This window comes from Achromobacter sp. 18P8.1.1, assembly GCF_057799415.1.
The window spans coordinates 1-55,137 of sequence record NZ_JBYOKH010000008.1; the positions used below are offsets into that span (position 1 = coordinate 1).

54 protein-coding genes (1 of these 54 only partly in view) are annotated in these 55,137 nt (G+C 65.4%); 20 read left to right on the forward strand and 34 right to left on the reverse strand.

The genetic code is table 11. The features are described from left to right. Window positions 1-74: 74 nt before the first annotated feature. Both AC27VE_RS07735 and AC27VE_RS07740 read right to left on the reverse strand, forming a co-directional pair. Complete coding sequence (locus AC27VE_RS07735; RefSeq protein ID WP_488703484.1) at window positions 75-815, reverse strand: aldolase; 741 nt, start codon at window positions 813-815, stop codon at window positions 75-77. A 43-nt stretch (window positions 816-858) separates the two neighbouring features. Continuing rightward, complete coding sequence (locus tag AC27VE_RS07740) at window positions 859-1,572, reverse strand: haloacid dehalogenase type II (RefSeq protein WP_488703485.1); 714 nt, start codon at window positions 1,570-1,572, stop codon at window positions 859-861. 151 nt (window positions 1,573-1,723) lie between these two features. On the opposite strand from AC27VE_RS07740, the gene AC27VE_RS07745 reads away from it, so the two are divergent. Then, window positions 1,724-2,599, forward strand: coding sequence for a LysR substrate-binding domain-containing protein (locus AC27VE_RS07745; RefSeq protein WP_488703486.1), 876 nt, complete (start codon window positions 1,724-1,726; stop codon window positions 2,597-2,599). Between the two features lie 70 nt (window positions 2,600-2,669). Here AC27VE_RS07745 and AC27VE_RS07750 read toward each other — a convergent pair whose 3' ends face one another. The 4 genes from AC27VE_RS07750 to AC27VE_RS07765 all read right to left on the reverse strand — a co-directional run bounded on the left by AC27VE_RS07750 (window position 2,670) and on the right by AC27VE_RS07765 (window position 5,160). Then, the gene (locus tag AC27VE_RS07750; protein ID WP_488703487.1) at window positions 2,670-3,071 is read right to left on the reverse strand and encodes a YchJ family protein; all 402 of its coding nucleotides are present in this window, start codon (window positions 3,069-3,071) and stop codon (window positions 2,670-2,672) included. A 17-nt stretch (window positions 3,072-3,088) separates the two neighbouring features. Further along, on the reverse strand, window positions 3,089-3,361 hold the full coding sequence (locus AC27VE_RS07755) for a GNAT family N-acetyltransferase (protein ID WP_006223530.1): 273 nt from the start codon (window positions 3,359-3,361) through the stop codon (window positions 3,089-3,091). 90 nt (window positions 3,362-3,451) lie between these two features. After that, window positions 3,452-4,135 (reverse strand): hypothetical protein, encoded by a 684-nt coding sequence (locus tag AC27VE_RS07760; RefSeq protein WP_488703488.1) that lies wholly within the window; start codon window positions 4,133-4,135, stop codon window positions 3,452-3,454. Window positions 4,136-4,212: 77 nt separating this feature from the next. Next, complete coding sequence (locus AC27VE_RS07765) at window positions 4,213-5,160, reverse strand: 3-hydroxyacyl-CoA dehydrogenase NAD-binding domain-containing protein (RefSeq protein ID WP_427959678.1); 948 nt, start codon at window positions 5,158-5,160, stop codon at window positions 4,213-4,215. 115 nt (window positions 5,161-5,275) lie between these two features. On the opposite strand from AC27VE_RS07765, the gene AC27VE_RS07770 reads away from it, so the two are divergent. After that, window positions 5,276-5,908, forward strand: a complete 633-nt coding sequence (locus tag AC27VE_RS07770; RefSeq protein WP_488703489.1) for a cysteine peptidase family C39 domain-containing protein — start codon at window positions 5,276-5,278, stop codon at window positions 5,906-5,908. Window positions 5,909-5,912: 4 nt separating this feature from the next. Here AC27VE_RS07770 and AC27VE_RS07775 read toward each other — a convergent pair whose 3' ends face one another. Continuing rightward, window positions 5,913-7,310 (reverse strand): MFS transporter, encoded by a 1,398-nt coding sequence (locus AC27VE_RS07775; RefSeq protein ID WP_488703490.1) that lies wholly within the window; start codon window positions 7,308-7,310, stop codon window positions 5,913-5,915. 137 nt (window positions 7,311-7,447) lie between these two features. Between AC27VE_RS07775 and AC27VE_RS07780 the strand changes: the two genes are divergently transcribed. Together AC27VE_RS07780 and AC27VE_RS07785 are read left to right on the forward strand one after the other, a co-directional pair. Beyond that, a complete protein-coding gene (locus AC27VE_RS07780) occupies window positions 7,448-8,317 on the forward strand; it encodes a LysR family transcriptional regulator (protein WP_488703491.1) in 870 nt (289 codons plus the stop codon). A gap of 102 nt (window positions 8,318-8,419) precedes the next feature. Then, complete coding sequence (locus AC27VE_RS07785) at window positions 8,420-9,835, forward strand: amidase family protein (RefSeq protein WP_488703492.1); 1,416 nt, start codon at window positions 8,420-8,422, stop codon at window positions 9,833-9,835. Window positions 9,836-9,844: 9 nt separating this feature from the next. Here the strand turns inward: AC27VE_RS07785 and AC27VE_RS07790 are convergent, their stop codons facing one another. The 10 genes from AC27VE_RS07790 to AC27VE_RS07835 form a co-directional block, all read right to left on the reverse strand. Beyond that, window positions 9,845-10,381, reverse strand: coding sequence for a GNAT family N-acetyltransferase (locus AC27VE_RS07790; RefSeq protein ID WP_488703493.1), 537 nt, complete (start codon window positions 10,379-10,381; stop codon window positions 9,845-9,847). A 24-nt stretch (window positions 10,382-10,405) separates the two neighbouring features. Continuing rightward, on the reverse strand, window positions 10,406-11,191 hold the full coding sequence (locus AC27VE_RS07795) for a 2-keto-4-pentenoate hydratase (protein ID WP_488703494.1): 786 nt from the start codon (window positions 11,189-11,191) through the stop codon (window positions 10,406-10,408). Window positions 11,192-11,195: 4 nt separating this feature from the next. Beyond that, the gene (locus tag AC27VE_RS07800; protein ID WP_488703495.1) at window positions 11,196-11,576 is read right to left on the reverse strand and encodes a hypothetical protein; all 381 of its coding nucleotides are present in this window, start codon (window positions 11,574-11,576) and stop codon (window positions 11,196-11,198) included. 159 nt (window positions 11,577-11,735) lie between these two features. Beyond that, the gene (locus AC27VE_RS07805; RefSeq protein ID WP_488703553.1) at window positions 11,736-13,016 is read right to left on the reverse strand and encodes a glutamate-5-semialdehyde dehydrogenase; all 1,281 of its coding nucleotides are present in this window, start codon (window positions 13,014-13,016) and stop codon (window positions 11,736-11,738) included. A gap of 105 nt (window positions 13,017-13,121) precedes the next feature. Then, window positions 13,122-14,177, reverse strand: coding sequence for a DNA polymerase III subunit delta (holA, locus tag AC27VE_RS07810; protein WP_488703496.1), 1,056 nt, complete (start codon window positions 14,175-14,177; stop codon window positions 13,122-13,124). Window positions 14,178-14,180: 3 nt separating this feature from the next. Then, window positions 14,181-14,843 carry an LPS-assembly lipoprotein LptE gene (locus tag AC27VE_RS07815; RefSeq protein ID WP_488703497.1) on the reverse strand — a complete coding sequence of 221 codons (663 nt, stop codon included), beginning with the start codon at window positions 14,841-14,843 and terminating at the stop codon, window positions 14,181-14,183. An 11-nt stretch (window positions 14,844-14,854) separates the two neighbouring features. After that, a complete protein-coding gene (leuS, locus tag AC27VE_RS07820) occupies window positions 14,855-17,512 on the reverse strand; it encodes a leucine--tRNA ligase (protein ID WP_488703498.1) in 2,658 nt (885 codons plus the stop codon). Window positions 17,513-17,596: 84 nt separating this feature from the next. Next, a complete protein-coding gene (locus AC27VE_RS07825; RefSeq protein ID WP_488703499.1) occupies window positions 17,597-18,820 on the reverse strand; it encodes an MFS transporter in 1,224 nt (407 codons plus the stop codon). Window positions 18,821-18,874: 54 nt separating this feature from the next. Continuing rightward, window positions 18,875-19,387 (reverse strand): MarR family winged helix-turn-helix transcriptional regulator, encoded by a 513-nt coding sequence (locus AC27VE_RS07830; RefSeq protein WP_088590847.1) that lies wholly within the window; start codon window positions 19,385-19,387, stop codon window positions 18,875-18,877. Window positions 19,388-19,538: 151 nt separating this feature from the next. Then, complete coding sequence (locus tag AC27VE_RS07835; RefSeq protein WP_006223514.1) at window positions 19,539-19,997, reverse strand: HU family DNA-binding protein; 459 nt, start codon at window positions 19,995-19,997, stop codon at window positions 19,539-19,541. Between the two features lie 358 nt (window positions 19,998-20,355). Here AC27VE_RS07835 and AC27VE_RS07840 point away from each other — a divergent pair, with 358 nt between their 5' ends. From AC27VE_RS07840 to AC27VE_RS07855, 4 genes are all read left to right on the forward strand, one after another. Further along, on the forward strand, window positions 20,356-21,510 hold the full coding sequence (locus AC27VE_RS07840; protein ID WP_427958449.1) for a D-alanyl-D-alanine carboxypeptidase family protein: 1,155 nt from the start codon (window positions 20,356-20,358) through the stop codon (window positions 21,508-21,510). 39 nt (window positions 21,511-21,549) lie between these two features. Continuing rightward, window positions 21,550-22,098, forward strand: a complete 549-nt coding sequence (locus AC27VE_RS07845; protein WP_488703500.1) for a hemerythrin domain-containing protein — start codon at window positions 21,550-21,552, stop codon at window positions 22,096-22,098. A gap of 82 nt (window positions 22,099-22,180) precedes the next feature. Then, window positions 22,181-23,053: a phosphonopyruvate hydrolase gene (locus AC27VE_RS07850; RefSeq protein WP_488703501.1), complete on the forward strand. Its 873-nt coding sequence runs from the start codon at window positions 22,181-22,183 to the stop codon at window positions 23,051-23,053. A 143-nt stretch (window positions 23,054-23,196) separates the two neighbouring features. Continuing rightward, window positions 23,197-24,948: a SulP family inorganic anion transporter gene (locus tag AC27VE_RS07855; RefSeq protein WP_427958446.1), complete on the forward strand. Its 1,752-nt coding sequence runs from the start codon at window positions 23,197-23,199 to the stop codon at window positions 24,946-24,948. Between the two features lie 22 nt (window positions 24,949-24,970). Here AC27VE_RS07855 and AC27VE_RS07860 read toward each other — a convergent pair whose 3' ends face one another. The 6 genes from AC27VE_RS07860 to AC27VE_RS07885 form a co-directional block, all read right to left on the reverse strand. Further along, the gene (locus AC27VE_RS07860; protein WP_427958445.1) at window positions 24,971-25,729 is read right to left on the reverse strand and encodes an ABC transporter ATP-binding protein; all 759 of its coding nucleotides are present in this window, start codon (window positions 25,727-25,729) and stop codon (window positions 24,971-24,973) included. Then, window positions 25,726-27,603 carry an ABC transporter permease gene (locus AC27VE_RS07865; protein ID WP_427958444.1) on the reverse strand — a complete coding sequence of 626 codons (1,878 nt, stop codon included), beginning with the start codon at window positions 27,601-27,603 and terminating at the stop codon, window positions 25,726-25,728. Before AC27VE_RS07865 ends, AC27VE_RS07860 begins: the two co-directional genes overlap by 4 nt. Continuing rightward, window positions 27,603-28,832 (reverse strand): ABC transporter substrate-binding protein, encoded by a 1,230-nt coding sequence (locus AC27VE_RS07870; protein WP_006223507.1) that lies wholly within the window; start codon window positions 28,830-28,832, stop codon window positions 27,603-27,605. The genes AC27VE_RS07865 and AC27VE_RS07870 overlap by 1 nt, the downstream gene beginning before the upstream one ends. A 188-nt stretch (window positions 28,833-29,020) precedes the next feature. Beyond that, a complete protein-coding gene (gene rpmG, locus AC27VE_RS07875; protein ID WP_003810296.1) occupies window positions 29,021-29,188 on the reverse strand; it encodes a 50S ribosomal protein L33 in 168 nt (55 codons plus the stop codon). 37 nt (window positions 29,189-29,225) lie between these two features. Continuing rightward, a complete protein-coding gene (rpmB, locus tag AC27VE_RS07880; RefSeq protein ID WP_006223506.1) occupies window positions 29,226-29,462 on the reverse strand; it encodes a 50S ribosomal protein L28 in 237 nt (78 codons plus the stop codon). A gap of 347 nt (window positions 29,463-29,809) precedes the next feature. Beyond that, on the reverse strand, window positions 29,810-30,958 hold the full coding sequence (locus AC27VE_RS07885; protein ID WP_088590852.1) for a Bcr/CflA family multidrug efflux MFS transporter: 1,149 nt from the start codon (window positions 30,956-30,958) through the stop codon (window positions 29,810-29,812). Window positions 30,959-31,165: 207 nt separating this feature from the next. Here AC27VE_RS07885 and AC27VE_RS07890 point away from each other — a divergent pair, with 207 nt between their 5' ends. The 5 genes from AC27VE_RS07890 (at window position 31,166) to AC27VE_RS07910 (ending at window position 36,879) form a co-directional block, all read left to right on the forward strand. Continuing rightward, window positions 31,166-32,434 (forward strand): class I SAM-dependent methyltransferase, encoded by a 1,269-nt coding sequence (locus AC27VE_RS07890; RefSeq protein WP_085946891.1) that lies wholly within the window; start codon window positions 31,166-31,168, stop codon window positions 32,432-32,434. A 523-nt stretch (window positions 32,435-32,957) separates the two neighbouring features. Beyond that, complete coding sequence (locus tag AC27VE_RS07895; RefSeq protein WP_006223503.1) at window positions 32,958-33,959, forward strand: ABC transporter substrate-binding protein; 1,002 nt, start codon at window positions 32,958-32,960, stop codon at window positions 33,957-33,959. A 295-nt stretch (window positions 33,960-34,254) separates the two neighbouring features. Continuing rightward, window positions 34,255-35,112 carry an ABC transporter permease gene (locus AC27VE_RS07900; RefSeq protein WP_006223502.1) on the forward strand — a complete coding sequence of 286 codons (858 nt, stop codon included), beginning with the start codon at window positions 34,255-34,257 and terminating at the stop codon, window positions 35,110-35,112. Further along, entirely contained in the window at window positions 35,109-36,365 is a 1,257-nt protein-coding gene (locus AC27VE_RS07905; protein ID WP_488703502.1) for a quaternary amine ABC transporter ATP-binding protein, read from the forward strand. Before AC27VE_RS07900 ends, AC27VE_RS07905 begins: the two co-directional genes overlap by 4 nt. A gap of 139 nt (window positions 36,366-36,504) precedes the next feature. Continuing rightward, entirely contained in the window at window positions 36,505-36,879 is a 375-nt protein-coding gene (locus AC27VE_RS07910) for a tautomerase family protein (RefSeq protein ID WP_488703503.1), read from the forward strand. 24 nt (window positions 36,880-36,903) lie between these two features. Here the strand turns inward: AC27VE_RS07910 and AC27VE_RS07915 are convergent, their stop codons facing one another. The 4 genes from AC27VE_RS07915 to AC27VE_RS07930 all read right to left on the reverse strand — a co-directional run bounded on the left by AC27VE_RS07915 (window position 36,904) and on the right by AC27VE_RS07930 (window position 40,503). Further along, window positions 36,904-37,533: a Rossmann-fold NAD(P)-binding domain-containing protein gene (locus AC27VE_RS07915; RefSeq protein ID WP_488703504.1), complete on the reverse strand. Its 630-nt coding sequence runs from the start codon at window positions 37,531-37,533 to the stop codon at window positions 36,904-36,906. A gap of 19 nt (window positions 37,534-37,552) precedes the next feature. After that, the gene (locus tag AC27VE_RS07920) at window positions 37,553-37,975 is read right to left on the reverse strand and encodes a GreA/GreB family elongation factor (RefSeq protein WP_088590856.1); all 423 of its coding nucleotides are present in this window, start codon (window positions 37,973-37,975) and stop codon (window positions 37,553-37,555) included. 298 nt (window positions 37,976-38,273) lie between these two features. Continuing rightward, on the reverse strand, window positions 38,274-39,110 hold the full coding sequence (locus AC27VE_RS07925; protein WP_088590857.1) for an alpha/beta fold hydrolase: 837 nt from the start codon (window positions 39,108-39,110) through the stop codon (window positions 38,274-38,276). A 148-nt stretch (window positions 39,111-39,258) separates the two neighbouring features. Continuing rightward, window positions 39,259-40,503 carry an MFS transporter gene (locus AC27VE_RS07930; RefSeq protein WP_488703505.1) on the reverse strand — a complete coding sequence of 415 codons (1,245 nt, stop codon included), beginning with the start codon at window positions 40,501-40,503 and terminating at the stop codon, window positions 39,259-39,261. A gap of 60 nt (window positions 40,504-40,563) precedes the next feature. Between AC27VE_RS07930 and AC27VE_RS07935 the strand changes: the two genes are divergently transcribed. The 3 genes from AC27VE_RS07935 (at window position 40,564) to AC27VE_RS07945 (ending at window position 44,338) form a co-directional block, all read left to right on the forward strand. Continuing rightward, window positions 40,564-41,511: a helix-turn-helix domain-containing protein gene (locus AC27VE_RS07935; protein ID WP_488703506.1), complete on the forward strand. Its 948-nt coding sequence runs from the start codon at window positions 40,564-40,566 to the stop codon at window positions 41,509-41,511. A 183-nt stretch (window positions 41,512-41,694) separates the two neighbouring features. Continuing rightward, entirely contained in the window at window positions 41,695-42,513 is an 819-nt protein-coding gene (locus AC27VE_RS07940) for a glucose 1-dehydrogenase (protein WP_088590860.1), read from the forward strand. Window positions 42,514-42,517: 4 nt separating this feature from the next. Beyond that, entirely contained in the window at window positions 42,518-44,338 is a 1,821-nt protein-coding gene (locus tag AC27VE_RS07945; RefSeq protein WP_488703507.1) for a glycoside hydrolase family 15 protein, read from the forward strand. 64 nt (window positions 44,339-44,402) lie between these two features. Here AC27VE_RS07945 and AC27VE_RS07950 read toward each other — a convergent pair whose 3' ends face one another. After that, window positions 44,403-44,690, reverse strand: coding sequence for a hypothetical protein (locus AC27VE_RS07950; RefSeq protein WP_488703508.1), 288 nt, complete (start codon window positions 44,688-44,690; stop codon window positions 44,403-44,405). Between the two features lie 87 nt (window positions 44,691-44,777). Then, window positions 44,778-45,329 (reverse strand): DUF4142 domain-containing protein, encoded by a 552-nt coding sequence (locus AC27VE_RS07955; RefSeq protein ID WP_427958436.1) that lies wholly within the window; start codon window positions 45,327-45,329, stop codon window positions 44,778-44,780. 290 nt (window positions 45,330-45,619) lie between these two features. On the opposite strand from AC27VE_RS07955, the gene AC27VE_RS07960 reads away from it, so the two are divergent. Beyond that, window positions 45,620-46,402, forward strand: coding sequence for a BON domain-containing protein (locus AC27VE_RS07960; protein ID WP_488703509.1), 783 nt, complete (start codon window positions 45,620-45,622; stop codon window positions 46,400-46,402). A gap of 66 nt (window positions 46,403-46,468) precedes the next feature. After that, the gene (locus AC27VE_RS07965; protein ID WP_315137286.1) at window positions 46,469-46,648 is read left to right on the forward strand and encodes a hypothetical protein; all 180 of its coding nucleotides are present in this window, start codon (window positions 46,469-46,471) and stop codon (window positions 46,646-46,648) included. Window positions 46,649-46,695: 47 nt separating this feature from the next. Here AC27VE_RS07965 and AC27VE_RS07970 read toward each other — a convergent pair whose 3' ends face one another. Beyond that, window positions 46,696-47,781 (reverse strand): calcium:cation antiporter, encoded by a 1,086-nt coding sequence (locus tag AC27VE_RS07970; RefSeq protein ID WP_488703510.1) that lies wholly within the window; start codon window positions 47,779-47,781, stop codon window positions 46,696-46,698. Window positions 47,782-47,875: 94 nt separating this feature from the next. Then, window positions 47,876-49,429, reverse strand: coding sequence for a PAS domain S-box protein (locus AC27VE_RS07975; RefSeq protein ID WP_488703511.1), 1,554 nt, complete (start codon window positions 49,427-49,429; stop codon window positions 47,876-47,878). Between the two features lie 76 nt (window positions 49,430-49,505). Here AC27VE_RS07975 and AC27VE_RS07980 point away from each other — a divergent pair, with 76 nt between their 5' ends. Continuing rightward, window positions 49,506-50,039 (forward strand): CinA family protein, encoded by a 534-nt coding sequence (locus AC27VE_RS07980; protein ID WP_488703554.1) that lies wholly within the window; start codon window positions 49,506-49,508, stop codon window positions 50,037-50,039. A gap of 22 nt (window positions 50,040-50,061) precedes the next feature. Here the strand turns inward: AC27VE_RS07980 and AC27VE_RS07985 are convergent, their stop codons facing one another. From AC27VE_RS07985 to AC27VE_RS07995, 3 genes are all read right to left on the reverse strand, one after another. Next, a complete protein-coding gene (locus AC27VE_RS07985; RefSeq protein ID WP_488703512.1) occupies window positions 50,062-51,834 on the reverse strand; it encodes a hydantoinase B/oxoprolinase family protein in 1,773 nt (590 codons plus the stop codon). Window positions 51,835-51,845: 11 nt separating this feature from the next. Next, window positions 51,846-53,921, reverse strand: coding sequence for a hydantoinase/oxoprolinase family protein (locus AC27VE_RS07990; protein WP_488703513.1), 2,076 nt, complete (start codon window positions 53,919-53,921; stop codon window positions 51,846-51,848). A gap of 130 nt (window positions 53,922-54,051) precedes the next feature. Next, window positions 54,052-54,996 (reverse strand): LysR family transcriptional regulator, encoded by a 945-nt coding sequence (locus AC27VE_RS07995; RefSeq protein WP_006223485.1) that lies wholly within the window; start codon window positions 54,994-54,996, stop codon window positions 54,052-54,054. 130 nt (window positions 54,997-55,126) lie between these two features. Between AC27VE_RS07995 and AC27VE_RS08000 the strand changes: the two genes are divergently transcribed. After that, a protein-coding gene (locus AC27VE_RS08000; protein ID WP_488703514.1) for a Bug family tripartite tricarboxylate transporter substrate binding protein crosses the window boundary here: on the forward strand, window positions 55,127-55,137 show its 5' portion. 961 nt of this gene lie beyond the right edge of the window; the window shows 11 of its 972 coding nt (coding positions 1-11); its start codon is at window positions 55,127-55,129; its stop codon lies off the right edge, out of view.

Consider the following 55,137-nt stretch of genomic DNA (forward strand, 5'->3'; position numbering starts at 1 on the left):
GGAAAACGGATTTGAATTAAAGAAACCCCCTCGCGGCTGGCGCCGCGAGGGGGTTTTGCGTTGGAGCTAAGAAATCAGGGCAATTGGCGGCGCAAGGCAGCGAAGAAGAGTTCCGACTGCAGGCGTTCACTTTGAATCTGCGCGGCGACTTTGCTGGCGATGGCGGTATCGACCGGCTTGAGCGGCCGTCCGGTGGATTGCGCCAGGACCTGGGCGGTACAGGCGCGTTCGAGGAAGAATAGGTCGTCGTAGGCATAGTCCAGGCGTTCGCCGCACACGACGACCCCGTGATTGCCCAGGAACACGATATCTGCGCCCTGCATGGCGTGGGCGATGCGTTCGCCTTCGCTGACGTCCAAGGCCAGGCCGTTGTAGTTTTCGTCGATGGCCAGGCGTCCGTGGAAGCGCATGGCGTTCTGCGACAAGGTCGTGTCCAGTCCGCGATCAGAGGTCAGCGTCAGCGCCGTGGCGTACGGCATGTGCGTATGCAGGACACAGGCCTTGCCGGCGATACGGTGAATGGCGGCGTGGATGAACATGGCGGTGGGCTCCACTTCGTGGCGTCCGGCCAGCTTGTTGCCATTGGCGTCGATCAGCACGATATCGTCAGCTTGCACTTCATTCCACATCAGGCCGCGCGGGTTGAGCAGGAAGTGGTCCGGATCGCCGGGCAGTGCCACGCTGAAATGATTGCAGACGCCTTCGCCCAGGCCGTGGGCGGCAGCGGCCCGCAGCGCAAGCGCCAGATCTGCGCGCAGTGCAGCAACGGGTTCTGCGTGGAAAAGAGCGTCGGCGAAACGGGGTTCTTGATTCATGACTGCCTTCAAGGAGTTGGAGGGGTGAGGCCGGCGCCCGTCGTCAGAGCCAGCCGGCGGCGCGGAACAGGTCGGGCACACGATCCAAAGTCGGTACGGTAGCGTCCGGGAGGTAGTCCGGCAAGAGCTTGCGGCCTGTACCGCGGTCGATCCATACGCAGCGAAAGCCGATCTCTCGGGCGGCGGCATGGTCCAGATGGGGGCTGGCGCAGATATGAACCACCTCGTCTGGCGTCACGCCTAGGCTGTTGTAGGCGTGGGCGAAGATCTTGCGGGAGGGCTTGTAGGCCCCTGCCTGTTCGGCCGTGATGACGCGATCGATATGGCCGCCCAACTGGCCCACATTGCCGGCGATGATCTGGTCATCGGTATTGGAAATGATGCACAGACGGAAGCCGGCCTGCTTCAGGGCGGCCAGCGTATCCACAACTTCAGGGAAGGGCGGCATGGCGGAGATGCTGCCGGTAAGCATTTCGGCGTCTTCTGGACGATAGGCAAGGCCGAAGTCCTGCATCGTGAGCCGTAGCGATTCCCGCGTGATGTCCGCAAAGCTGCGATGCGGTGGGGTACGTTCCAAGCGGTGTTCGTGTTCGTCGTACACATGCAGGAATTGCGCCGGCGTGGGTGCGTCTTGCGCATCACTGCTGGTCGCCAGAATGCGGGACACCGCCGCTTGCAAGCCTTCGTCCCATTGAATCAGCGTGCCGTAGCAGTCGAAGGTGAGCCATTTGGGACGGGGAAGATGATCCAGCGGCATATCGATTTCCTCATGGATGAAGGGGAAGGGTAGAGTCAGCTTAAAGTCCGGCTTACAAAGTCGTAAAATTAATAATTAGAATCCGCTCAGTTGCTAAGTCGATATCTGGCCCCCTTTCTAACTGCTGTCTCTAGACGGATGACGAACCATCATGTTGGACCTTGAACTCCTGAGAACCCTGGTGTGCGTCGCGGATGAAGGCAGCTTCACGCGGGCGGCCAGTAGGGTGCATCGCACGCAGTCCACGGTGAGCCAGCAGGTGCGCAAGCTGGAGCAGACCGTCGGCAAGACGCTTTTGCTGCGGGACCGTGCGGGCAGCGACGTCGTGGCGACCGAGGACGGCGAGCTGATGCTGGTGTATGCACGCCGTTTGCTGGCCATGGCGGACGAGGCCGAGCATGTCGTGGCGGCGCCCCGCGCGGCGCGGGTGTTGCGGCTGGGAATTCCTGAAGACTTCGATGTGTCGCGGCTGACGGTGCTGCTGGCGGGCTTTGTCGCTAGGCATCCCGAGGCGCGCCTGGAGACGATCAGCGGCATGAGCACGGACCTGCGCGGCAAACTCGCTTCGGGCGATCTGGATCTGGCGCTGATCAAGCGGGAGCCGGGCGACGGTGCCTGCCTTGCGGCCTGGCCCGAGCGGCTGGTCTGGGTGGGCGACAGGCGTCACCTGGCGGGATCCGCAGCCGTGCCGCTGGTGCTGTTTCCCCATGGCTGCATCTATCGCAAGCGCATGATCTACGCTTTGGAAAGCGCGGGGCGCCCCTGGCACGTCGCATATCACAGCCATAGCCTGGCGGGCGTTCAAGCTGCCGTGGCGGCCGGGTTGGGCGTGAGCCTGCTGCCTGCTTTTGCAAGGCTGGAGACGCATGCGCTGCTAGGTGCGCAAGAAGGATTTGCGGCGGTGCCGCCGACCGAGCTGGCGATCGTGGGCAACTCGCGCGCGGCAAGCGGCATGGAGCAGCAGTTGGTGGCGGCGCTTAAGCAGGCTGTCGAGACGGATATCCAGAGTCTGGTTGCCAGCGTATAGGGCTTCTGGGATTCCCGCTGCGCGCCAGCCAGCGCCTACTGGGCAATCGGCATGCAGCCGTCACGTCACGTCAATTCAGATCGCCGTCGACGTAATACCAATGGCCGCCTTCCCTGACGAAGCGGCTGATTTCATGCATGCGGTGCGCGCGGCCGGCCTGGCGGCTGCGTGCGACGAATTCCACCGTGGCGTGGTCGGCGTCCTGATCGCGGGCTTGCTTGATGGTCAGTCCCAGCCATTTGAGGTCGGAGGGATTTGGCTCCAGCGACTCGGGGCGGGTGCTGGGATGCCAACTGGCCAGCAGGTAGGGCAGCTTGTCCAACACAAACGCGCTGTAGCGCGAGCGCATCAGCGCTTCGGCCGTCGGGGCCTGCATGGCCAAGGGGCCTTCATGCCAGCGGCCGCAACAGCGGGAATAGGTCGCGCCGCCACACGGGCAGGGCTCGGCCAAGGGTGGGGATTTCTTCGTCACGATAGGGGGTTGGGCGCTTAGGCGCGCAGGTCGTTGTATTCAGGGTGGCGGCGCATGTAGACCTCGGCGTAGGAGCACAAGGGGCGGACTTTCCAGCCGTTGGCCCGAGCTGTGTCCAGCGCAAACTTGGTGAGTTCCGCCGCGATGCCGCGGCCGCCCACCTGGCTGGGTACGCCGGTGTGGACGATGGCCATGACGTCCGCCTGGAGCTGATAGTCCAGCACGCACAGGACGCCATCGACCGTGGCGGTGAACCGGGATTGTCCGGGGTCTTGGGTGACGACGGTCATTCGGAGATTCCTTGGTCTGGTCAGGATACGAAGCCTAACGCCCAGATTAACAGTTGCGGGCGTAGGAGCGGGGCAGGTGCAGGGGAGGAACTAATCGTCGCGCCCGAGCGTGACGAAAATGCCGTCGGCTTCGTGTAATCGGGGGCCCGCCGGCAGGATCAAGATCGAGACGTCGTCGGGCAGCTTGGCGGCTAGCGCTTTCAGGCGTTCGCTGACGACGCCCTCCAGTGAATCGCGGCTTGCCTCGGCAGGGATGGCAAGGCTTAGCGCGACCTTGTTCCAGGCTTCCCAGGATTCCGGCGCTTGCCGGTACGTCAACGTTGTCCATGCCGACGGGTTGATGATGCTGCCATCCGCCAGCCGGGGAGGTGCATCGCGCCAGGCTTCGAGCTTCTCGCGCGTGGCGCCCGCATAGATCCATGAGGCTGGCGTGCGGATTCCCTTGCTGGCTTGGGCGGGAATATCCAGTTTGGCGGCCAACGCCTCCAATGCCTGATCCGTGGACAGCCTGGCTTCCTGAAGCCGGACGGGATCAATCGAGATCCAAAGCTGGAGGGGCTCTGGCAGATTGCTCCAGACCTGGGTGATGAATTGATTGTCACCAATGCCCGGGCCGATCGTTTCGGCAGCCAGTCGTTGCAGCTCGGGCTTGCTCAGCCGGGGGCTGGCGACCAGCAGATAGAGATCGGCGCTGGGAACGGCGCCCCACACCAGGGCGGGAGGCTGGACCGCGTCTGACGCACTGGCCTGCGTGGCACTTGCGGGCAGGCTCACGCAGAAGGCCAGTGCGGTAAGCAAACTGCGGCCTATTGGCCGCATGCGGTGAATCGGGGTCACGAGAAAATAGGCCCTTAACGACGCAAGGTCTTGAGCAGCGCCGTGAGCTGAGCGTCGCGGTTTTCCACGAGGTCTGCAATGCTGCGTTGGCCGGCTTCGGCGTTGACGCCTTCGATCAGGCGTCGTTGCAGTTCGGGCGTGACCTCGGGTGCGCCCAGGTCATCCCACCAGGTTTGCACCGGGCCCAGCAGGTGGTCCATGAAGTTGGCCAGGCCGCCTGCACCGCCGCCCAGGTTGAAAGTCATGTGGGGGCCGAAGAGCGCCCATCGCAAGCCCGGGCCTTGCGAGACGGCGGCGTCGATGTCCGCCACACTGGCGACGTTTTCGGCGGCCAGGTGGATGGCTTCGCGCCACAGTGCCGCTTGCAGGCGGTTGGCGATGTGACCGGGCACTTCCTTGTTCAGGCGGATGGGATGCTTGCCCATCGCCTGGTAGAAGGCGATGCTGCGATCAATGGTCTCGGCTGAGGTCTGGTCTCCGCCCACCACTTCGACCAGCGGGATCAGGTGCGGCGGGTTGAACGGATGGCCGATGACGAAACGCCCGGCATGGCGGCAACGCGATTGCAGGCGGCTCATGATGAGGCCCGACGAACTGGACGCCACGATGACGTGCGGCGGCAGGATGGCGTCCATGCGCGCGAAGAGATCGATTTTGAAGTCTTCGCGTTCGGGGGCATTTTCTTGCACGAAGTCCACGCCGGCCAAGGCGACCGTCAGGTCCGGCTCGAAGCGCAACGCATCGGGCGACGCGCCGTCGGCCACGCGGCCCAGCTCTTTCAATACGGGCCAGGCCGCTTGCACGCGGGCACGAGTCAGGGCTTCGGCGTCAGAGGCCGGATCGCTGACGACAACTTCCAATCCGTGTGCCAGGAACAGCGCGGCCCAACTGGCGCCGATGGTGCCTGCGCCGACGATGGCGACGCAGCGGATGGACGGATTGGACGTGGCGGTGCTGGGCATGCGGCTCTCCGGTAGGTGGGGAATCGCCACATTGTGAAGCAAACGCGGGACCGTTGCCACGGCACCCGTTGAACGGCAAGATGACGGATCTTCCTGAACACACGGAGCACGCCAAGTGGATGCCAGATATGCCGGCCAATCGGCCGTACCGTATTTTTGCCAATGGGAATCGGCCCACCTGGCGGACGCGATCATCCGGAAGGAACTCGCGCTGGCCGACGATCCGGCATGGCCGACATCCGGTGCCCGCGATGTCGAGGAATATGTCCGCTGGGCCAATCACGTCTGCGGCATGGCGTGCCTGAAGATGGTGTTGGCGGCGCGCAGCGGGCAGATTCACCCCACGCTGGAACTGGCCCGGCGCAGCCTGGCGTTCGGTGCCTATACGGACCGCGAGGGCGAGATCAAAGGGTTGATCTATGCACCGTTCGTGCGCTTCGTCACGGAGGAGTTCGGACTGGACGCCCAGGTGCACGTCGGGCTGGAGACTGCGGCGTTGCCCGCCGTGCTGGAAGGCGCCGACTACTTCATGGCTTCCGTGCATCCGGACATTCGACAGACCGACCGGCCTCCCCCCAGCAAAGGCGGCCATCTGGTGCTGGTGACGCGGGCGTCCGCGACCTCAGTCACGTTTCACAATCCGTCCGGCGAAGTGGGCCAGCAGGCGGATGTCGAGTTGCCGTTGACCGTGTTCGACGCGTTCTTTGCCGGACGGGGCATCGCCATCCTGCCGGGCAGGCTGGAATGAGCCCTCAGGCGTTGCGCGCGCGCCGCAGGTGCCGCCAGACCAAGGCCACGGCCACGGCATAGCTGGCGGCGATGACGACATAGGCCACCGGCAGGCTCGCGTGCCAGTCGGGCAGCAGATGCAGGATGGTGCCCATCAGCGCGACGCCAACGAGCGCGCCCGACTGGCGGTTGGCATTTAGCGCCGCCGCCGCGCTGTTGGCGTGATGCTTGCCCGAGACCTGCATGACGACGCTGGTCATCGCCGGCACGGCGATGCCAACGCCCAGGTTGCCAAGCGCGACCATGATGGCGAACGGCCAGTAGGCCATGTCCGGCGAGAAGGCATAGATGCCGGCGGCGCTCATGATGGTGGCAAGGGATACGCCGCCCAACAGTGACGCCGATACGTTCCAGCGCGCCGAAACACGGCCCGAGATCATGTTGCCGATGGAGAACACGGCCAGCATGGGCACCAGCTGGATGCCGGTCTGCAGGGCGTCCGTGCCGCGCGCATGCTGCAGGAACAGGCTGAGCAGGAACAACTGGCCGTAAGACGCCAAGTTGATCAGAAAGCCTACACCGTTGGCCGCCGCGAACTGTGTCGTCTTGAACAGCGCACGCGGCAGGATCGGTTCGGCGTGCCGGCGTTCGCGGCGCACCAGCAGCACGACGGCCACGGCGCACAGTGCCGCGACGCCTGCGATCCTGCTCGACGTCCATCCATAGGCATTGCCCTGGATCAGCACGAAGCACAGGGACGACAACGCGACGACGCCCAATAGGTGGCTCAGCGGATTGAGCGCCCGGGGGCGGCGCGGCGCGGCCTGGATGCGGCGGCGGGCCAGCCACAGTCCGACAATGCCCAGCGGCAGATTGATCAGGAAGATGCCGCGCCATCCGAATTGGTGGATCAGCACGCCACCGAGCAATGGGCCGGCGGCGCCCGCTACCGCCACGATGGCCGACCAGGCGGCCAGCATCCGGTTGCGTACGTGTTCGTCTTCATACGCATGGGTCAGCAGGCTCAAGGAGCTGGGCATGAACAGCGCGGCGCCCACGCCCTGCAGCATGCGGGCCGCAATCAGCGAATCCGCGTTGGGCGCCAGGCCGCAAAGCAGTGACGCCAGCGTGAATACGCCCAAGCCGCTCAGGTAGATGGTCTTGGCGCCGTAGCGGTCCGCCAGCGCTCCGGCCACCAGCAGCAGGGCGGCGAAGGTGAGCGTGTAGCCGTCCACGATCCAGACCAGGTCGGTCAGCGGGACGGTGAATTGCAGCGCAATGCTGGGCAGCGCCACGTTGACCACGGTGACGTCCAGCATGGCCATCACAAAGCCGATGGCCAGGGTGACGAGCGGTAGCCAGCCGGTAATGGGTTTGACGTCCACGGCGGGGACGGGGGCTTGAGGGCAGGCGGTAGTCATGATGGCAGTGAAGTGTTGCGGCATTCCGAGGGCTGAATCTTAGGAGGTTTCAGCGATGCAAAAAATCCGTATATGTGCTTTATAGTGATGCAAAAATGCATCGACTCGGCCCTTGCGGTCCGGGTAAAAGGGACGCCATGGATTGGGACAACGCCAGGATTTTCCTGGCCATCTATCGGATAGGCACATTGCGCGGCGCAGCGGCCCTGCTGCAGATCGACCAGGCCACGGCTGGCAGGCGCCTGGCCGCGTTGGAGTCTTCCCTGGACGCGCGGCTGTTCCTGCGCACGCCGGGCGGCTATGTGCCGACTGCGGCGGGCGAATTGGCGTTTGCCGCCGCCGAGCGCATGGAGCAGGCGGCCGACCAGCTGCAGCGGCAAATGCAGGGCCTGGACCACCGCTTGTCCGGGATCGTGCGCGTGGCAGCTTCGGAAACCGTGGCCAGCTACTTCATCATGGAGGCGGTGCGCCGCGTGCATGCCCAGCACCCGGATATTCGGGTGCTGCTGTCCACGTCGATCCAGATCAGCAACCTGACGCGCCGCGAGGCGGACTTGGCCATCCGCAACGTCAAGCCCGACAACCCGGACCTGATCCAACGCCACCTGACGCGCAAGGACGTGGGTCTGTACGCGTCGCGCAGCTATCTTGCCAAGCATGGTGAGCCGCGGCCGGGCACGGCGTTCGCCGGCCATGCGCTGGTGACGTACCAGCAGTCCGTGCTGCCGGGCTGGTCCGATACCTTCTGCGGCGAACCCACGGGCAATGGCCATGTCGCCATCGAATTGAATTCGGGGCTGATGATCATCGAGGCCGTGGCGGCTGGCCTGGGTATCGGCGAACTGCCTACCCATATGGCGCCGGACTATCCGGAACTGGTCCGTATTTGGCCCACCCGCAGCGAACCCTACGACCTGTGGCTGGTGATGCATGGCGATCTGAACCGCACTGCGCGCGTGCGCGCGGTAGCCGATGCGATTGTCGAGGTCTTCGAAACGGAAAAATAGCGGCCGGCCCGCGACGCACTGCGGTAAACCGTGGCTTGTGGGCAGGCACGGCAGGCGCTAAGGTTTGCTTGCCCCCGAAAAACATCCCTTGAGGAGTGACGCGTGTCCGAAATCTGGCGTTTGTCCGCAGTTGAACTTGCCGCCCGCATCCGCAATCGCGACGTGTCCGCCACCGAAGCGGCGCATAGCGCGCTGGCGCGGCTGAACGCCGCGAATCCGGCAGTCAACGCGGTGGTCGATCACCGTCCGGAAGATGTACTGGCGCAGGCTGCGGCCGTGGATGCCGCGTTGGCGCGCGGGGAAGACCCCGGCATCCTGGCGGGCGTACCCGTCACCGTGAAGGTCAATGTTGACCAGGCGGGCTACGCCACCACCAATGGCGTCACCCTGCAGAAAGACCTGATTGCCGCCGTGAACAGCCCGGTGGTGGACAACCTGCGGCGGGCTGGCGCCGTCATTCTGGGCCGCACCAATACGCCGGCATTTTCACTGCGGTGGTTCACAAGCAACGCCGTTCATGGCGAAACGCGCAATCCCCGCAATGCGGCGCTGACGCCCGGCGGATCCTCGGGCGGCGCGGCGTCGGCCGTGGCGGCCGGCATCGGGCACCTGGCGCACGGCACGGACATCGCGGGTTCCATCCGCTATCCCGCCTATGCTTGCGGCGTGCACGGGCTGCGCCCGTCGCTGGGCCGCGTGCCCGCATACAACGCCGCCTTGCCCGAGCGTTCGATCGGCGGGCAACTGACCGCAGTGTCGGGGCCCTTGGGGCGCACCATTGCCGATGTGCGCCTGGGGCTGGCCGCGCTGTCGGCGGCGGATCCGCGCGACCCTTGGTGGGTTCCCGCGCCCCTGGTGGGGCCGGAGGTGCCGCGGCGCGCTGCGCTGTGCGTGAATCCGGAGGGCATGGAAACCGAACCGGCGGTCGTCAAGGCGTTGCAGGACGCCGCGCGCAGGCTGACCGAGGCCGGCTGGACGGTCGACACGCTGGATTCGATTCCGCCGCTGCAGGAGGCGGCCGATCTTCAGATCCGCATGTGGATGGCGGACGGCTACGACGGCATGCTGGCCGCTGCTGAGAAAGAAGGCGACCCCGGGGCATTGGTGGCATTGCGCGGCCAGCGCGATAAGGCCGCGGGCGCCGATCTGACCAGTTTTTCGGCCGTCTTGACGCGTCGTGCGACGTTGACGCGCTTGTGGGAATTGTTCTTTGCGGAGTATCCGATCCTGCTGTTGCCGGTGTCGGCCGAGTTGCCGTTTCCGGACAAGCTGGACTTGCAGGGCGATGCGGCCTACGCGCGGGTGTGGCGCGCGCAGATGACTCAGATCGGTGTGCCTTTCATGGGCTTGCCCGCGTTGTCGGTCGCGATGGGCGGCGCAATGAGCAGCGTGGGGCCAAGCCCTGTGGGCGTGCAGATCGTGGCCGGGCGCTACCGCGAAGACCTGTGTCTGGCTGCCGGTGAAGTGATCGAAGCTGCCGGAGAGCCGGTCAGCATCGCGGAACCCAAGGCGCGCTAGTTCAGGCGTTCAACCGTATGCGGAGGCAGGCGTTGCCGCTTGCCATTCCGCGCGCAGCAATCCCATCATGCCGGTGTCCCAACGCTCGTCTCCGGCGCGCGTGGACGAGCGCCGCACGCCTTCCATCGTGAAGCCCAATCCTTCATAGGTACGGATGGCGGGCGTGTTGAACATGTAGACGTTCAGTTCCAGGCGCTCGATGCCAGGGGTCTGGAAAGCTTCTTCGATCATCATCGTCACCATGGGCCGGGCCAAGCCTTGCCCGCGTTCGGCGGGGGCGATGGCGACACGACCCAGGCGGGCGTTGCCGTCGCGCCAGTCGTACGCCAACTGCGCATGACCCACAGGCGTGCCGTCACGGCAAACCATCCAGCAGCGGCGATTTGGCGGGCTGGCCTGTCCTTGCGCCAGCATGTCGGACATCTCGGCTTGCGTAAGCGGGAACGACAGGTGGGAGCCCCCCCATTGCACGACTTCTGGCAGGCTGGAAAACCAGCTGGCCAAGAGCGGAAAGTCCGAGGAAGCAAAGGGGCGCAGAGTCAGCATGGCACAGGTTCCAGCGAGGATGCGCTAGTGGTTGAACCGCAGGCGCAGCACGCCCAGGTCGCCGTACGTCAGTTCGATGTCTTGATTGGCGGGCACGTCCAGGAAGCCAGCATACGAACCCGTGATGACGTGCTGGCCCGCATGCAGGCCCAGGCCTTGTTCGCGCAGGAAATTCGCAAGCCAGTACAGGCCCGCCTTGGGGTGGCCGTTTGGGTGGAAGCCGGCATGCTGCTCGATTTCCTGGCCATCGATTGCCAGCGTGAGGCTCATGCTGGCGGGGGCGGCATCCGGCGATACGATGCGCGGGCCCAGCACGATGCCCTGATTGAACATGTGGTCGGCCAGCAATTCAGGCAGGCTCGCGTGTTCGGGCGACGCGTAGCGGCAACCCAGGACTTCCAGCGCAAGCCGGGCGCCGCCGATTGCGGCATCGACGTCAGCCTCGGTGTACGGGGTGTCGCGAGCAGGCAGGTCATGTGCCAGTTCGAACGCGAATTCGGGTTCGACGCGCACGATGGCGGTGCGGCTGGCGATGGGGCCGGCTTCGGCGTAGGTCGTGTTCGACGCATAGATCGGCGCCACCACGGTTTTTTCGGGCGACGGCAGTGCGCTTTTCCATGCCGCGATGCGGTCTTGCCGGGTTTCTTGCAGCAACTGCGCCGTGCGCTGCTGCACGGCGAATGCCTGGCCGAGGGACTGCGGGCGGAAGGCGGCGGGCAGGCGCGGGCCGGCCACGCCGGAATCCCGGGCGGCGATCAACGCGCGGGCGGCGTCCAGGCTGCCGGGATAGTCTTCAATTTTGATCTGCATGCGTTCATGCTCCCAGGTACAACATGATCCACAGGATGATCATGGCGATAAGGCCCAGCCAGCAAGAGCCCCAGAAACCGACGATGGGCCACTTCAGCGCCAGCGGCGTCTTCTTCGGGTCGACATGGCCCAGCAGGTCATTGGCGTTGCCAATCAGCCAGAAGCGGGTGCCGGGGAACATCAGGCGGAAAAAGTAATCCAGCATGATCGCGGCCTGGATGGACAGCGGATATTGCTTGAACGGGCGGTGCTGCAGGTAAGGGTGCTTCAGCGTGGCGTTGATCTGCTTGCTCTTGAAGAAAAACAGCACGATGCCGCTGAGCGAGCAGGTGATGAAGCAGAGCACAAATAGGCTGAACGCCATGGCCATGACGGGTGAATGCATGGGGGTCTCAAGAGTGCGCGGCGTGCCGCGTTGGGATGATAAGAAGCCTGGAAAAATATCCTGGCCGTATTGTAGAAGGCTTGGCGCAGCCCCGTGTTCAGGGCTGCGTCAGCCGTGTGCGCCGGAGCCAAGCGCCCCCGCGGCACGCGGACGTCGGCGTCAGCCGCGCGTCTGGCCTTCGCCGCTAAGCACCCACTTCAGCGTGGTCAAGCCTTCAAGGCCGACCGGGCCGCGGGCATGCAGGCGATTCGTGGAGATACCGATCTCGGCGCCCAGCCCGTATTCGAAACCATCGGCGAAGCAGGTGGGCAAGTTCACATAGACCGAGCTGGAATCGACTTCGCGCTGGAAGCGCTGCGCGGCTGACAGGTCTTCGGTGACGATCGCGTCAGTGTGGCCGGAACCCCAGCGCGCGATGTGTTCGATGGCGTCGTCCAGCGTATCGACGATGCGTACCGCCAGGATCGGGCCCAGGTATTCCGTGCCCCAGTCTTCGTCGGTGGCCGGCGTGATGTGCGGCAGCAGGGCCAGCGTGCGCGGGCAGCCGCGCAGTTCGACGCCGTGTTCGATGAAGGCCGCGGCCAGCGTGGGCAGGATGGAAACGGCGGCGACGGCGTCGACCAGCAGGGTTTCCATGGCGCCGCAGATGCCGTAGCGGTAGGTCTTGGCGTTGAAGGCAATGCTGTGCGCCTTGTCCGGATCGGCCGCAGCGTCGATATAGATATGGCAGTTGCCGTCCAGGTGCTTGATGAGGGGCACGCGGGCTTCTTGCGACAGGCGGGCGATCAGGCCCTTGCCGCCGCGCGGCACGATGACGTCGATGTGTTCGGTCATGGTGATGAGCTTGCCTACGGCGGCGCGGTCGGCCGTTGCCACGACCTGCACGGCGTCTTGCGGCAGGCCGGCGGCGGCCAGGCCCGTTTGCACGACTCGGCCCAGGGCGATGTTGGAGTGCAGCGCTTCGCTGCCGCCGCGCAGGATGGCGGCGTTACCGGACTTCAGGCATAGCGCGGCAGCGTCGATCGTGACGTTGGGGCGCGATTCGTAAATGATGCCGATGACACCGAGCGGCACGCGCATCTGGGCCACACGCATGCCGTTGGGGCGCACGGTGGTGGCGGTGATGCTGCCGATCGGGTCAGGCAAGGCGGCGATCTGGCGCAGTCCCTCGGCCATGTGGGCGAGGGTCTTGTCGGATAGCGTAAGGCGGTCAAGCAGTGCCGGTTCCAGGCCGTTGGCGCGGGCGGCGGCAACGTCCTTTTCATTGGCGGCTTTCAGCTCGTCGTGGCTGGCGGCCAGGGCGTCGGCCATCGCCAGCAGCGCCTTGTTCTTGGCGGCGCTGTTGGCGCGCATCATGGCGCGCGAGGCGTGGCGGGCGTTCTCGCCCAAGGTCAGCATGGCGTGTTCGATGGAGGACGAGGACATGGCGGCGTCGATCATGGAGTTAGGGCGGCGCAAGCGCCGTCTGAATATTTCAGTGTATATCCGGCTGGAGGGCCGGGCGTAGGGAGCGGGGGCGAGGCGAAGGCGGCGGCAATGCCGCCTTCACGGTCGTCCGCCGGCGGCGGCGACCCGCAGCGCCAGCCGGGTCATTTCTTCCCAGGGGTCGGACAGGCGACCGGGCACGGAGAGGCCCTTGATCAGGCGGTCGACTTCGTGGGCATGCTGCACTGCAGCCGGCCAAACGCCGGGCTGCACCCGGCTCAGGGCTTGCAGCGCGAGGCGTTCGTGAGCGCCGAAAATGCGCAGGCGGCGCATCAGGCCGTTGACGTCCTGGCCCAGCGCGCGCGCTTCCGCGACGCGGGCTAGCAAGCGGATCTCTTCGCCCACCGCCCACAGCACCAGCGGCAGAGCTTCGCCTTCGGCACGCAGGCCGTCGATCATGCGGATGGTGCGGGAAATGTCGCCGGCCAGCATGGCGTCGCGCAGGCCGAAGACGTCGTAGCGGGCCACGTTCAGCACCGCGCGTTCAACGTCTTCCGCCGCCAATTGGCCCTCGGGGTAGAGCAACCCCAGTTTCTGGATTTCCTGGTGCGCCGCCAGCAGGTTGCCTTCGACCTTGTCCGCCATCCATTGCAGGGTGGCGCCGTCGGCGCGCTGGTTCTGGCGGGCCAGCCGCATCCCCACCCAGGCCGGCAACCGGCCGCGCTCAATATTGGGGATGTCGACCATCATGCCGCCGCGGGCCAGCGCCTGGACCCACCGGCTTTCGCGGGTGGCTTTGTCAAGGCGGGGCAGGGCGATCAGGACCAGGGTGTCCGCATCCGGCTGCTTTTCGGCTTGCTCGGCCAGTTTGGTGAGCGTATCGGCGCCGGACTTGCCGGGTTTGCCGGTAGGGATCTTGATTTCAAGGATGCGGCGGTCGCCGAACAGCGAGACGCTTTGGGTGGCGGCGGTGACCGCGCTCCAGTCGCTGCGCGCGTCCATCACCATGGACAGCCGTTCGGAGTAGCCGGCGTGGCGCGCCGAGGCGCGCAACGCGTCAACCGCTTCGGTTACCAGCAGGGGCTCGTCGCCCGATACCGTGTACATCGCGGCGAGCCGGTTGCCCGGCCGATGCAGATGTTCGGCCAGCCGGTCCGCGTCCATAGACTGTGCCATGGGCTAGCGGAGGATGGCCGGGTCAGTGGTGGACGGCGTCTGCCACGGCGTGGGCGTGCGCTGCGGTTGCGGCGCATTCGGGTCGTACAGCGGGATTTCGCCGTTTTCACCGCGTTCCTCGGCGTTTTCGAAGGCACGGCGCACATCAGGCGCGGTCATGCGGCGCAGCACTCGGGTGACGAGATCGCGTTGCATGGCCTTGTAGAGTGTCTCGATCTGGCCTTGCTTGGCCTGCACGACCTGATCGTCATACGGCATTTCGCGGTAGATCGACAGCGTGGTGTCCGGGATCAGCGCGCGCCCCTTGTTGTCGATCAGGCGGAACGTGTAGTTGATGCCGAGTTCGTATTCCTCGACACGGCCCTGCGCGTTCAGCGAGACCTCACGCAGCGTGCGCGTATCGGCGACTTGCTGCAGGATGGCTTGCGCCTCCTTGGGCGTGTCCACGAGCTTCGTATTGGGCGAGGCCGCGCGTAGCGAACGGCGCACGTCGGCGCCGAACTGGGAGTTGTCGGGGATGCCGACATACAGCGTGTCGAACGGCATCGGGGTGACTCCCCGCAATGCGAAACCGCATGCGGAGAGCAGCATGAACAGCGCCATGCAGGCGCCGCGCAGCAGCCAGGATTGGCGGGAGGAGTGCGTTTGTTGCCCGGCGAAGTACATGCTTGACCTCATCAGCCTACGACGTTGACCAGTTTGCCCGGAACCACGATAACGCGCTTGGGCGGACGGCCTTCCAGGAAGCGGGTGACTTCTTCCTGGCTGGCGGCGAGCTTCTCGATATCTTCCTTGGGGGCGGCGGCGGCCACGCGGATCGAGCCGCGCAGCTTGCCGTTGACCTGGAGCATCAGCTCGATTTCGTCCGCGATCAGCGCGGCTTCGTCCACATGCGGCCACGGCGCGTCAAGCAGGTCGCCCAGTTCCTTGGCGTAACCGAGGTCTTGCCACAGGTGCCAGGTGATATGCGGGACGACGGGATACAGCACGCGCAGCAGCACGCCAAGGGTTTCGGCGTAGGCGGCGTCGGAGGCGGCGTCTTCGGCCAGCTTGGCATCGTCGATGGCGTTCAGCATCTTCATGCAGGCGGACACGACGGTGTTGTACTGGATGCGCTGGTAGTCGTAGTCGGCTTGCTTGAGCAGCGTGTAGACCTCGCGGCGCAGATCCTTGACGGCGGCCTGGGCTTGCGACCAGTCGGCACCGTTGGCCAGACCGCGCGCCACGGCATCGCGGCGGGCGTAGCTGATCGACCAGAGGCGGCGCAGGAAGCGGTTCGAACCTTCTACGCCGGAGTCGGACCATTCAAGGGTCTGCTCGGGCGGGCTGGCAAACATGACGAACAGGCGGGCCGTGTCGGCGCCCAGCGTATCGATCAGCGATTGCGGGTCGACGCCGTTGTTCTTGGACTTGGACATCGTGCCCACGCCGCCATAAGTGATGGCGGAGCCATCCGACTTCAGCTTGGCGCCGGTGATGGCGCCGCGGTCGTCATAGACGTTTTCGACGTCTTCGGGCCAGAAATATTCGATGCCGCCCTGGGGCGTCTTGCGCGAATAGATGTGGTTCAGCACCATGCCCTGGCACAGCAGCTTGGTGAAGGGCTCGTCGAAGTTGAGCAAGCCCATGTCGCGCATGACCTTGGTCCAGAAACGGGCGTACAGCAGGTGCAGCACGGCGTGCTCGATGCCGCCGATGTACTGGTCCATCGGCATCCAGTAGTCATTGCGCGCATCGACCATGGCGGTGTCGTTGCCAGGCGAGGTGTAGCGCATGAAGTACCAGGACGAGTCCACGAACGTATCCATCGTGTCCGTTTCGCGGCGCGCGGGCTTGCCGCAGCTGGGGCAGGCGCAGGACAGGAAGGCTTCGTTCTTGGTCAGCGGGTTGCCGCTGCCGTCGGGGATCAGGTCGTCGGGCAGGACGACGGGCAGGTCTTTTTCCGGGACCGGAACGGGACCGCAATCCGCGCAGTGGATGATCGGGATCGGGGTGCCCCAGTAGCGCTGGCGCGAAATGCCCCAGTCGCGCAGGCGCCACGTGGTCTGCTTTTCACCCAGGCCTTGCGCACCCAGGTCGGCGGCGATGGCGTCCACGGCCTCCTTGTGCGAGAGACCGTCGTACTTGCCCGAGTTGATGGTGCGGCCGGACTGCTTGTCGCCGTACCATTCCTGCCACGCGTCGGTGGAGTATTCCTTGCCGGCCACGTCCACGACCTGGACGATGGGCAGCTTGTATTTCTTGGCGAAGGCGAAATCGCGCTCGTCGTGCGAGGGCACGCCCATGACGGCGCCGTCGCCGTAGGTCATCAGCACGTAGTTGCCGACCCAGACCTCGACGTCTGCGCCCGTCACCGGGTGCGTGACGGACAGGCCGGTGGGCATGCCTTCTTTTTCACGCGTGGCCATTTCGGCCTCGGTCGTGCCGCCCAGCTTGCATTGCTCGATGAACGACGACAACTGCGGGTTGTTGCGTGCCGCGTGCGTGGCCAGGGGGTGTTCCGGCGCCACGGCGCAGAACGTCACGCCCATGATGGTGTCGGCGCGGGTGGTGAAGACGTACAGCTTGCCGTCCTGGATCAGCTGGCCGTCCGGGCCGGCGATCTTGTGCGGGAAGGCAAAGCGCAGGCCCTCGGACTTGCCGATCCAGTTTTCCTGCATCAGGCGGACGCGCTCGGGCCAGCCGGGCAGGTCGTTCTGGACGGCGCCCAGCAGCTCGTCGGCGTAGTCGGTAATGCGCAGGTAGTAGCCCGGGATCTCGCGCTTTTCAACCAGCGCGCCCGAACGCCAGCCGCGGCCGTCGATGACTTGTTCGTTGGCCAGCACGGTCTGGTCCACCGGATCCCAGTTCACGACCTGGGTCTTGCGGTAGGCCACGCCCTTTTCCAGCATCTTCAGGAATAGCCACTGGTTCCACTTGTAGTACTGCGGATCGCAGGCGCACATTTCGCGCGTCCAGTCGATCGCCAGACCCATCGACTTCATCTGCTTCTTCATATAGGCGATGTTGTCGTAGGTCCACTTGGCCGGCGGCACCTTGGACTTGATGGCGGCGTTTTCCGCCGGCATGCCGAAGGCGTCCCAGCCCATGGGCATCAGGACGTTATAGCCACGCATGCGCAACTGGCGCGCCATCATGTCGTTGATGGTGTAGTTGCGCACGTGGCCCATATGCAGCTTGCCGCTGGGGTAGGGCAGCATCGAGCAGGCGTAGAACTTAGGCTTTTCGGAGCCGTCCGCGTTCTTCGCGTGTTCGTGGACCAGATAGGCGTCGCGGGCCTGCCAGTCTTGATGGGCGGCCGCTTCGACGGTAGTGGGGAGGTAACGTTCCTGCATGGGCTCGGGCACGGTGGCAAAAAAGGGTGAGCCGCCCTGCCGCGCGGACGCGGTGGCGGTCAAAACCCCTGATTATAGGAGGTGCTAGGCGCGGGCAGGGGACGGAGCCGTTTCCGGGATGCGGGCACTGGGCGAGAACGCGCCATATGCCAAGGTAACAACGCCCAGGACGGCGCCCGCGGTGACCACGCCGGGCCAGCCAAAATGGGCGTAAAGCCAGGACGATACCAGTGAACCGGTCGCCCCGCCGATGAAGTAGCAGGTCATATAGCCGGCGGTCAGGCGGCTGCGGGCCTCCGGGCGCAGGCGGTACAGCGCGCTGCTATTGGTGACATGGACGCCCTGGATCGCCAGATCCTGGATCAGGATGCCTGCTAGCAGTGCGACGACCGAGACCTGGCCGAAGGCCAGCAAGCCCCAGGAACCCAGCAGCAGGAGCAAGCCGACCCGGGTGGCCAGGTTGCCCAGGCCGCGGTCGGCCAGACGGCCGAATCGGTTGGCGGCATAGGCGCCGGCCGCCCCCGCCAGGCCAAACAGCCCGATGGTGGTGGTGCTGTATTCATAGGGAGGGCTGGACAGCAGGAAGGTCAGCGTCGTCCACAGCATGCTGAAGGCGGCGAACAGCAGGAAACCCAGCAGCGATCGGGCGCGGAACAATGGTTCTTCGATGAACATGCGCAGAATCGAGCCCAGCAGGCGCGGATAGCTCATCGACGTGGGGCTCTGGTAGCGCGGCAGCAGACGCCACAGGGCGGCGGACATGGCCGTCATCAGGATCGCGGCCACCCAGTACACCGTGCGCCAGCTGCCCACGTCGGCCAGCGCGCCGGCGACGGTGCGGGCCAGCAGAATGCCCAGCAACAGGCCGCTCATGACGGTGCCGACCGCCTTTCCGCGTTCGTGCGGCGCCGCCAGCGTGGCGGCGAACGGCACCAGGATCTGGGCGACGACGGACAGCAAACCGGTCAAAGCCGTGCCCACCAGCAGTACGGCGATGCTGGTGGCGAACGACGAAATCAAGAGACCGCCCGCCGACAGCAGCGTCATCAGCACGATCAGGCTGCGGCGTTCGAACATGTCGCCCAGCGGGACCAGCAGCATCAGTCCCAGCGCGTAGCTGAGCTGCGCGGTGGTGACGATGGCGCCGGCCGTCGCGTTGGACAGCGAAAACTGCTGGCCGATCGTGTGCAGCAGGGGTTGCGCGTAGTAATTGCTGGCGACGGCCAGGCCGGTGGCGACCGACATCAGCAGGATGATCGGCGCGGTCAGGGTGGGCGGGGTTGTCTGGGCGGGTGAAGCGGAAGTCATGGAGGCAGGCAGAAGGGGATGCGGGGCGAGGCGCAGGGGTGAGGCAGGCCGGGCTCAGGCGCCGATGCCGCCGGGGGTTTCCTGGTCGTGCTTGATCAGCAGCTTTTTCAGCAACCCGGCCATTTGCTTGCGCTCGGCCGCGGACAGCGGGTCCAGCAGTTCGTTCAGGTCTTTCAGATAGTCCTTCAACACCAGCTTGATCACGCGCAGCCCTTCCGCGGTCAGTGACACGATGATGCCGCGACGGTCGTCGGGGTTGGGATTGCGGACCAGCAGTCCGGCCTGCTCCAGGCGGTCCAGGCGGTTGGTCATCGCGCCGGAAGTCAGCAGCAGGGCGTCTACCAGCTTCTGCGGATTCATGGCGTGGGGAGCGCCGGTGCGGTACAGCGTGGCCAGGACGTCGAATTCGCCCTGGTGCAGGTTATAGCGGCGAAAGCTGCGGTTCACGTTGCGGGTGGCAAAGGCGTTCAAGCGGAACACCCGGGTGACGACCGTCATGGCCGCGAAGTCCTGGTTGGGACATTCCGCAGTCCATTGCGAGATCACCTGATCGACGAGGTCATTCATGCGAAATCCGAATTTACTTTGATATGAAGTTTCTTTACGTTGAGATAAATTCTAACAGCAGGACCGGACGCCGCGCAAAGCGCGGGGCAAAAAAGAAGGGCCCGCCTCTTTCGAGGCGGGCCCTTCCGGCTTGACCGGATACTCGCGCGAATTACTGCGCGGCGTCCTTCAGCTTCTTGAGCGGGCGAACCTTCACCTTGACCGAAGCCGGCTTGGCGGGGAACCAGCGCTCGACGCCAGTGAACGGATCCTTGCCGAAGCGCTTGGCCTTGGCCGGAACCTTCTGCACGGCAACCTTGAACAGGCCGGGCAGCGTGAATTCGCCAGCGCCCTTCTTGTCCACGGAACCCAGCACCGAGGTTTCCAGGCTGGCCAGGACGGCCTTGACGGCCTTGGCTTCAACGCCGGATTGCTCAACGATGTAAGCAACCAGTTGGGTCTTGTTCAGGGCAGCCTTGATGGCCTTGGGTGCAGCAGCGACCTTCTTGGCGGCGACGGCCTTCTTTGCTGCGGGCTTCACAGCGGGTTTGGCGGCGGTTGCCTTCTTTGCGGGCGCCTTGACGGCGGGCTTGGTGACTTTCTTGGCAGGAGCTTTTGCTTTCGTGGCCATGGTCAAAATCCGTAGTTGAGGACATGGAGCAGCGCGGGCCGGATATCGGCTTTGAACGCTACGCGCCCGATGATAGCGGAAGACTTGAAGTTCTTGCGGCTTTCTAACGGGTTTTAAGCCACTGTTTGTTGTTTTCGACGCAGAAAGTGCTTCCTGCAAGGGCTTCTGCAATAGGTCGTGACATTCGAGGCCTATTTTTGCGGAACATCGCAGCACTGAACCATTGGCGCGGCGCGTGTTCCAATTGCGTGCGGCGCGCGGGGATATTGTTGAACGCCGGCTTGCTGGCCAAGCCGATTGGCGATCGTTCCCGCGCGGGAACAACCCAAGCATGGATCGAAGCTCTTATATGTTGTTGATGAAAAAGTTTGCAGCGGGCCTGCTCGTTGCCGCGGCGTGCGTGTCCGGCGCGATGGCGCAATCGATGCCGCAGCCGGTGCTCTCGGCCAAAGCCTGGCTGCTGCTGGACGAGACGAGCGGTCAGGTGATCGCGTCGCACGCGGCCACCACGCGGATCGAACCGGCGTCGCTGACCAAGATCATGACCGCCTACGTCGTGTTCGAGGCGCTGAATAAGAAGGAAGTCACGCCCGGCCAACTGGTCGTGATTTCGACGCGTGCCTGGAAAGTGCCGGCGGGCAGCTCCAAGATGTTCCTGGAGCCGGGCTCCAAGGTGTCGGTGGACGAGTTGCTGCGAGGCCTGATGATCCAATCGGGCAATGACGCGGCCATTGCGCTGGCCGAGGCGGTGTCGGGCAGCGTCGAGGCCTTTGTGGCGCGGATGAACGACACCGCCGCCAGGCTGGGATTGCACGCGACGCATTTCGCCAGCCCCCATGGCCTGCCGGATCCGGGCACCTATTCCACGGCCAGCGACCTGTCCATCCTGGCCACGCGCTTCATCCGCGACTACCCCCAGCTTTACAAGACCTACGATTCCGCCAAGCAATTCACGTTCAACAAGATCACCCAACCGAACCGCAATCGGCTGCTGTGGCTGGACCCCAGCGTGGACGGCTTGAAGACGGGCCATACGGAATCCGCCGGCTACTGCATCGTGGCGACGGCGCGCCGGCCCAATGGCGCCGACCAACGCCGCCTGATCACAGTGGTGGTGGGCACGGCGTCCGACAAATTGCGCACCCAGGAAAGCCGCGAGTTGCTGGAGTGGGGGTTTCAGGGATTCAATACCATCAAGCTGTATGCGCGCGGCCAGGCCGTGGCCACGCCTGAAGTCTGGAAGGGCGAAAGCGACAGCCTGAAGGCCGGGTTTTCGCGGGACGCCTATGTGACCGTGCCTGCAGGCGCCAAGGTGGAGCCCGTGTGGACGCCGCAGGAGCCGCTGGTGGCGCCGATTGCGGCCCAGGACACCGTGGGCGCGTTGCGGGTGCTGGTGGACGGCAAGCCGTCCATGCAGTTCCCGGTGGTGGCGCTGGAGCCGGTGGCGGAGGCGGGGTTCGCGGGACGCGCGTGGGACTCCGTCCGGTTGTGGTGGCGCGGCCATTCGAGTTGATCCGGGCATGCGCGGCGGGTAATGACAAGGAGGTGTGCGATGGCAGTGAGCTTTCCTGGAGGTCCGGCGGCGGCGCCGGGGCCGGATGATCCGCTGGCGCTGCTGTCCGCCTGCCATGGGCGGATTGCGCGCCAATGCGCCACCTTGACGCGCCTGGCGGCGCATCTGTCCGCGCAGGGTAGCGACGCGGCTGCGCAGACGGCCGCCGCCAGCGTGGCGCGCTATTTCGATACCGCCGCAGCGCACCATCACGAAGACGAGGAAGCGGATCTTTTTCCGGCCTTGATCGAGTCCATGGCGGGGTCCGATGCGGGCTGCCTGCACGCGCTGGTGCAGGGACTGGTGGCCGAACATCGGCGCTTGGCGGACCTGTGGACGCCGCTGCGCGAGGTGTTGTCCGAGATCGCAGCCGGGCGGCCTGTCGCCTTGCCGGCGGCGCAGGTGCAAGCGTTCACCGAGGCCTATGCCGCGCATATCCAGCGTGAAGAGGACGAGCTGCTGCCGATGGCGGCGCGTTTGATTTCCGACGATGCGCTGGCCGATATCGGGCAGGCCATGAAGGCGCGGCGCGGCGGCGGCGCGAGCTGACCCGCCACGCCAAGGCGGCGGCAAATGGCGCTACGATGCCTCTAGCCGGCGCATCGGGCGCTGGAATCTACGCATTCACGCCATGAGCCGCCACCGCGCATTCCGCCAGAAATTGCAGGGTCCCCTTTTGATGCACGCCATGTCGGCGCATAACCCGATGTCGGCCCGTCTGGCGGCGGACGCGGGGTTCGATGCGATCTGGGGCAGCGGTTTTGAACTCTCGGCAAGCTATGCGGTACCCGACGCCAGCATTCTTTCCGCGTCGCAGCATCTGGACATGATGCGGGCCATTGCGGCCACGGTCGAGGTGCCGGTCATCGCGGACATCGACACGGGATTCGGCAACGCCGTCAACGTGTCGTACATGCTGCCGCAATACGAAGCGGCCGGCGTGTCGGCGGTGGTGATGGAAGACAAGACCTTTCCCAAAGACACCAGCCTGCGCGCGGACGGCCGGCAGGAACTGGTGCGCGTGGAGGAATTCCAGGGCAAGGTCGAAGCGGCCTGCGCGGCGCGGCGCGATCCGGATTTCTGCGTGATCGCCCGCACCGAGGCCCTGATCGCGGGCCTGGGCCAGGAAGAGGCGTTGGCCCGTGCGCATGCCTACGAATCGGCGGGCGCCGATGCCATCCTGATCCATTCCAAGCAAACCACGCCCGACGAGATCGTGCGCTTTGCGCAGGCCTGGACGGGGCGCGTGCCGCTGGTGCTGGTGCCCACCGCGTATCCGCAGTTGCGGGAATCGGATATCCAGGCGCTGGGCAAGGTGGGGCTGGTGATCTACGGCAACCACGCCATCCGCGCGGCCGTCGGTGCGATGCGTGACGTCTTCGCCCGCATCCGCCAGGATGGCGGCATCTATGGGGTGGACGCCGGTTTGCCGACGGTGAAAGAAATCATCGCGCTGCAGGGCGACGCCCGCATGCGCGAACTGGAACGCCGCTATCTGAAATGAGGCTGACAGCGGCGCGTTGCGCCCGCCGGGGCGAGCGATTACGCTAGGCGGCCTTGTTCCGCATGGATGCACGCGCGGACGAGAAAACCATAAAAGGGGAATAGGACAGGATGACGCAGGGGGCTAGAAATCTGGCGGGCCGCATGTTTGGCTCATGGGTCAATGACGTCAACAAGCTGACCCTGCGCGCCGACTTGTCTGCGGGCTTGCTGGGCGCGCTGCTGGTGCTGCCCCAAGGGGTGGCGTTCGCCATGCTGGCGGGATTGCCCGCCGAATACGGGCTGTATTCCGCCATCGTCCCCTGTATCGTCGCGGCGCTGTTCGGGTCCAGCCGCCATGTGATGTCGGGCCCGACCAACGCGAATTCGCTGGCGCTGTTCGCCGTGCTGACGCCCCTGGCCGCCGCGGGCAGTCCGGCCTATATCCAGCTGGCGCTGGCGGTGACGGTGCTGGTCGGCATCATGCAATGGCTGGTGGGCGTGCTGCGCCTGGGTTCGCTGGCGCATTTCATTTCGCCGTCGGCCCTGTTCGGTTTTACCAGCGGGGCCGCGCTGCTGATCGCGGTGCACGCCTTGAAGGACGCGCTGGGCGTGCCGTCGCCGGCCTCGCATGGGGCAGGGGCGCTGCTGGTCAGCGTGGGCACGCATCTTGGTGATGTGCACAAAGGCGCCTTGCTGGTGACGCTGGTCACGCTGGGCGTGGCGTTGTTGGTGCGCCGGCTGGACAAGCGCAAGCCCTACATGCTGCTGGGACTGGTGGCGGGGGCGCTGGCGGCTGCCGCGTTCAATAAATGGGCCGTGCCGCCGGGTGGCGTGCCGGTATCGGTCGTGGGCGCCATTGCCCAGCCCTGGCCGCCGTTTCATGTGCCCAGCGTGGATTGGCGCACGCTGCCTGATCTGCTCAGCCTGGCCTTCGCGCTGACGATCGTGGCGCTGGCGCAATCGATCTCCATCGCCAAGGCGGTGGCGACGCGCTCAGGCCAGCGCATCGACGCCAACCGGGAATTCACGGGGCAGGGGCTGTCCAACATCGTGGGCGGTTTCTTCTCTTGCTACCTGTCCTGCGGGTCGCTGAACCGGTCTATCCCCAACTACGAAGCCGGCGCGAAGACGCCGCTGGCAGCCGTGTTTTCCGCGGTGTTGCTGGTGGTACTGGTGGCCTTGTCGGCGCCGTTGCTGGCAATGATTCCCAATGCGGCGATTTCGGGCCTGTTGCTGCTGGTGGCGTGGACCTTGCTGGATATTCCGCGCTGGCGCCAACTGATCCGGATGCAGCCGGGCGAGTGCGCGATTGCCGGCGCCACGCTGGCCGCCACGGTCACCATCCGCATGGAAGTCGCGATTCTTCTGGGCACGGTGTTGTCGTTGATGGCGTATCTGCACCGCACCTCGCGGCCGGCGATGCGCACGATGGGCTTCGATTCCCGCGGGCTGGACCGCCGCTTCGTCGTGCTGGAGCATCAGGAGGACGCGTTGCCCGAGTGTCCGCAGTTGAAGCTGCTGCGCATGGAAGGTTCGATCTACTTCGGCGCGGCCGCGCATGTGGCCCAGCGCCTGCACGAGTTGCGCGCGGCGCCGGACGCGCCGCGCCATCTGCTGGTGATGGCCAAGAGCATGAACTTCATCGATCTGGCTGGCGCGCAGGTGTGGGAAGACGAACTGGCTGCGCGGCGTGCGATGGGGGGCGACTTGTATTTCCACCGGCCGCGGCCCGAAGTGCTGGACATGTGGCGCCGCACGGGCTTTCTGGAGCGCCTGGGCGCTGATCACATTTTCCCGGACAAGGCCACGGCGCTGCACACCATCTACGCCAAGCTGGACCCGGCGATCTGCGCGGGATGCAAGGCCCGGATTTTCTGGGAATGCCAGCCTCAAAACCCGCAAAGCGAGCACTGACGCCCCCGCCGGCGCGCCGGTTTCAGGGGGCTTCCGTGCCCAGGTAGGCGGCGCGCACGCGAGGGTCCGCCGCAATGGCGGCGGGTTCGCCTTCGGCCATCAGGGCGCCGCGCACCAGGACGGCGATGCGGTCTGCGTGCTTGAACACCACGTCCAGGCTGTGTTCCGTGAACAGCACGGCAATGCGTTGCGTGTCGGCCAGTTGGCGCGTCAGCCGCATCAGCGCATGCCGCTCGTTGGTGGCCATGCCGGCCGTGGGTTCGTCCATCAGCAGCAAGCGCGGCTGGTGCGCCAGCGCCATCGCCAGTTCCACCCGTTTGACGTCGCCATACGCCAGCGTGCCGCAGGCGGCCTCGGCCTTGTCTGCCATTTGCACTTGCGACAGCAAGGCCATGGCTTCCTCGACGGCATGGCGGGCGGCGCGGCGCCAGGGATTGAACAGCAAGCGATCGCGCGACAGCAGGGCCGTCTGCACGTTTTCGCACACGGTCATGGAGCGGAAGGTGGCGGCCGTCTGGAAGGTGCGGCCCACGCCCAGCCTGCAGATCTTGCCGGCGGACAGGCCCACCAGTTCGCGGCCGTCCAGGCGGACGGATCCGGAATCGGGGCGCAGTTGCCCACCCAGCACGTTAAAGCAGGTGGATTTGCCGGCGCCATTCGGGCCGATCAGCGCCAGCATCCTGCCCGCTTCCAGCGTGAAGGAAACGCCGGCCAGCGCGTCGATGCCACCGAACGATTTGCGCAGCGCGTCGACCTGGAGCAAGGCATTTACCGAGGTCATGCGCGCCTCCTGCCCAAGCGTGCGGCTGCGCCGGCCAGGCCTTCGGGAAACGCCATCACCAGCGCCAGAATGGCCAGGCCCAGCACAGCGTGCCAGTACTCGGTGCTGCGCGCCGCCACGTCCTGCAGCCAGGTGTAGGCGGCGGCGCCCACCAATGGCCCCGCCAGCGTCTGCAGGCCGCCCAAGAGCACCATGACCAGCCCGTCGACCGAGCGGCTGACGGCCAGCACGTCGGGCGCGATGCTGCCCTTGGAAAACGCGTAGAGCGATCCGGCCAGCCCGGCCGCGAAGGATGCGGCGACAAAGCCTGCCCATTGCACGCGCCGGGTCTCCATGCCGAGCGCTTCGGCGCGCATCGAGGAATCGCGCACGCCGCGCAATGCGTAGCCCAGCGGTGAAAACGCCAGGCGGCGCAGCCAGGCGATGCCTGCCGCGGAGAGCGCCAGCGTCAGGTAATAGAACCAGGGGCCCTGCGCCAGCCAGGACGACGGCCAAACGCCGATGAGGCCGTTGCTGCCGCCCGTCACGTCATCCCATTGGTAGGCGAGTGCCCAGAGGATCTGTGCCACGGCGAGTGTCAGCATTGCCAGGTACACGCCGGACAGCCGCACGCAGAACCAGCCGAACAGCAGCGCGCCGAAGGCGGCGGCGAAAGGACCCAGCAGCAGTGCGGCCTCCATCGGCACGGCGGCCAGTTTCAGCAGCAGCGCGGCGCCATAGGCGCCCAGGCCGAACCAGGCGGCGTGGCCGAACGAGGTCATGCCGGCGAGCCCCGTCAGAAAGTGCAGGCTGGCCGCAAACAGCGCGGCGATGAGGATCTCGGTCATCAGGATGCCCAGATATGGCCAGTACAGCGCGGCGACGGGAACCAGCGCCAGCAAGGCCAGCAGCAAGCCGTAGGCCAGGCGCAGGCGACGCCCCGCGGGGGCGATGGGGCGTTCCGGCGCGCCCGCGTGCGAGGCGGGCGCCGGCGGCTTGCCCAGCAGGCCCCAGGGCCGCACCACCAGCACCACGGCCATCACCGCAAATTCGGCCAAGAGCGTCAGCTTGGACAGGTTGAACAGCCAGGGCCCGATCTGGACTTGGCCCAGGAACACGAACACGGCTTTGACCGAGCAGATGAGAAGTGCGGCGAGGAACGCGCCGGGTATCGACCCCAGGCCGCCCACCACCACCACCACGAAGGCGCTGGCGATGATTTCCAGGTCCAGGCCCAGGGTGGCGGGCACCCGAGGTGCGGCCAATGCGCCGCCCAGGCCGGCCAGGAACGCCCCCAGCGTGAAGGCGGAAGTGAACAGCCAGGCCTGGTTCACGCCCAGCGCGGCCAACATGCTGCGGTTTTCAGCGGCGGCACGCAGCAACCGGCCCCAGCGCGTGCGCATCAGCAGCAGCCATAGCAGGCCCAGTACCACCGGGCCGGCGGCGATCAGCAGCAGGTCGTATTGTGGATAGCGCCGGCCCAGGATCTGCACGGCGCCGGACAGGCCGGGGGCGCGCGCAGCAAACAGGTCTTCCGGGCCCCAGATCGCCAACGCGGCGTCGCCGATAATGAGCACCAGGGCGAACGTGGCCAGCAGTTGGAACAGCTCGGGCGCCTGGTACAGGCGCTTTAGCACCAGCCATTCGGCGGCCGCCCCGATCAGGCCGGTAGCCAGCGCGGCCAGCAGCAAGCCGGCCCAGTAACCGGCGCCGTCGCCGAAATACGTGGTGAACGTCCAGGCCAGGTAGATGCCCAGCATGTAGAACGAACCGTGCGCGAAATTCACCACGCGGGTCACGCCGAAAATCAGCGACAGGCCCGCGGCAACCAGGAACAACGCGCTGGCGTCCGCCAGGCCGTTAAGCAGCTGCGACAGCAGCCCGGACAGGCTCATCAGTGCGCCGGACGCATCTTGCGGACCTGTTCGTCAGGCGGCTGCAAGCGCGCGCCGTCGATGTAGGCGAAGTCCTTCATGATGCCCTTGCCGTCTTCCACGGCCGTCACGCCCACGTAGACGCCCATCGTCGATTGATGGTCGATCTTGCGGTATTGGATCTGCCCATAGGGCGTGTCCACCTTCAGGCCGGCGAAGGCGTCGACCAGCTTTTCGGTGTCGACCTCGCCCGCGGCCTTCAGGCCCTGGGCGATGGACATCAGCGATGCATAGCCCACCACCGAGCCCACTTTGGGCGTTTCGTTGTAGCGCTTCTTGTAGGCGTCGACGAAGGCGTTATTGGCGGGGGTATCGATGGCGTACCAGGGGTAGCCGGTAACGATCCAGCCCGTCGGCGTGTCGGCGCCCAGCGGTTCCAGGTATTCCGGTTCGCCTGATAGCACCGACACGACTGCGCGGTTTTCGAACAGGCCACGCGTGTTGCCTTCGCGCACGAATCGGGTCAGGTCGGCAGCAAACAGCACGTTGAAGATGGCGTCGGGCTTGGCGTCGGCCAAGGCCTGCACCACGGCGCCGGCATCCACCTTGCCCAGCGGCACGGCTTGTTCCGCCACGAATTCCACGTCGGACTGGAATGACTTCATCATGGCCTTGAACGTGGCCACGGCGGACTGCCCGTACTCGTAGTTGGGGTACACGATGGCCCAGCGCTTCTTGCGCAAGGCCAGCGCCTTGGGCGCCAGCGCGGCTACGTGCATCCAGGTGGAAGGCCGCAATCGGTAGGTGTAGCGGTTGCCTTCCTGCCAGGTGATCTTGTCGGTCAGCGGCTCGGCGGCCAGGAAGAACACCTGCTGCTGCTTGGCGAAGTCGGTCAGGGCCAGCCCGGTGTTGGACAGGAAGCCGCCGAACAGCAGTTCGACCTTTTCGCGTGCCAGCAGTTCCTGCGCAGCACGCACGGAATCACCGGGGTTACCGTTGTCGTCGCGGGAGATGACTTCCAGTTTCCGGCCCAGCACGCCGCCTTCGGCGTTGACCTGCTCAAGCGCCAGCTGCCAGCCCTTCTTGTAGGGGCCCAGGAAGGCGGGGATGGCCTTGTAGCTGTTGATCTCGCCGATGCGGATCGGCGGTTCCTTGTCTTTGGCGACGGCTACGGCGACCGGAGTCAGCGCCAGGGCCAGGAGCGCGGGCGCAACGGCGCGGCGCAGCAGGGTAAGGCTGGGACGAAGCATGGCAGGGTATCGCAGGCAAGAGAGGGATCGGGCGTCGCCGCGCGGCACGGGGCGCTGCGGGTTGCGGCCAATTGAAACACGCGCCTTTGCCAGGCGGCAATAGACGCTTCCCCCTGCTTGGGGCGGCCCGGCAATAAAAAAGCCCTGCAAGGCAGGGCTCTTTTAGACTTACCAGAAAACCGGCTGAATTACTTCAGCTTGGTTTCCTTGTAGTCAACGTGCTTGCGAGCGACCGGATCAAATTTCTTGATCAGCATCTTCTCGGGCATGTTGCGCTTGTTCTTGGTGGTCGTGTAGAAATGACCCGTGCCGGCAGTCGACTCGAGTTTGATCTTTTCGCGGATACCTTTGGCCATGTCGTGCTCCTAGTATGGTGATTGTAGGGGAGGCCGATTAGGCGATTTCGCCGCGGGCACGCATGTCGGCCAGGACGGCGTCGATGCCGTTCTTGTCGATCGTGCGGATGGCCTTGGCCGAAACACGCAGGCGGACCCAGCGGTTTTCGCTTTCAACCCAGAACCGGCGCGATTGCAGGTTCGGCAGGAAGCGACGCTTGGTCTTGTTGTTTGCGTGCGAAACATTGTTGCCCACCATCGGGCCTTTGCCGGTCACTTGGCATACGCGTGCCATGGATGCACCTCTTTATGTCGTTCTTTTCGCGCATCGCTTGGGGGGTAGACAGGGTTTTAGCCGCCGGGCTGTGTGGGAAGCGCAATGTGTTGCCTGTTGCGCTGCCTTTGCCGGCCACCCAGTCTTAGTGGATGAGGGGGATCGGGATCCGCCCGTGCTTATACCCGCTGCCTGCCACCCGCTGAAATCCTGCTAGAAATTCCTGATGAATTCCTTGACCGGATTTCTCAACGCTACGCGGTTGGGGTCAGAGTGCTGAACTACAAAGCATAGTAGTCCGGCACGGGAAACTTCTTGTGAAGACTTAGATTCTAATACGAAAAAGCCAAGCAAATCAAGCGGCCGGCTCAGTTCGTGTGCGATTGCGCGACACGGCCCGAGATCCAGGACAGGCAGGCGCAGCTGGCCAGCGTGGTCGTCAGGGGCAAGGCGCTGTCCGTTTGCCAGGCGCTGACGGCGAAACCGGCCAGCGCGCCGCAAGACAGTTGCAGTGTCCCCAATAACGCGGACGCCGCGCCCAGCCGCTTGCCCTGGTCCGACAGCGCCAGCGCCGCCGAGTTCGGGTTCACGAAGCCCTGGCTGCCCATGTAGGCGATCAGGCACAGCATCAACAGGGGCAGCGTCATCCAGCCGGCCAGCGTCAGCGCCACGGCGGCAAGGCTGGCGATGGCCAGCGAGGTCAGGGCCTTGCGCTGCAGTTGGCGGGGCTTGTAGGTGCGCAGCAGGCGGGCGCTGATCTGCGAGCAGATGATGAGCGACAGCGCGTTGGTGCCGAACAGCAGGCCGTAATACTGGGGCGGCACGCCGTACAGTTCGATGAAGACGCGCGGCGACCCGATGATGTAGGCGAACATGCCGGCCTGGCCGAATCCGCCCGCCAGGCTGTGCGCCATGAAGCCGCGATGCGCGAACAGGTCGCGGTAGTTGCGCAGGATGGTGCTCCAGCGCAGCGGCACGACGCGTTCCGGCGCCAGCGATTCCTTCATGATCTTCGCCACCGCCAGCATCAGCATGGCGCCGCCGGCCAGCATGATCCAGAACAGGCTGCGCCAAGAGGCGATCGCCAGCAATTGGCCGCCGGCAAGCGGAGCTAGTATCGGGGCCAGGCCCATGATCAGCATCAGCAGCGACATCGCGCGCGCCGCCTCATGGGTTTCATAATGGTCGCGGATGACCGCGCGGGGAATCACGATGCCGGCCGCGCCGCCCATGGCCTGCACGACGCGCCAGCCCGTCAGCGCTTCGACCGAACCCGACAGGGCGCAGCCCAGGGATGCCACCATGAACAACGCCAGCCCCACCATCAGCGGCGGCTTGCGGCCGAAGCGGTCGGCCATCGGGCCGTAGAACACCTGCGCCAGCGCCAGGCCGATCAGGTAGGCCGCCAGCGTGCGTTCGACGTCGCCGCGCGGCACGCCCAGGTTCGCCGCAATAGTCGGGAACGCGGGCAGGTACATGTCGATGGCGAAGGGGCCGATCGCCGTCAGCGCGCCCATGAGAATGAGCCAACCGGGCAGGCTGCTGCGGGAAACTGGTGATGGGGGCATGGTGGTCGCGGTAAAACGCAGAGACAGGGCGCGCATGCGTTGGATTGCACGGTTTTGCGCCAAGCCAGCGACTGTATCACGGGTAACCTGACACGCAAATTTCAGCTGTTTTCCGATACAGTCGTGAGCGTCCGTAAAGTACTCAGAGGAGAAGTCGTGAATCCTTTGCTATCTGTTGTGGAACGCAAGCTTGAGGCCTTGCCCGTCCCTGTCCAGCTGGTTTTGCCTGACGGCGCCGTGCTGGGGCCGCCCGATCCGCGCGTCCGTTTCGTGGCGCACGACAAGACGGCGCTCGCCCACCTGGCCGAAGGCGCCGTGGGCGTTCTGGGGCAGGACTATGTGGAAGGCCGCATCGACATCGAGGGCAATATGCGCGATGTGATGGCCGCGGCGTCGGCGTTGCTGCCGGGGTCGCCGGTCGATGCCGCGCGCGGCGGCTGGCTGACGGAGCTGGTCCGCAAGGTGATGTCGGTGTGGCGGCATTCCGTGGAGCGCGACGCCAAGCAGATCGAATTCCATTACGACCTGTCCGACGACTTCTACGCCCTGTGGCTGGATCCGCGCCGGGTTTATTCCTGCGCCTATTACCGCACGCCGGACATGACGCTGGCCCAGGCGCAGGAAGCCAAGCTTGATCACATCTGCCGCAAGCTGCGGCTGCACGCGGGCGAGCGCTTTCTGGACGTGGGGGCGGGGTGGGGCGGATTGCTGCTGTGGGCCGCCGAAAACTACGGCGTGGACGCCACGGGCATCACGCTGTCGCGCAACCAGCACGCGCACGTCACGAAACTGATCCAGGAAAAAGGCCTGGCCGGCCGGGTCCGCATGGAATTGCTGGACTACCGCAAGCTGGACGAATCCACGCCTTACGACAAGATCGCGTCGGTGGGCATGTTCGAGCACGTGGGCCGAGCGCAGCTTGAAGGCTATTTTGCCAAGCTGCGCCGCCTGCTCAAGCCGGGCGGCCTGATCATGAACCATGGCATCACCGCGGCCGGAGTCTATAACCCTGAGCTCGGCAACGGGATGGGCGAGTTCATCGAAAAGTACATTTTCCCCGGCGGCGAACTGACCCACATCAGTGTCGTCATGGAAGCCATGACCAATGGCGGCCTGGAAGAGGTGGACGTGGAGAACCTGCGGCCGCACTACGCACGCACCTTGTGGGCGTGGAGCGATGCGCTGGAGGCCCGTTTGCCGGAGGCCGCGCAGGTGCTGGGTGGCGAGCAGGGCGCGCGGTCGCTGCGGGCGTACCGGCTGTACCTGGCTGGCTGCGCCATGGCGTTCGAGCACGGTTGGATCGCCCTGCATCAGATCTTGGGCCAGCCCCCAGCGACCGGCCGTCCGGACGAACTCGACCATCCGGCGGACCTCTCCTATCCGTGGCGCCGCGACTATATGTATGGCGACGACGCTGGCCGCTGACGATCGCGGCGGTACCGGGCCGAGCGGGTGGACTTTTTAGCTGAACATAGGCTGAAAATGGGTCGAAAACCACGATTTCAGGGGCCCGAAACCGCGCTTTTCGGCCCTTCTGGAACACGTAGTATGTATTAATAAGAACAAAATGTTTACTGAATGTATCTGCGATTTTAAAGCACGTTTTCTTAGGAGAATTTCGTAATCCCCCTCTAGTCGATGGGGGTTATCCCGTAGCTTTTTTGCCAGGAATGTATCTGTTTTGTTCAGGCTGAGGGTTGGGCGGCGCAGCAATTTCGTTTAAGATGCTGCCTTCTTCGTTCAGTTTGTTCACTTTCTGCGGGTTTTCAAAAATCTAGTTTTTGAAGCTCCTGTCTTAGCAAGATTCCGCACCGCTTGCGGATTTTCTTGTCGCTAGTGTCGGTTTGTATTGGCGGTTCTGCCCGTCTTCCGCACAACCCCCTTAGCTCCATGGCACTTCCGGGCCAGACCCGGCGTGTGTCCCTGAACCTATGGAGGCAAAAGCCAAATGCGTTTTACCCCTGTCAAGACCCTGGCCGCCGCGGCCGTTCTGTTTGCGTTTGCCGGCGCGGCCCAAGCCGCCGACGCACCGCAATGCGAAATCAAGCGTCCGGTCAATTTCGGCGCCATGAACTGGGAATCCAACCTGGTCCTGGTTGACGTCGAACGTTTCATCATGGAAAAGGGCTACGGTTGCAAGACCGAGACCCTGCCGACGGAAACCTTGCCCGCCCTGGCCGCGCTGGAGCGCGGCGACCTGGATATCAATACCGAAATCTGGCTGAACAGCGTGGCCGATCCCTGGGATCGCGCCGAAAAGACCGGCCGCGTCAAACGCATCGGCGACCTCTACATGGGCGCCGAAGGCTGGTACATCCCTCGCTACACCGCCGAACGCCTGCCCGAACTGAAGTCCGCGGCCGATCTGCCGAAGTTCAAGGACAAGTTCAAGGACCCCGAAGAGCCCGGCAAGGGTCGCTTCTATGGCTGCCCGGCGGGTTGGGGCTGCGAGATCACCAGCAACAACCTGTTCCATGCGCTGAAGCTGGACGACAGCTACACGCTGTACTCGCCCGGCACGGGCGCGGCGCAGAAGGCGGCGCTGATGTCGGCGTACAAGCGCAAGCAGAACGTGGTCTTCTACTACTGGTCGCCCACGCCGCTCGTCGGCGCGATGGATCTCGTCAAGCTGGACATGCCGCCCTTTGACGCCGAAAAGCACAAGTGCCTGACGTCGTCCAAGTGCGCGAACCCCGAGCCCAGCGCCTATCCCGACAATCCCGTCTTCACCGCGGTGAACACCAAGTTCTCCGAAGAAGCGCCCACGCTGACCGCCTTCCTGGCCAAGGTGTCGGTGCCGCTGCCGGTGATCAATGAAACGCTGGCCCACATGGAAGAGTCTGGCGACGATTCCAGCACCGTGGCCAAGTGGTTCCTGAAGAACAAGCCCGACGTCTGGACCAAGTGGGTCCCCGCCGACGTCGCCGGGCGCGTCCAAAGCGCGCTGTAACGTATCGTGGTGCAGGCCTCGCGCCGCTTCGGCGCGTGCCGGCCCGGCCAGCAGGAAAGTCTTCCGGCTTGTCGGGCCGCCTCAAGGGAAAAAGCCCCGTGCGGGCAAGTTGCCCTGGGCTTTTTCCCCTGGGATGGCTGTTTGCCGGACGCCCGCGTCCGGACGCAAGCCGTTGGCGCCGTCCGTCCAGCCGCCTGGTTGCCTCAAAGAGGCCGCTTGGCTGCCTGGGCATCCGGTCTTTCGGACTATCCGGCGGCGACCGCCGCCGTAAGCGCCCCAGAATGGAGTCGAAACAATGTTTCCTGAAATTATTCCCGCCCGTCAGGTAAGGGCGGCGATCGACGGGTTCGTCGATCACCTGGTCACCAATTACGCGGATACGCTCGAGACCCTGTCTCAGCCGGTCCTGCACGCCTTGGTGTGGTTGGAGCAACTGCTGCGCAATTCGCCCTGGTGGGCGGTGGTCGCCGTGACCGTGGCCATCGCCTGGGGCGTCAGCCGCCGCATCGGCCTGAGCCTGGCGATGGGCGCGCTGTTGTGCGTGATCGGCGTGCTGGGCCTGTGGGACGCCGGCATGCAGACGCTGGCGCTGATGATCATGGCCGCCGGCCTGTCGGTGCTGATCGGCATTCCGCTGGGCGTGCTGATGGCGCGCGTGAACTGGCTGCGCTCCATCATGCTGCCGGTGCTGGACGTGATGCAGACCATGCCCAGCTTCGTGTACCTGATTCCGGTCGTGATGCTGTTCGGCCTGGGCAAGATCCCCGCCATCATCGCCACCGTGATCTACGCCGTGCCGCCGCTGATCCGCCTGACCGACCTGGGCATCCGCCTGGTTGATCGCGAAGTGCTGGAAGCCTCGCGCGCCTTCGGCGCCAATCCGCGCCAGCAATTGTTCGGCGTGCAGTTGCCGCTGGCCTTGCCCAACATCATGGCCGGCATCAACCAGACCACGATGATGGCGTTGTCGATGGTGGTGATCGCGTCGATGATCGGCGCACGCGGCCTGGGCTATGAAGTGTTGCTGGGGATCAACCGTCTGGAAGTGGGCCGCGGCCTGCTGGCGGGCTTGGGTATCGTGGTGCTGGCCGTGCTGTTCGACCGGATCACGCAATCGTATGGACAGCGCATGCGCATGGGAGGCCAGCGATGAGCAAGATCGAGGTCAAGAACATCTACAAGGTCTTCGGTTCGCATCCGAAGAAATGGCTGCAAGCCGCCCAGAACGGCATGAGCAAGGAACAGCTGTTGGCCGAAAGCGGCCACACGCTGGGCCTGCGCGACATCAGTCTGTCGATTGAAGAGGGCAGCATCTACGTCATCATGGGCTTGTCGGGTTCCGGCAAGTCGACGCTGATCCGCCACTTCAACCGCCTGATCGAGCCCAGCGCGGGCCACATCCTGGTCGACGGCGTGGACGTGGTGAGCCTGAACAAGCGCGATCTGGAAGTCTTCCGCCAAAAGAAGATGAGCATGGTGTTCCAGCGCTTTGGCCTGTTCCCGCACCGTACGGTGCTGGACAACGCCGCGTACGGCCTGACCGTGCAAGGCGTGGGCAAGGCGGAGCGCGAGAAGCGCGCCCGCGACTGGCTGGAGCAAGTGGGTCTGGCCGGCTTTGAAAACCAGTATCCGCATCAGTTGTCGGGCGGCATGCAGCAACGCGTGGGTTTGGCGCGCGCGTTGGCGACCGACGCTGAAATCCTGCTGATGGACGAAGCGTTCTCGGCGCTGGACCCGTTGATCCGCCGTGAAATGCAGGATCAGCTGCTGCAGTTGCAGGCCAAGCTGAACAAGACCATCGTGTTCATCACGCATGACCTGGACGAGGCCCTGCGCCTGGGCAATCGCATCGCCATCCTGAAGGACGGCGAACTGGTGCAGGAAGGCACGCCGGAAGACATCCTGCTGAACCCGGCCAATGACTACGTTCAGTCGTTCCTGCAGGACGTGAACCGCACCAAGGTGCTTAACGCCACGCACGCCGTGAATCCGGCGCGCCTGACGCTGACCATGCGTTCGCGTCCCGCGCACGCCCTCGATCGCATGCGGGCGATGGACTACCAGTATGCGCCGGTGCTGGACGGCAAGCGCCTGGCAGGCGTGCTGACGGCCAAAGCGGCCGAGGAAGCCATCCAGCAAGGCGCGCGCGACGTGTCGCGCTTTGTCGAAGATCTGGCGTCTGTGCCGGCTACGGCGGGCCTGGGTGAAGTGCTGGCGCAACTGGTGCACAGCGATCAGCCGGTTGCCGTCACGGGCGAGGACGACGAGTTCCTTGGCATGTTGTCGCGCAAGAAGGTCGTGGAGCTGGTGACCCCGGCGCTGACCGAAACCGCGGCGTCGCCGGAAGGCGCCCCAAGCGAGCTGGAAGCCCAGCCCGCTCCCGAGCACCGGGGCGAAGCGGCCTGACCGCATCAGCACCCCGATAGGGCGCCCGGCGCCCGGACTTTGCCCGCCTGCAATCGCTTGCACGCGGGCAAAGTCGCTATATGATGGCTGGCCGGTCAGTTCGGCCGGACTCCTGCTATTCGAAAAATCGGAAGCCGTCATGCCAATCTTGAATGTCCAGATCCTGCAAGGCCACTCGGCCGCCCAAAAGGCCGCGTTGCTGAAAGCCGTTTCCAACGCCGTAGTGGAAAGCATCGCCGCGCCGCTGCCCAGCGTGCGCATCGTGCTGCAGGAAGTGCCTGCTGAAAACGTGATCGTGGCCGGTGAAATCGGCAAGCGCATGGTGCGCGTGGACGCGGCGCTGATCGAAGGGCGTGACGAAGCCAAGAAAGCCGCGCTGATTGCCGCGGTGAACCAGGCCGTCTGCAGCAGCATCGATATTTCGGGCGAAGACGTGCGCGTGCTGATCCGCAACGTGCCCAAGGTGGACATGGGCGTGGCCAACGGCATCAGCGCCAAGGCCGCCGGCCGCTAAGCGGGGCGCGCCGAGCGGGGCGCGTCAGGCCAGTTGGTCGGACGTGATGACGTGCATGCCGGGCGGCGCGTTGATGGCCGCCTCGAGCATCGCCTGCGCGATTGCTTGGGCCGGGTTGATCCGCCAACGGCGCGGCAGCAGCGGGCCCAGTAGCGTCAGTGCGCCGACGGCGGCGCGTTCGCCAAGCCGGAACTCGGCGCGCCGGCCGCCGATCAATCCGGGCTGCACCAAGGTCAGCGACGCGAAGTCCAGGCCGGCCAAGTCACGTTCCAACTCGCCCTTGACCCGATTGTAGAAAAAGCGCGACGACACGTCGGCGCCGATGGCCGAGTTCAGTACATAGGCGGAAGTGCCGTGATGGCGGGCCAGCCTGGCCACGGCCAGCGGATAGTCGTGGTCGACCTTGCGGAACGCGGCTTCGGAACCTGCGGCGCGCATGGTTGTGCCCAGCGTGCAGATCACGGCGTCGGCGCGCCACCAGTCGGCGTCGTGCGGCAGGCGGTCGAAGTCGACCACGGGAGACTGCAGCTTGGGGTGCGCCGGCAGCGGGCGCCGGGCGATCGAGATCACATCCGTCACGCGCGGATCGGCCAGGGCCTGGTCCAGCACGTGGCGGCCGACCAGGCCGGTCGATCCGATCAGAAGCAGCTTCATGGAAGACTCCGGGTTGGCGTTACGCCGTGGTGTCGCCCGCCGCTTCGGGCTGATAGACGATCTCTTCGATCGTGGCGGCATGCTCGGTCTGGTTGGGGGCGGTCCAGGTGATGCGCTGGCCCTGGCGCGAGCCGATCAGGCTCAGCCCTAGCGGCGACAACACCGAAACCTGGCCTTGCGCCAGGTTCGCGTCGGCCGGATAGCACAGAGTAACGATCATTTCGTCGCCGTTGGCGTTCAGCAGGCGCATGCGCGAGCGCATCGTCACGATGTCCGGCGTGACGTCTTCAAGGGTGATGATGGGCGCGGAATCCAGAATGTCCTGCGTGGCGTCGATCGCATCGCGCGACAGGCCGGCGGCGCTGCCGGGGCGGGTGATCATGCCCAGCAGGCGGGCGTGGTCCAGGGCGGTGATCAGTTTGTCTTGCGGCAAGGCGTTCATGTCGATTCTTCTTAGACGTATGGCCCCCTCGGCAGAGACTTTTCAGGCTTGCACGGGTGGGGCGATGGAGGTAGTGACAGCGCTATCGGGAAAAGAAGGTCAAGCAGCGCCGCAACGAAGCGTATCGATTGAAGCCGGTCTGAAGGGGGGCGCCGCCGTCACGGTGGACGGCGGATACGCACCCTGTTCCGGGGAGCGCCCACGCGGGCGGGTTCAAGCGTCGTTGCGACGCAGGTTGTCGCGCGGTGGGCGCCCAATCTGCTGTCGGCAACAGCCAAGTATATAGGCCATTGGCAGATCAGCCCTTGATGAAGGCCAGCAGGTCGGGATTGATGACCTCGCCATGCGTGGTCAGCATGCCGTGCGGAAAGCCCGCATACACCTTCAGCGTGCCGTTTTTCAGCAGTTTGACCGACAGCCGGGAAGAGTCGTCGATGGGCACGATCTGGTCGTCGTCGCCGTGCATGACCAGGGTGGGGACGGTAATGGCCTTCAGGTCTTCGGTCTGGTCGGTTTCCGAAAAGGCCTTGATGCCCTCGTAATGCGCCTTGGCCGAGCCGATCATGCCTTGCCGCCACCAGTTATTGATGACGCCTTGCGACACTTGCGCGCCCGGGCGGTTGAACCCGTAAAAGGGGCCGGACGCCACGTCTGTGAAAAACTGGGCGCGGTTCGCAGCCAGCGCCGCGCGGAAACCGTCGAATACCTCGATCGGCGTGCCGCCCGGGTTGGCATCGGTCTTGACCATCAAGGGCGGCACGGCGCTCACCAGGATGGCCCGGGCGACCCGGCCCTGCGGCTGGCCGAACTTGGCGACATAGCGCGCCACCTCTCCGCCACCGGTCGAATGGCCGATGTGGACGGCGTTGCGCAGATCCAGGTGCTCGGCCACCGCGGACGCATCGGCGGCGTAGTGGTCCATGTCGTGGCCATCGCTGACCTGGCTGGAACGGCCGTGGCCGCGGCGGTCATGCGCAATGACGCGAAAGCCCTTGGCGACGAAGTAGAGCATCTGGGCGTCCCAGTCGTCGCTGGACAAGGGCCAGCCGTGGTGGAACATGATGGGCTGGGCCGTCTTGGGGCCCCAGTCCTTGAAATAGATCTGCACGCCGTCGGGGGTAGTGATGGTGCTCATGGTCAGTGACTCCGGGAAGAGGCAGGGGGAGGGGAACCGCGGGGATGGCCGGGCCCTGGCGCCAGCCATCCTGCAGCGTAGCCGGCATGGCGACCCGGAGCTTGTACGTTATCAAGCAAATTTGGATGAAATCAACCTTGGCGGGGTATTACGCCTGGCCGGTGGCAGCCATCCGCCGCATCTGGCCGAGGGCCGCCACCGCCAGCAGCAGCAACAGGCTGGCGGCCACCACGTAGGGCACCCAAGGGCGTAGCCCGTACAGCAGCGTGCACCCCAGCGGCACGATCACCATCGCCATGCCCTGGACCGCGGTGACCGAGCCGGCCGCGATGCCCTGTTCTTCCGGGCTGACCGCATTGGCGGCCAAGGTCTGGATCGACGGGAACACCAGCCCCATGCCTGCGGCCATCAGCGCATAGCTGAGCAGGAAGCCGGCCGTGCCCGGCAGCACCGCGATCAAGAAAAAGCCCGTGCTGGCCAGCACGGCGCCCGCGGCCAGGCAACGTGCCGCGTTCATTTTCCGGGCGCGAGCCAGGGCAAGCTGCACCAGGATCAGCACGATGCCCACCGTGGCCATGGCGATGCCTGCGACGCGCGCGGCGGGGCCGGCTTCCAGGTGCAGGGCGTCCATGGCGTAGAAGCCCACGATCATCTGCGCGGTGATCACGCCGCTCATGGCCAGCAGCATGGCGGCAAGCGGCAGCCGCAGGCGCCGGTCGGACAGTTTCAGCGAGGGCGTGCCCCGGGGCGCGTGCGACGCGTCGGATGGCAGGCGCAGCATCAACCATGCCGTGCCCAGCACCGGCAGGACGGCGGCCAGGTACAACGGAACGATAAGGCTGTCCTTGACCAGCAGCCCGCCGATGGCAGGGCCCAGGACCATGCCGACGCCGTTGGCGGCGCCCAGTTTGGCCATCATGGCGCCGCGCTGCTCAGGCGCGGTGATGTCGGCGATTCGCGCGGCGCTGACGGCGGGCATGGCTGCGTAGAACGCGCCGATCAGGCCGCGCAAGACCAGCAACGCCGCCAGTGCGACCCATTGCGAGGGCGGTTCGGCCAGCATCCGGTCCAGGGCCCACGCCAACAGCAGGTAGCTGACGATGTAGCCCGCAGCGGCGCGCAGCAGCGTGGTCCGGCGCCCCACGCGGTCGCTGCGGCGGCCCCAGTAACGCGCCATCAGCATCCACAGCAGGCCGGCCACCGTCACGACCAGGCCCCCGTGCCATTCCGCCAGCCCCAGGCCGCGCACGACCGGGCCGATCACAGGTACGAACGCCATCATGGCGGTCAGGCACAGCATATTGAAGACGAACAGGGCAGCGGCTTCGCTGCGGGCGGAAAGCGGGGTGGGGTTCAAGGCGGCGTCTTTGATGAGGATGAAAACCGTTATCATCTACACCTGAACGTGGATGCGCTAGCGAATCTGCGCCGCGGATGGCGGAATTGAGGAAATATGGGTGATCAGCTGCGGACGACCCGCGCGACCGACGGTCCGCTGACTGCGGAGGACATGCTGCGTCTGATGCCCCCGGACTGGGCTGACATCCGCACGGAACACGAACTGGCGGGCGGCGTGTCCATCGGTTGCTATGACGGCACTCCCGTTACCGACTGGGCCGTCCAGGGCGCCGCCGTCCCCAGCATGGGGTTGGCGATCATCCTGGAAGGGCAGTTCGGCTTGGGCTTCGAGGGGGGCGCCCCGTTGCATGTCAAACCGGGCACGGTGATTCTGCATTCCACCGACGCCCTGGTGCCTGGCTGGGACGAATTCAAAGGCTGGCGCGCGATCCGCACCGTCGACATCCGGTTTTCGTCGGATGCCGTGCGTCCGATCTGGGAGCAGGTGCTGCTGACTGCACCTGGCGGCATGCTGGCCGACGATGCCAGCGTGCCGGACAGGGGCGCGCATCTGGCGGTGCTGCCGGCATGGACCTGCATCGCGCGCATCGCCGGCGAGATCCTGAGCTGGCGCCACGAGCGCAGCGCGATCGCCGCGTTGTACCTGCAGGGCAAGGCCAACGAGGCCCTGGCGCTGACGCTCAAGCACGTGAACGACGGCCATCGTGCGCTGCCCCAACCCGCCGACCGCCGCCGGCTGGCCGAGGCCTACCACCGCATTCAGCGCCACTACGCGGACTGCAAGACCGTGCGCCAGCTGTCGCAATCCGTGGGCCTTAGCGAAAAACGCCTGCAGGCGGGATTCCTGTCGCTGTACGGCCAGTCGGTGCATGCTTGCCTCCTGGGGGCAAGAATGGATGCGGCGGAAAGCCTGTTGAAGCGCGGCTGCTCGGTCACGGATACCGCCTATAGCGTCGGCTTCGCAAGCCTTAGCCATTTCATCAAGGCGTTCAAGGCGCATCGTGGGAGCACGCCCGGGAATTGGCTAAAGGGCGGGGCATAGGCGATCGATCGGGTAGCGTTGCCGCCCCCAGCCGCCAGCTGCGTGGCCGTGACGCTGTCCTGACACCGTCAATGGTTGTAGCCACGACGGTCCGGGACTAAGCTGCAAGCTTGGCTATCGAAAGCGGCGCTCGTGGATCCGCCAGTCAGCAACACCGGACCCGCTCGCCGCAAGGAGAGCAGCATGCGGCATGCAGTGGATCTGTCGGGACGCGTGGCGGTCGTCACCGGCGCCAATTCCGGAATCGGGCGCGGTATTGCCCTGGAATTGGCGGCGGCGGGCGCGCGGGTGGTGGTGAACCACCGGCCCAATGAAGACTCCGCGCGGCGCGGCGCAGAGGTGGCGCAGGAAATCGCGAGCGCAGGCGGGCAGGCCGTCACCGCGGCAGCCGATATCAACCGTGAGGAAGACGTCGAGCATCTGTTCCGCGTGGCCGAGGATCATTTCCAGGGCGTCGACATACTGGTCAACAACGCCGGCATCGAACAGCCGGCCGCCATTCAGGACATGACGCTGGCCCAATGGCAAAAGGTGATCGACACCAACCTGACGGGCCAGTTCCTGTGCGCCCGCGCTGCGGTACGGGCATTCCTGAACCGCACGCCCCAGCCGCCCGCTGACACGGCGGCGGGCAAGATCATATTCATCAGTTCGGTCCACGAAGTCATTCCGTGGGCGTTCCAGTCCAACTATGCGGCGTCCAAAGGCGGCGTGTCGCTGCTGATGCAGTCGCTGGCGCAAGAGTTGGCGCCGATGAGGATCCGCGTCAATTCCGTGGCCCCCGGGGCGATACGCACGCCCATCAATGCGCCCGCCTGGAACACGCCGGAAAGCCTGGCGTCGCTGCTCAAGCTGATTCCGTACGGCCGCATCGGAGAGCCGGAAGACGTGGCGCGTGCCGTGGCGTGGCTGGCCAGCGACGATTCCGACTACGTGACGGGGTCAACCTTGTTCGTGGACGGCGGCATGACGTTATATGCCGCCTTTCGCGGCGCGGGTTGATCCGATGTCCAAGCCCCTTGAAGACTATGGCTTGATCGGCAACATGTTGTCGGCTGCGCTGGTGGCGCGCGACGGTTCCATCGACTGGCTCTGCCTGCCGCATTTCGATTCCCCGGCGTGCTTCGCGGCTTTGCTGGGCGACGACAGCCATGGCCGCTGGCTGCTGGCGCCCAGCTCCCCGGAGGCGATCACCACGCGCCGCTACCTGCCCGAAACGGCGGTGCTGGAAACGCGCCATGAAACGCCGGACGGCGTGGTGCGCGTCTACGACTTCATGCCGCTTAGCGATGATGAAGAGCGGGTGGACGTCGTGCGTATCGTGCAGGGCGTATCGGGCCGCGTGGACATGCGGATGGAACTGACGCTGCGCTTTAACTACGGGCAGGCCGTTCCCTGGGTGCGCCGGCGCGATTACGGGCTGAGCGCCATTGCCGGGCCGGACGCCGTCGAGCTGCATACGGCCGTGCCGCTCACCGGCCGCGATATGAAGAGCGTGGCCGAATTCACCGTGCGGCAGGACGAGACCGTGCCCTTCACCCTGTCGTATCACCGTTCGCACAAGACGCCGCATTTCGTGCCGGACCGGCTGGAAAGCATGGATCGCACCATCGCGTGGTGGCGCGAATGGGCCAAGCGCTGTCATTGGGAAAATGGCCCGGGGGAACGGCGAGACGCTGTCGTGCGATCGCTGATCACCTTGAAACTGCTGACCTTTCAGCCTACCGGCGGCATCGTCGCGGCACCCACGACGTCGCTGCCCGAGCAATTGGGCGGCAGCCGCAATTGGGATTACCGGCATTGCTGGCTGCGCGATTCCGCCCTGACCTTGTATGCGTTGTTGAATGCCGGCTATCGGGAAGAAGCCGAGGCCTGGCGGCAATGGCTGTTGCGGGCGGCGGCCGGCCATCCCAACCAGCTGCAGATCATGTACGGCATTTCCGGCGAGCGCTGGCTGCCCGAACACGACATTCCCTGGCTTCCCGGGTATGAGGCAAGCGCGCCCGTGCGGCTGGGCAATGCCGCGGCCGGGCAGATGCAGCTGGACGTGTATGGCGAACTGATCGAGACCCTGCATGCCGCGCGCGTGGCCGACCTGGCCCCGCTGGCCGAAGCGTGGCGCATGCAGAAGGTGTTGCTCACGCCGCTAGAGGACCTGTGGCGCGAGCCTGACCATGGCATCTGGGAAGTGCGGGGGCCGCGCCGCGCATTCACGCACTCGCGGCTGATGTGCTGGGTGGCGCTGGACCGCACCGTGAAATCCTGCGAGCGCTTCGGGTTGGAAGGCCCCGTGGACCGCTGGCGGGCGCTGGCTGACGAGATCCGCACCGATATCTGCACGCATGGCTATGACGCCAAGCGCAATACGTTCGTGCAGTACTACGGTGGCACGGCGCTGGACGCCAGCCTGCTGCTGATTCCGCAGGTGGGCTTCCTGCCCGCCGACGACCCGCGCGTGACCGGCACCGTGCAAGCCATCGAAAGCGAACTGCTGCGCGATGGCCTGCTGCTGCGCTATTCGACGCAGCATAGCGACGATGGGCTGCCGGGCGAGGAAGGCGTGTTTCTGGCGTGCAGCTTCTGGCTGGCCGACGCCTACATCATGCAAGGCCGGTTGGACGACGCGCACCGCCTGTTCGACCGCCTGCTGTCATTACGCAACGATCTCGGGCTGCTGGCCGAAGAGTACGACGTGGCGCGCAAGCGGCTGGTGGGCAACTTCCCCCAGGGCTTTTCGCACATCGGGTTGGTCAATACCGCCTATAACCTGAGCGCCGCCGGTGGCACGGCGCACCAGCGTTCGTCCCGGGACGCCCCGCAGGAATAAACCCACGCATCCGTTGCGCCATTGCACTCCGTCCCGCGCCGGCATGCCGCGGCCCATGGCCGTCTCAGGCCATGAGCTGGTAGGCCATGGCCAGCGTCAGCAACAGAATTGTGCCCAGTACCCACAGCATTGCGGCCAAGGCGATCGCGAGTGGAACCCGCGTTCGGTGTGGGGCTTGCACGGCATGGACCGCCGGCGCCGGCAGCCCGTCCGGCGGCGGGGGCAAGATGCCGTCATTGGCGGCATCGCATGGGGCGACATACTGGCCGATCGAACTTTCCGGCCCCATGCGGACAACGATCATGATGTTGCCAGCTGGGGTCGACGTTAAGGCAGGTTGGGGGGAATTCATGGCGATCACCGCTGTCGGGCAAGTGAAACTTTGGTCGGGGACCGAAGTCTCCCCCGGTCCGTATGCATGTCCGGCTGGCATGCCTGCTTAAGGCGCCTTCTTCACGCTTTGTTCCAGCGACTTGGCCATTTGAAGATGCTGCTCAAGTGTCGGAAGCGTTTCGGTGGCAAATTGCTTGATCTCGGGATCCTTTGCCTGATTCGATGCCTCCTGGAACAGCTTGACGGCGTCCTCGTGGGCCGAAACGCCGATGCTCTCGGCATATGCCTTGTCGAAGCCGTCGTCGCGCAGGCCCAGGGTCTTCAACTTTGCCTGTTGCATCAGGGACGGTTCGGTAGGGGCGTCATAGCCCTTCTTCTTGGCCAGGGCGGCCAACTGCTGACCCGCCTTGCCGTGGTCGTCAATCATCTTCTGCGCAAATGTCTTGACCTCTGCGCTACGGGCTTTCTCAAGGGCCAGCTTGCTGCCTTCGACTTCCATATGCCCGGCCTGCGCGGCATTTTCCAGAAAATCGCGATCTTTACTGTCCAGTTTTGACTCCGCCGCCATCGGCGGGGTAGCCGTCTGGGCCATGGCGATAGGCCCGCTTCCTAGTGCCGCGACGGCAAGCAGGGTGGCGGTGAGATAACGAGTATTCATGAATGTCTCCGGAGGCGGCGCACGGTGCCCGCGAGGCGGGCAGGGGGGGTAGGTCGTCCGGAAGGCTTAGCAAGTAGCGTGCCCGGGCGTGCCGGGCACGCGCGAAAGCTCTCCCGGTACTTCCTGCGGCGCTTGTAAGAAATGCCCGGAGGCCCACGTTCCCGGGCGGGGTTGCCCGGGGCATTGCTGCACCGCGACGGGTGGCACAACGCTTGCTGGTCCAGTGTCCGAGTTCCCCGCGTGGAGACATTGCGCAAAGGGGAAATATCGCTATTCCCAGGAGGCTCGACATGAACCATGACCAACGATATCCGTGGCGGGATGAGGACGACTTCAACCGGGATCCCGGCAGCGGCAACACCCGCGACCCCTATCGCCAGGCGCAGCAGCCCGGCCGGTCCGGCGGGCAGGCGCCGCGGGATTCCGTCAACGACGTGCGGCGCCAGCAGCATGCGGGCGCGGGGGACCAGGAGCCGTGGCGCGACCCGGCACCTTCGTTCGGATACCAGGGCGAAGGCACGAGCCGCGCGCCCGGTACCCGTGAAACCCGGGGCGGCGTACGCAGCCGCAGTGCGGACCCCGGCCAGAGCAGCTACGGCGGCTTCAGGAACCAGGACCCGTCGTACCAGCGAGAGCAGGTGTATGGATCGGGCAGCCCCTCCTATAGCGGCCCCACTTCCTATGGCGACGAGGAAGGCGGCTATTACGGCGACCGCCCGCAATGGGCGGACGAGCCGGAAGCGTCTTTCGAGACCGCGGAGCGCGGCGGCTACAACCGTGGGCCGACTGCCTGGCGCGACCGCGGTTCGCGGCGGACGGATCCCAAAGGCTATACGCGATCGGACGAACGCGTGCGGGAAAACGTGTGCGAACACCTGGCGCACAGCGGCCTGGACGTCAGTGACGTGTCGGTGGCCGTCGCGGATGGATGCGTGACGCTGGAGGGAACCGTGCGAGACCGCCGCACCAAGCATCGCATTGAAGACTGCACGGACGCATGCGCCGGCGTGCAGGACGTCGACAATCGGATCCGGATTGCCGGCGTGGGGGGAAAGGAACCGGCGGCAACATGACGCAATAGAAATTCCCGCCCACCACGCGCGCGACTCCCCGCGATCGCATCGAACAGGAAGGAAACCATGAAAACGAAACCAAGCAAACCGAATCCGACCGCCGACGACACTCCCCGCGAATCGCAGGCGAGTCACGGCGACACGCAAAACCGCACGAAGAAGGAAGGCCACGTCTCGCAGATCGGGACGGGGCAGGATCAGCAGAGCCAGCGTAACCGCGGTGGGGGTGCGCGCAGCAAACCCTGAATCGCATCGGTCAGGCCAGATGACACTGGCCTGACCGCATGGCAGCGCTACAAGCCCAGCGTCAAGAGCATCAGGAAGGTTCCGAACAGGATGAAGTGCGTCATGCCCTCGATGGCGTTGGTCTGACCATCGTTCAGGTTGATGGCGGCCACCAGCAGCGTGGCCAGCATCATCAGCGTCTGTACGGGCGTCATGGCCAGGTCGATGCGTTGGCCGGAGAACAGCGCCATGGCCTCCATGGCGGGCACGGTGAGGATGACGGTGGACAACGAGGCCCCCAGGGCGATGTTGACCACCGACTGCATGCGGTTGGCCAGTGCGGCGCGCAGTGCGGTCAGCATTTCGGGCGCGGCAGAAATGCCGGCCACGATCAGTGCGATCAGCCCGATGGGCACATTGATGCCTTGAACGCTGCGCTCCAGCGAATGCGACATCAGTTCTGCCAGAAAGCCCACGGCGATGATGCCGAACGCCATCATGGCGGCCGAGTATCGCCAGCCGGGGGAACCTGAGGCGGGCGTGTTGGCGCGCGTTTTCTTGTCGGGATAGCTGTAGCTGAAAAAGTAGCTATGCGGCCCGGTTTGCATGCGAAGGAATACGCTGTAGAGCAACAGCATCGCCACGATGGTGAAGGCGCTATAGGCCTGCCAGTCGGACTGCGGAACGAATTCGGGAATGATCATGGACACCGTGACGGCCGTCAGGATCATGACACTGTAAGTGCGCGCGGAATCATCGTTGTAAGCCTGTTCGCCGTGCTTGAATCCTCCGATGAGCGCGGCGACACCCAGGATGCCGTTGATGTCGAGCATGACGGCCGAGTAGATGCTGTCGCGCACCAGAGTGGGCGAACCCGTCTTGGTCGAGACGATGGCCAGCACGATCACTTCAACCAGGACTGCCGACAGCGTCAGGATCATGCTGCCGTAGGGATCGCCCAGCTTCTGGGCGATGCGTTCGGCGTGGCGCGCCACGTTGAGCGACGCGGCCAGGATCGCCGCGATAAGAAGGGCCGTCTCCAACAAGCCGGCGACTCGGCCGAAGTCGGCTAACCGGCTGTCGATCGCATATCCCGCCACGGCGACCGCGCAGGCTAGAAGCAGGAATTTCTCAGACTGCAGAATGGATTTCATCTGGACTCGGCAGGCGGGAACTCCAGCGAGGCTAGCACGCAGGCAACCCGGGCGGGAAGGATGGCGGCAATCCCGATCCCACCTCGATCGCAGGCTAGCTGTTCTTCAGTACGTCTATCAGCAGTTCCAATGACCATGGCTTGGGCAACAGCGGAAAGGCTTGCGTCTCTGCATGGCGCAAGCGCCCGTCAGCGCCGGTGGTCAGCGCCACCCGGATGTGCGGCCACGTCTGGCGGACTCTCTTCGCCAATTCCAACCCGTCCAGGCCCGCCATTTCCACGTCGGTGATCATGAAGTCGACGCCGCCGTTGCTTCTTTCCAGGAGGCGGAGCGCCGACTCGGCGTTTGGCCGCAGCAGGACTTCATGTCCGATGTCCTCGAGCAACGATCGAAGTATGGCGCCCACGCTTGCGTCGTCCTCGACCAGCAGGATTCGTTGCTGCGAGGTCCGCGGGGTGTCCGTCGACGCCGGGGGGGATCCCGGAAGTCCCCCGCTGAGCCCGTCTTCGGGAATGAGAACGGTGAAGGCGGACCCTTTGCCGACCTTGCTGCTGACCCGCACGTCGCCACCCGATTGCTTCGCGAAACCGAAGACCTGGCTCAGGCCCAGGCCCGTTCCCTTATCCGCCGGCTTGGTGGTGAAAAACGGTTCGAACACATGGGAGAGAATCTCGGGAGTCATGCCGAAACCCGAGTCGCGCAACTCGATTTCGACGCACGGCAGTCCGGTCGGGATCGCGTCGCCTGCGGAGAGGGTCGAGATTTCCCGCCGCACCGCAACGATCAGGCGTCCACCGGTCGGCATGGCGTCGCGCGCGTTGATCACAATGTTCAACAGGGCGTTCTCAAGCTGGCTGGGATCGGCGCAGATGTACAGGGGGTGTTCCGGGAACTGGTACTCGATTCTGATCGCGGCGCCCACCGTCGTTGCGAAGATGTCACGCATGCCATCGATACAGCTCCGGACCTCGAACCGGGCGGGCTTCAGCGGCTGCCGTCTCGAGTAGGCAAGCAGCTGCGCCGTCAGATGGCTTGCCCGCTCGACTGTGGCGGCAACCAGGGTGGCCAGCTGCTTGCGCTTGTCGTTGCCCACTTCGGGTTTGCTCAGCATTTCCGTTGCAAAGCGGATCGTGGTGAGGAAGTTGTTGAAGTCGTGCGCGACGCCGCCGGTAAGGCGTCCCAGGGCTTCGAGCTTCTGCGCATGGTGCAGTGCATCGTGCGCGGCATCGATGTCTTCCTGGGCCTTTTTCTTGTCTGTGATGTCGCGCGTGATCTTGGCAAAGCCAAGCAGGTTGCCATCGTCATCGTGAATGGCGTCGATAACGACGCTGCACCAGAACTTCCGGCCGCTCTTGTGAACGCGCCAGCCCTCGGCTTCGAACCGGCCCTCGCGGCGGGCGGTCTCCAGCGCCTTTTGCGGTACGCCCACCAGGCGGTCTTCATCCGTATAGAAAAGCGAAAAGTGCCGGCCGATGACCTCGTGCGAGGCGTAACCCTTGAAGCGCTCCGCGCCTCTGTTCCAACTGGTGATGCGGCCCTCGGTGTCGAGCAGATAGATGGCGTAGTCCATCACTGCCTCGACCAGCAACCTATAGCGGCTTTCGCCGGCGAGCGTCAGGGCGGGATTAGCGCGGGTGGGCGGGGGCATCACGTTTCCTCGATAAGCGCGTGGCGCCTCGGGTATGCAAATTGCTGCCCACGCCATTCAATGCGGGGGCAACGCCATGAACGCCATAGAACGAGTTGCGAGATTCATGCTGGAGAATAACCTGACATTGGTCACGGCGGAATCCTGCACGGCAGGGCTGATCTCGGCGACTCTTGCCGATGTCCCCGGCGCGGGCGGCCTCCTGGATTGCGCATTCGTCGTCTATTCGGTGCAAGCCAAACGGCGCTGCCTGGACGTCCCCCAATCGACGCTGTCCGCCCACAACCTGACGAGCGAGGCCGTCGCCCGCGACATGGCGCTTGGGGCGGCCCGCAAGAGCCCGGCGAATGTGGCGGTGGCCAATACCGGGGTGACGGACGACACCGACGACCGTATCCCAAGCGGCACGCAGTGCTACGCGTGGGTCTTCAAGACGGGGCAGGCGGACGCCAGCCCCGTCGTGTATACCGCAACCCGACGATTCGCCGGCGATCGCAACAGCATCCGCAGGGCCAGCGCCGAGTTCGCCCTGCAGGGCATCGTGGACCATTTCTTGCAGCATTCGCCCCTAAAAGGGGGCCTCGCTCGTTCCCGCGTCGGGGGGGCCTGAACCTGATCGCAGGGTATTCCCGCTACGCCGCAGGCGACGGGCTCCCGCGCTCACGCGCGCAGGCGCCTTCTTTCTGAAGGGCGCGGACGACCTTCTCGGACCCGTAGTCCCGCTCGGCGGTGGCGCGGCTTACCTTGCCCCCCAGGAGGTCTTGGCGAATGTCGGCCAGCGCGCGTTCGGCCGGCGCGCCATAGCCGCCCCCGCCGGGCGTTTCCAGGCGCACCGAGACGCCCGCCGGCAGCGGGTGGCCCGAAATCTTGTTGGGCAGGCGCTGCTCGTCGGCGAGTCCGGGGTTCTGGATCAGGCGCGAGGTCCCGCCGGTCAGGCCGCCATCCAGGCCGGCCGCGCCGAACAGCGCCGCGTCGCAACGGATGGTGCAGGCCAGTTGGTCGTGCAGCGACCGGATCTGGCGCGCGATGCCCATGCCGCCGCGGTACTTGCCCGCGCCGCCGGTGTCGTTCACCAAGGCGTATTCGTCGACCAGCAGCGGGTACTCGATCTCCAGGGCCTCGGCGGGCAGGTTGGAGGTATTGGTGACGTTGACCTGGATGCCGTCCATGCCGTCGCCGCGCGCGCGCCCGCCCGCGCCGCCGCCCAGAGTTTCAAGATAGACGAAGGTGCCCTTGCCGTCGCGCAGGGGGCCGGAGAACAGCATGGAGGGCATGACGTCGTTTGACGAGGCCATGCCGCGTCCGGGAGGCAGCAACTGGCCCAGTGCACCGATCACGGTGCCGGCCACGCGCTGCGCGGTGGTCACGCGCGCGCCCACCGCGGCGGGAAAGACCGGATTGGTGATCGTTCCTTCGGGCGCGCTGATGGTGATGGGCTGGAACAGGCCGTTGTTGGGCATCAGCTCGGGGTCGAGCATCGCCTTGACGGCGAAGTACACGCTGGCCCTGAGCGCGCTGGCCGGCAGGTTGAAGGCGCCGCGCGCCTGCTTGCCGGTGCCGGTGAAGTCCACGTGCAGCTGGCCGTCGCGCGCCTGCACGTTGGCCTGGATCACCACCGGCTCGCCGCCCATGCCGTCATCGTCCATGCGTTCGGTGAACGACACGCTGCCCTCGGGCAGTTGGGCGATGCGGTTGCGCAGCCGCCGCTCCGTATAGCGCAGGATGCCGTCGATGGCCGACAGCACCGTGTCCAGGCCGGATTGCCGCAGCAGCTCCAGCATCAAGCGAGCGCCCTTGTCGTTGGTGGCGATCTGGGCGCGGATATCGTGCATGCGGTTGTCGGGTTCGCGCGTGTTGTGCGCGATCATCTCCAGCAGGTCCAGGTCCAGCTCGCCTTGCCGCACGATGCGCATGGCCGGCAGGCGGATGCCTTCTTCCCAAACGGTCTTCAGGTGGTGCGAGGTCGAGCCGGGCACGGCGCCGCCCACGTCAGTGTGGTGGCCGATGTTGGCGGCAAAAAAGCGCAGCACGCCGTCGTAGAAGATGGGCGACACGACGGTGATGTCCGGTGCGTGAGTGCCGCCGGCCAGATAGGCGTCATTGCACAGGAATGCGTCGCCCGGGCGGATGCCGGCCACGCCATAGCGGCGCAGCACGGCATCGATGCCGCCCGACAACGAGCCCAGGTGCACCGGCACGTGGGCAGCCTGGGCCACCAGGCGGCCGGCGGCGTCGAACAGCGCGACGGAGCAGTCTTTGCGCTCCTTGATATTGCTGGAGAAAGACGAACGGATCAGCGTGTTGCCCATTTCTTCGGTGATGGACAGCAGGCGGTTGCTGAAGACCTCCATTTCGATGGGGTCGAAGGCGTCGGATTCGGCGGCGGCGGTCAGTGCGGTGGTCATGTCGGTTTGCCTTAGGGGTTGAGGTTGACGACAAGGTTGCCGTAGTCGTCAGCGCGCGCTTGCTGGCCGGGCAGGATCACGGTGGTCGAACTCATTTCCTCGATGACGGCGGGGCCGTCGATGGGCGCTCCCACCGGGAGCAGGGCCCGGCGGTAGACGGGCGTGTCGGCCCACCCCGTCTTCTCGAAGTAAACGGCGCGGCGCTCTTTGATCGCGTCCTCCAGGTTTGCGCCCCCGGGCACGTGAGCGATCGGCGCGCGGGGCACCATGCCCACCGCGCGCACGCGGCAATTGACGATCTCGACCTCGCGGCCAGTGGCGTCGTAGCCATACTCGCGGATGTGTGCCGCGCTGAAGGCAGCCACGAAGTCGGCCCGCGGCATCAGGCGCATGCCGTCCAGCGGTACGGGGATCTCGAAGTTCTGGCCCTGGTAGCGCGCGTCGATGACGGCCGACAGGCGTTGGGCGGCCTCGCCCACGCCTTCGCCGGCCAACCACGCGCGCGCCTTGCCGCCCAGCACGTCCAGCGCCGCTTGTACCGCCTGCCAGCCTGGTTCGCTGGCGCCGGCCATCAGCGTCTGGACGAAGTCCATGGAAATGTCGGACAGCAGGATGCCGCGCGCGCACATGGTGCCGGGTTCTTGCGGGATCAGCAGCGTGCCGATGCCGCAGTCGCGCGCAAGTTCGGCCGCGTGCAGGCCCCCCGCGCCGCCGAAGGCGCATAGCGCGAACTTGCGGATGTCGTGGCCGCGCTCGGTCGATACCGCGCGCACGGCCCGCGCCATGTTTGAGTTCGCGATCCGCAGGATGCCGTAGGCCGCCTCTTCGATGCTGATGCCCAGCGGGCCGGCCACCTGTTCGGCCAGCGCGGCGCGCGCGCGCTCGGCATGCACGGCCATGCGGCCTTCAAGCAGCGCCACGGGATTCAGGCGCCCCAGCACGACGTGCGCGTCCGTCAGGGTGACCGCCGTGCCGCCCCGGTTGTACGCGATCGGGCCAGGCACGGCGCCGGCGCTCTGCGGGCCTACCTTCAGCGCGCCGGCATCGTCGATGCGCGCGATGCTGCCGCCGCCCGCGCCGATGACGTGCACGTCGACCATCAGGGTCTTGACCGGATAGTCCGCCACCAGGCGGCTGGAGGTGAAGAGCGGCTGCAGTTCGGCCACCAGCGAGACGTCGGTGCTGGTGCCGCCCACGTCGAAGGTGATCAGGTTGTGAAAGCCCGCCACCCGTCCAAGCTCGGCTGCGCCGATCACGCCAGCGGCGGGTCCCGACACACAAGTCCGCACCGGCGCGGTCAGCACCGACTCCACCGACATCAGGCCGCCGTTGGAATGCACTGTCGTGGGGGCTACCGCCACACCCATGCGCTGCACCGAGCCGACCAGGTTGCGCATGTAGGAAGCCATGCGCGGGCCGACATAGGCGTTCAGGGCCGTTGTCGACATGCGTTCGTATTCGCGGAATTCCGGCAGTATTTCGCTGGACACGCTGAGGTAAACGCCAGGCAGATATTCCGCCAGGATGTCGCGCGTGCGGCGTTCGTGGGCGTCGTTGCGGTAGCTGTGCATGAAGCAGATGGCGACCGATTCCACCTGCGCTTCGGCCAGTTGGCGCGCGACAGAGACCACCTCGTCCTCGTCTAGCGCTTGCAGCACGCTGCCGTCGGCGGCCATGCGTTCGCCGATCTCGAAGCGCCACTCGCGCGGCGCCAGCGGCGCTGGTTTGATGACGTTGTAGTCGTACAGGTGAGGGCGGGTCTGCCGGCCGATCTCCAGCACGTCGCGAAAGCCGCGCGTGGTGACCAGCGCGCAGCGCGAGCCGCGCCGTTCGATCACCATATTGGTGGCGACCGTCGTTCCATGGCCCACGTGCGCCAGCTCGGCGCCGGCGATCCCGTGTTCGCGCATCAGGTGCGCCAGGCCGCTCTGGATGGCTTCGGACGGGTCGTGCGGCGTCGAGGGCACCTTGAAGTAGGACAGCTCGCCGCTGTGTTCGGCCAGCAGGGTGAAATCAGTGAAGGTGCCGCCCACGTCGAAGCCGACACGGAAACGGCGCTCGCCGGGAAGGGATGCGGGGTGAGTCAACGCGGGTCTCCAGGATGCCGGCGCACGCGGGCGCCGAAGCTAGGGTGACCCGAATGTTATCGACGGAGAATCATTCGATCTAATCAAAGATTTGCATTGATGGTCATCATTTATGTGAATGATGGGGCGATCAATAGGCGTGCGACTCGGCCCCCTGCGCCGGGTCGAACATCATGCCCTGCGCCTTGCATACCTTGAGGATTTCCTCGCGCAGCCAGCGATGCGCGGGCAGGTTGTCCGAACGCTCATGCCAGATCAGGTTGACCGTGCGCGGAATCAGCGGAAAGGGCGGCTCGATGGCCTCAAGCTGATGGCTGTGCGGGCTGTTGCGTACGGCATTGACCGGCACGACGCAGATCAGGTCGGTCTCGGCCAGCAGGCGCGGGGCCAGCGCAAATTGGTTGATCGTCAGCACGGCGTTGCGCTTGTAGCCGTGGGCGGCCAGTTCGTGGTCAATCAGGGCGGCAGTGCCCAGCAGGCTGACAACCAGGTGCCGGGCGCGCAGGAAGTCATCCAGCGTAAAGCGCGGCAAGGAGAGCAGCGGATGGCCCTTGCGCATCGCGCACACGTAGGTCAGGGTTTCCAAGGGCAGGGTGCGCAGTGACGAACCGAAGTTTGAATACACGCCTGCCGCCATGTCGACTTCACCCTTGTCCAGCAGCGCGGCGGTGTTGTCCAGCGAATAGGGATGCAGGTGGATGCGGATGTTCGGCGCCACCGATTGCTGCTCGACGAACAGCGGCCGGATCACCTGGTCGGCCACGTAATCGGACATGGCCAGGCGGAACACCGCCTCCGAGCGGGCGGGGTCGAATTCGTTGCGCTCCAGAGTCTCTGCGATGCGGGCAAGCGCGTCGCGGATGGGGGGCCACAGCAATTCGGCCCGCTGGGTGGGCAGCACCCCGCCTTGCACCTTCACGAACAGCGGGTCCTTCAACGTCAGGCGCAGGCGGTTGATGGCATTGCTGACCGCAGGCTGCGTCATGTGCAGCGTGAATGCTGCGCGCGTGACGTTGCGCTCAGTCATGACGGCGTCGAAGATGCGAAGCAGGTTCAGGTCGATGGCGTCAAGCACGGTATCCCCGTATCGTTATCAACAATGTTGATGATGTTTTATTTTAATTGTTGATTGGCCACATAACACGAGACCGCTTAACCTTGCCCGGGTTCCTGCGCAGTTTTCACGCAACTTGGGTAATCAATCGATGATAAAGAA

What these genes read in the sequence shown, in the direction of transcription:
- AC27VE_RS07735 (WP_488703484.1), bottom strand. Translation starts at nt 815, where the DNA reads ATGAATCAAGAACCCCGTTTCGCCGACGCTCTTTTCCACGCAGAACCC.
- AC27VE_RS07740 (WP_488703485.1), bottom strand. Translation starts at nt 1,572, where the DNA reads ATGCCGCTGGATCATCTTCCCCGTCCCAAATGGCTCACCTTCGACTGC.
- AC27VE_RS07745 (WP_488703486.1), top strand. Translation starts at nt 1,724, where the DNA reads ATGTTGGACCTTGAACTCCTGAGAACCCTGGTGTGCGTCGCGGATGAA.
- AC27VE_RS07755 (WP_006223530.1), bottom strand. Translation starts at nt 3,361, where the DNA reads ATGACCGTCGTCACCCAAGACCCCGGACAATCCCGGTTCACCGCCACG.
- AC27VE_RS07765 (WP_427959678.1), bottom strand. Translation starts at nt 5,160, where the DNA reads ATGCCCAGCACCGCCACGTCCAATCCGTCCATCCGCTGCGTCGCCATC.
- AC27VE_RS07775 (WP_488703490.1), bottom strand. Translation starts at nt 7,310, where the DNA reads ATGACTACCGCCTGCCCTCAAGCCCCCGTCCCCGCCGTGGACGTCAAA.
- AC27VE_RS07780 (WP_488703491.1), top strand. Translation starts at nt 7,448, where the DNA reads ATGGATTGGGACAACGCCAGGATTTTCCTGGCCATCTATCGGATAGGC.
- AC27VE_RS07790 (WP_488703493.1), bottom strand. Translation starts at nt 10,381, where the DNA reads ATGCTGACTCTGCGCCCCTTTGCTTCCTCGGACTTTCCGCTCTTGGCC.
- AC27VE_RS07795 (WP_488703494.1), bottom strand. Translation starts at nt 11,191, where the DNA reads ATGCAGATCAAAATTGAAGACTATCCCGGCAGCCTGGACGCCGCCCGC.
- AC27VE_RS07800 (WP_488703495.1), bottom strand. Translation starts at nt 11,576, where the DNA reads ATGCATTCACCCGTCATGGCCATGGCGTTCAGCCTATTTGTGCTCTGC.
- AC27VE_RS07805 (WP_488703553.1), bottom strand. Translation starts at nt 13,016, where the DNA reads ATGATCGACGCCGCCATGTCCTCGTCCTCCATCGAACACGCCATGCTG.
- holA (WP_488703496.1), bottom strand. Translation starts at nt 14,177, where the DNA reads ATGGCACAGTCTATGGACGCGGACCGGCTGGCCGAACATCTGCATCGG.
- AC27VE_RS07815 (WP_488703497.1), bottom strand. Translation starts at nt 14,843, where the DNA reads ATGTACTTCGCCGGGCAACAAACGCACTCCTCCCGCCAATCCTGGCTG.
- leuS (WP_488703498.1), bottom strand. Translation starts at nt 17,512, where the DNA reads ATGCAGGAACGTTACCTCCCCACTACCGTCGAAGCGGCCGCCCATCAA.
- AC27VE_RS07825 (WP_488703499.1), bottom strand. Translation starts at nt 18,820, where the DNA reads ATGACTTCCGCTTCACCCGCCCAGACAACCCCGCCCACCCTGACCGCG.
- AC27VE_RS07830 (WP_088590847.1), bottom strand. Translation starts at nt 19,387, where the DNA reads ATGAATGACCTCGTCGATCAGGTGATCTCGCAATGGACTGCGGAATGT.
- AC27VE_RS07835 (WP_006223514.1), bottom strand. Translation starts at nt 19,997, where the DNA reads ATGGCCACGAAAGCAAAAGCTCCTGCCAAGAAAGTCACCAAGCCCGCC.
- AC27VE_RS07840 (WP_427958449.1), top strand. Translation starts at nt 20,356, where the DNA reads ATGAAAAAGTTTGCAGCGGGCCTGCTCGTTGCCGCGGCGTGCGTGTCC.
- AC27VE_RS07845 (WP_488703500.1), top strand. Translation starts at nt 21,550, where the DNA reads ATGGCAGTGAGCTTTCCTGGAGGTCCGGCGGCGGCGCCGGGGCCGGAT.
- AC27VE_RS07850 (WP_488703501.1), top strand. Translation starts at nt 22,181, where the DNA reads ATGAGCCGCCACCGCGCATTCCGCCAGAAATTGCAGGGTCCCCTTTTG.
- AC27VE_RS07855 (WP_427958446.1), top strand. Translation starts at nt 23,197, where the DNA reads ATGTTTGGCTCATGGGTCAATGACGTCAACAAGCTGACCCTGCGCGCC.
- AC27VE_RS07860 (WP_427958445.1), bottom strand. Translation starts at nt 25,729, where the DNA reads ATGACCTCGGTAAATGCCTTGCTCCAGGTCGACGCGCTGCGCAAATCG.
- AC27VE_RS07865 (WP_427958444.1), bottom strand. Translation starts at nt 27,603, where the DNA reads ATGAGCCTGTCCGGGCTGCTGTCGCAGCTGCTTAACGGCCTGGCGGAC.
- AC27VE_RS07870 (WP_006223507.1), bottom strand. Translation starts at nt 28,832, where the DNA reads ATGCTTCGTCCCAGCCTTACCCTGCTGCGCCGCGCCGTTGCGCCCGCG.
- rpmG (WP_003810296.1), bottom strand. Translation starts at nt 29,188, where the DNA reads ATGGCCAAAGGTATCCGCGAAAAGATCAAACTCGAGTCGACTGCCGGC.
- rpmB (WP_006223506.1), bottom strand. Translation starts at nt 29,462, where the DNA reads ATGGCACGCGTATGCCAAGTGACCGGCAAAGGCCCGATGGTGGGCAAC.
- AC27VE_RS07885 (WP_088590852.1), bottom strand. Translation starts at nt 30,958, where the DNA reads ATGGGCGCGCTGACGGCGATCGGCCCCTTCGCCATCGACATGTACCTG.
- AC27VE_RS07895 (WP_006223503.1), top strand. Translation starts at nt 32,958, where the DNA reads ATGCGTTTTACCCCTGTCAAGACCCTGGCCGCCGCGGCCGTTCTGTTT.
- AC27VE_RS07900 (WP_006223502.1), top strand. Translation starts at nt 34,255, where the DNA reads ATGTTTCCTGAAATTATTCCCGCCCGTCAGGTAAGGGCGGCGATCGAC.
- AC27VE_RS07905 (WP_488703502.1), top strand. Translation starts at nt 35,109, where the DNA reads ATGAGCAAGATCGAGGTCAAGAACATCTACAAGGTCTTCGGTTCGCAT.
- AC27VE_RS07910 (WP_488703503.1), top strand. Translation starts at nt 36,505, where the DNA reads ATGCCAATCTTGAATGTCCAGATCCTGCAAGGCCACTCGGCCGCCCAA.
- AC27VE_RS07915 (WP_488703504.1), bottom strand. Translation starts at nt 37,533, where the DNA reads ATGAAGCTGCTTCTGATCGGATCGACCGGCCTGGTCGGCCGCCACGTG.
- AC27VE_RS07920 (WP_088590856.1), bottom strand. Translation starts at nt 37,975, where the DNA reads ATGAACGCCTTGCCGCAAGACAAACTGATCACCGCCCTGGACCACGCC.
- AC27VE_RS07925 (WP_088590857.1), bottom strand. Translation starts at nt 39,110, where the DNA reads ATGAGCACCATCACTACCCCCGACGGCGTGCAGATCTATTTCAAGGAC.
- AC27VE_RS07930 (WP_488703505.1), bottom strand. Translation starts at nt 40,503, where the DNA reads ATGATAACGGTTTTCATCCTCATCAAAGACGCCGCCTTGAACCCCACC.
- AC27VE_RS07935 (WP_488703506.1), top strand. Translation starts at nt 40,564, where the DNA reads ATGGGTGATCAGCTGCGGACGACCCGCGCGACCGACGGTCCGCTGACT.
- AC27VE_RS07940 (WP_088590860.1), top strand. Translation starts at nt 41,695, where the DNA reads ATGCGGCATGCAGTGGATCTGTCGGGACGCGTGGCGGTCGTCACCGGC.
- AC27VE_RS07945 (WP_488703507.1), top strand. Translation starts at nt 42,518, where the DNA reads ATGTCCAAGCCCCTTGAAGACTATGGCTTGATCGGCAACATGTTGTCG.
- AC27VE_RS07950 (WP_488703508.1), bottom strand. Translation starts at nt 44,690, where the DNA reads ATGAATTCCCCCCAACCTGCCTTAACGTCGACCCCAGCTGGCAACATC.
- AC27VE_RS07955 (WP_427958436.1), bottom strand. Translation starts at nt 45,329, where the DNA reads ATGAATACTCGTTATCTCACCGCCACCCTGCTTGCCGTCGCGGCACTA.
- AC27VE_RS07960 (WP_488703509.1), top strand. Translation starts at nt 45,620, where the DNA reads ATGAACCATGACCAACGATATCCGTGGCGGGATGAGGACGACTTCAAC.
- AC27VE_RS07965 (WP_315137286.1), top strand. Translation starts at nt 46,469, where the DNA reads ATGAAAACGAAACCAAGCAAACCGAATCCGACCGCCGACGACACTCCC.
- AC27VE_RS07970 (WP_488703510.1), bottom strand. Translation starts at nt 47,781, where the DNA reads ATGAAATCCATTCTGCAGTCTGAGAAATTCCTGCTTCTAGCCTGCGCG.
- AC27VE_RS07975 (WP_488703511.1), bottom strand. Translation starts at nt 49,429, where the DNA reads ATGCCCCCGCCCACCCGCGCTAATCCCGCCCTGACGCTCGCCGGCGAA.
- AC27VE_RS07980 (WP_488703554.1), top strand. Translation starts at nt 49,506, where the DNA reads ATGAACGCCATAGAACGAGTTGCGAGATTCATGCTGGAGAATAACCTG.
- AC27VE_RS07985 (WP_488703512.1), bottom strand. Translation starts at nt 51,834, where the DNA reads ATGACCACCGCACTGACCGCCGCCGCCGAATCCGACGCCTTCGACCCC.